This window comes from Nesterenkonia muleiensis, assembly GCF_003600155.1.
GTDB lineage: Bacteria > Actinomycetota > Actinomycetes > Actinomycetales > Micrococcaceae > Nesterenkonia > Nesterenkonia muleiensis.
Genome location: NZ_QWLD01000038.1, coordinates 173,015 through 229,652, shown reverse-complemented (window position 1 = coordinate 229,652; position 56,638 = coordinate 173,015). Strand labels below are relative to the sequence as shown.

Sequence of the window (56,638 nt, the reverse complement as noted above, 5' to 3'; positions counted from 1 at the left end):
TGGGTGGTGCATACATGGGCACCTGCTGCTTGGGTGGAGAGCCTGCGCACGTCAACGTCCAGCAGCCGCGCGATCATCGCAGTCTCTTCTTCACAGAACACCGGATGGGCCGCTGCTATTTCCCGCACCGGGCAGTGTCCTTGACACAGCTGGGTCGACTGCATGGCCAGCAGCGGATTGTCCCGCCCCACCAGGCGGGTGAAGCCGGCGAATCCGTCGGCGCTGAAGAGCTCGGAGAGCTTCTCCGTTCGCTCATCGAGATCCTGGGTGCTGTCCAGCTCGGTACCGTAGCGCTCCTCGAACTGGGAGAAGTACGCCCGGGCCAGGTCCTGGGCGGCATCGCTGCCCTCGTCCTTGTCCAGCACCGCCAGAGCCGTACGAACCAGGTTCAGATAGTCGTCGCCGAGCTCCTGCTGTCCGCGGGAGGAGATGACATAGCGGCGCGAGGGGCGGCCTGCGCCCTTTCTGCGGCTGGTGACATTCTTAATCTCCACCAAGCCCTTCTCGGTCATCGCATCCAGGTGCCGGCGCACGGCGGCGGCGGTGAGATTCAGCTCACGGCCCAGCTGGGCAGCGCTGATAGGGCCTTCTTCCACCACCAGCTGCAGCACGCGCTCCCGGGTGGAGCCGTCGGATTCGCGCGCGACCGCCTCAGGGACGGACCCAGCAGTCTCGACATCGAATTTCATAACTCTATTCTGACTTATTCAGAACTGCCTGGCTAGCAAGGTGCACCTTAGGTGTGCCTGTGGCCTCATCCGACCGGCCTCGAAGGTGCCGGACGGATGACCCGACAGCTCTGCAACGCGCTTCTCAGGACTGGGCCGGTATCATAGTTGCCTATGCGGGGAGGGCCAGCACCGCCGGACGATATGGATGTCGTCAAAGACAACGATCCGCTGGCCAGTGCCCGGAAGGCTTACCGGCGACGGGACTGGATCACTGCGCGTGACCAGTACACCGCAGCACTCGAAGGCGGCGAACTCGACAGCGGCGACCTGTATGCACTGGGGAACTCCCACTGGTGGCTCGGCATGCTCGATCAGGCTCTTCCCTTCTTCCAAGAAGCTCACCGGCGTTACTTGGTCCAAGGGCAGGGGAACACCGCCGCACTGGTGGCGTTGACCACGGGGTACTCGTTCGCGCTGAAGGGGGATGAGGCACAGGCGTCGGGCTGGATGAGCCGGGCGGTCCGGCTGTTGGACGAGGCCCCGGAGTGCCCCGAGCGTGGCTACCTGGCCCACATCGGCTTCGAGGACGCATTCAGGGCCAACGATCTGCCGGCGGCGATCGAGCACGCCCACGAGGTACGTATCATCGGCCAGCGGTTCGCCGACCCCACGCTGCTGGCCCTTGGGGTGCTTGGCGAGGGCCGCGTCCTGGTGAAGCGGGGTCGGATCGCCGATGGTCTTCGGCTGCTGGACGAGGCGATGGTCGCCGCGGTGTCCGACGATCTGGATCCCAGCTGGGCAGGCAATATCTACTGCCATCTGATGCTGGCCTGCTACGAGTTGATGGACTGGCGTCGCGCCACCGAGTGGACCGAGGCCACGGCGCGATGGTGCGAGGAGATGCCCGGTGCTGGCCCTTTCATGGGCATCTGCCGGGTGCACCGGGCGCAGGTCCTCCAAGCACGCGGAGCGTGGGAGGACGCCGAGCGCGAGATTCGGCGCGTCTGCGAGGAGCTGTCGACCTTCCATGTCGGACTCATCGGCACGGCTCAGTACCACCTCGGGGACCTGCGTCGGCAACGGGGTGACTGGACCGGTGCTGCCGCGGCCTTCGCCGAGGCTCGCCGCCGGGGCTGCAGCCCCGAACCGGGCCATGCCCTGCTGTGTCTGGCCAGACACCGGACCAACGCCGCGGTCTCGTCGATCGAGCGAGCTTTGGCAGCCGAGAAAGACCCTTTGGCGCGAGCCGGTCTGCTTTCCGCGGCTGCCGAGATCGCAATCGCCGCAGACGACCCCGAACGAGCCCGCAGCGCCGCCAGTGAGCTAGCCGATATCGCCGACCGCTACGCGACCACCGGACTGGCGGCGCGGGCAGCCACAGCCGAGGGCATCACATTGCTGGCGACCGGCCAAACCGCCGACGCACTCGAGCCACTCCTGGCGGCACGTGAGGCCTGGCATCACCTCGGTTCGCCTTACGAAGCTGCCGTCGTGAGATTACGACTGGCCCAGGCCTACGAGGTACTCGGCGACGTGGACGCCAGGACAGTGGAAACCGAGGCCGCAGATGGCGAGCTGGCCAGGCTCGGTGCGGTGCGTCCTCCGAACCCCCGTCTCGGCGTCCGCCCCGACGGACTCACAGCAAGGGAGCTCACCGTACTGGATCTGCTGGCTGCTGGTCGGTCAAACCAGGAGATCGCCGACAAGCTGGTCCTCAGCGTCCGCACCGTCGAACGTCACCTGGCCACGGTGTACCGCAAATTGGGCCTCAGTGGGCGCAGTGCCCGTGCGGCGGCGGTCCGCTACACGCTGCACGGTGAGATCGCCGCCGGAGATCAGCAGAGCTGACCACGTAGGCCTCGCCCACGGTGAGGTGCGTAGTCGGTTGAGTGACAGCACCGATGCGGCACCCCGCTGCTGATTCGTACGGTACCAGTATCGTCATTCGCCGGTCGCGGGATCACCGTCTCCGGTGGACGAGAACGCCCCTACATCCGACCCGCACCACAGGAGGACTTGCCATGACCGCCACGATGGATACCACCAAGCTCGACCAGTTCGTCGGCCAAATGGTCGGCAATATGACCGGCGCTGCCGTGTGCGCCGGCGTCTGGTTGGGAGACTCGCTCGGTCTCTACCGGGCACTTGCCGACGCCGGTCCGCAGAGTTCGGACGTCCTGGGCTCCTCGACCGGCTGCAATGGCCGGCTGGTACGCGAGTGGCTCGACGGCCAGGCCGCGGCAGGATTGATCGAATACGATCCGGCCACTGACACCTACGAGCTCAGCCCCGAAGCCACAGCGGTGCTGGCTGACGAGACCTCGCCTGCGTTCGTCGCCCGGGGAATGAACACCCTGGCCGCGATGTTCATCGACCTTGCTGCGGTCGAGGAGGCGTTTCGCAGTGATGGCGCGATGAGCTGGGGCGACCACCACCCCTGCCTGTTCGACGGCACCGAATGGTTCTTCCGCAACGGCTACCGTGCCATGCTCACCACCGAATGGATTCCCGCTCTCGACGGAGTCGACGAGAAGCTCACCGCCGGAGCCCGCGTGGCCGACATCGGCTGCGGTCACGGTGCTTCCTCGGTCGTCCTCGCCGAGGCCTATCCCGCCTCGGAGGTCCACGGGTTCGACCTCCATGCACCCTCCGTTCAGGTCGCCGAGGCACGTGCGGCTGAAGCTGGAGTCTCAAACCGGACCACCTTCACTGCCGCCGACGCTCGCGGCTACCGGGGCCTGTTCGACCTGATCTGCTTCTTCGACTGCCTGCACGACATGGGTGACCCGCTCGGCGCCGCACGGCATGCTCGAGAGCAGCTCGCACCCGGGGGCACCGTGCTGCTGGTAGAGCCGTTCGCGCTCGATGACCGCACCGAGAATCTCACCGAAAACCCGATGGCCGCGCTGCTTTATCACGCGTCCTCCACACTCTGCACCCCAAACTCGCTGTCCCAGGAGGTCGGGTGCGGACTCGGAGCCCAAGCCGGAGAAGTCCGTCTGCGTGAAGTGTTCACACAAGCCGGCTACTCGACCTTCCGCCGTGTCGCCCAGACACCGCTCAACCTGATCCTGGAAGCAAAGCCCTGAGCAGCAAGTCTCCCCGCTGCCCAGGCAGGAGGCACCGCGCCTAGTCACCGCAGATTCTACGTAGCGTAGAAAACGGTAGACTGGGGCGGTGCCCTCATCCGCTGTCTGTCTGCGCCTTGCCGGTGTGCGCTATGCCGTAGGGACGGCATCATCGGCCAAAGGCTTCACCGAGATCCTCTCCGGGGTGGACCTGACCGCCAGACGCTCCGAGGTGACCGCCATCATCGGTCCCAACGGCGCGGGAAAGACCACCACGCTCTCCTGCAGCCAGGGGCTGCTCCGCCCATCCTCCGGCACCGTCCAGCTGCTGGGCCAGAACCCTTGGCGCGCCGGCGCCGGTCTGCGCGCCAGGGTCGGGGTGATGCTGCAGGACGGCGGACTGCCGCAGTCGGTCAGGCCGCGAACCCTGCTCGCCCACATCGCCAAGCTGCACCGGCACCCCTGGCCGCTGGAAGACCTGATCACCCGGCTAGACCTCTCTGATTTCCTCAGCACCACCATCCGCAGGCTCTCCGGGGGCCAGAAGCAGCGGGTGGCGCTGGCCGCTGCCCTGATCGGCGATCCGGAGCTGGTCTTCCTGGACGAGCCCTCAGCAGGACTGGACCCCCAGTCCCGACAACTGGTCTTCGACCTCATCGGTCACCTGCGCAGCTGCGGGATCGGGATCGTGCTCACCACCCACCTGCTGGAGGAGGCCCAGCAGCTGGCGGATTCGGTCTACATTCTCAAAGATGGTGCCGTGATCCGGCACGGCACCGTCGCCGAGCTCACCGACAGCACAGCTGAGCAGAACGGCCGTTCAGCCCCGCGCCGTCTCTGCTTCGCCTCTCCGCGCATCCTCACCCGGGATGAGCTCGACGCCGCACCGCTGCCGGTCGAGCTGGACAGCGACTCCAACCGGGCCGGCGCCCGGTGGACGGTGGCGGCCATCTCCGCCCCGGCAGACCTGAGCTCGCTGACCGCATGGTGGGAACAGATCGGCCTCTTTCCCGCCGAGATCAGTTTCGAGGCCCGCACTTTGGAAGATGTCTTCTGGGAGGTCTCAGTGCCATGACATCTGCTGCGCAGAGCACGACGACGCCCCGCTCCCGTCCCGCCCCGGCTCACCGGCGAGTGCTGGCACACGGGCTGTATGAAGCTCGCATCACGCTGCGCAACGGGGAGCAGCTGCTGGTGTCGCTGATCCTGCCGCTGCTGGTGCTGATCGGGCTGCACCGTGCGCATGCGATCACCGAGATCGTGCCGGATATCGACACCACCGCCCCAGGCGTACTGGCTCTGGCAGTGATGGCCTCGGCCTTCACCGGTGCGGGGATCGCTGCGGGGTTTGAGCGGCAGTACGGAGTGTTGGCCTATCTGGCCACCACTCCCCTGGGTCCGACCGGGCTGATTCTGGGCAAATCGCTGGCAGTGCTCTGCGTGATCGCTGTCCAGCTGGTGGTGCTCGGAGGAGCAGCGCTCGCTCTGGGCTGGGCTCCCGAGCCGATGGGACTGATCTGGCTGCTGGGCGCCGTCGTCATCGGCGCCGCAGCCTTCACCGCCCTGGGGCTGCTGGTCGCCGGCACCGTGCGCGCAGAGGCCACGCTGGCACTGACCAATGTCGCCTGGGTGTTGATGGGGGCCGCTGGAGGCGCGGTGCTGCCGCTGAACCATGAGGGCGCTGGTGCGCTGCTGCTGCTTCTGCCCTCGGCCGCACTCGGTGAGGCGATGCGCGAGGCTTCCATACACGGCTCCCTGGCCGCGGTCCCGGTCCTGATCCTCGCCGCCTGGGCACTGGCGGCGATCCTCGCAGCACGAAAGTGGTTCAGATGGACGTAATCCGCCGACACCTCCCCACCCGGATCAGCCGCACCACCAAGGTGCTGGCCTGGGCAACCCTCATCTCCAATATCGGCATCATCCTCACCGGTGGCGCGGTCAGACTGACCGATTCGGGACTCGGCTGCCCGGAGTGGCCGCGCTGCACCGCCGATTCCTGGGTCGCCACCGCCGAGATGGGCATCCACGGTGCCATCGAGTTCGGCAACCGGATGCTGACCTATGTGCTGATCGCGATCAGTGTGGCCATGTTCCTGGCCGTGGTCCGGCTCTGGAGCACGCACCGTCCACTGGTGGTGCGCACCCTGATCATCGGCTTCGGCATCCCGCTGCAGGGAATCATCGGCGGCATGACTGTCTGGACTGACCTCAATCCGTGGGTGGTGGCCCTGCACTTCCTGGCCTCTGCGGGGCTGGTCCTGGTCGCCACCCAGCTGCTAACCAGGGTGAACGCGGAGCTCAAGCACCGCGGTCCCGGCCACCCGGTGGTCAACGGGCAGACCACGGGACTGACCCGCTCTTTGGCCGGCACCATCCTGGTCACAGCCTGGGCCTCGGTGGTCCTCGGCACTGTGGTCACCGGCACCGGGCCCCACGCCGGAGATCCCCATTCGCCCCGCCATGACTTCGACCTTCACCTGGTCACCCAGCTGCATGTGGTGCCTGTCTACATGCTCTGCGCTGCCACAGTGCTGCTGCTGATCACTCAGCTCAGGCTGACCACCTCGCAGAACCAGCGGCGGGCGGTGTGGTTCCTGACCGGAGTGATCCTCGCTCAGGGCGTCCTGGGCTACTGGCAGTACTTCGCCGGCCTGCCGATCGGCCTGGTCTGGGCGCATATGCTCGGCTCAGCGCTGACCGTGGTGGCAGCCACCAGTATCTACGACCGCTACCGCGCCCACTACCTGACCCGGGGCCTGGGGGCTGCCGAGCAGAGCAGCCCGCCGGCTCAGCGTGCCACGGTGTCGTCGTAGACGGTGATGCTGCCCGAGTAGTTGGCCACCCAGACGGTCCCGGTCATCGCGTCGTAGCTCACACCGATCGGAAGATGCCCGGTGCTGCGCCGGTCGATCTCCTCCAGCGTGGCGGCGTCGAACTTGGAGACCGTGTCCTCGTAGTAGTTGACCACATAGAGTGCGGTGCCGTCGGCGGAGATGTCCATAGTCCGCGGTTCACGCCCGGTGGGGGTCGAGCTAATCACTTCGTCGGTCTCGGTGTCAAAGGCGACCAGCAGGTCTGAGCGGCTGAAGGTCACATACAGGGTCTTCGCATCGGGTGAGAGGACCAGATGACGCGGAAAGTCCGCCTCACCGTAGATCACCTCGGCCTCGCCGCTCTCCACATCCACCTTCCACAGCTCATTGGCGTACATGGCGGTCACATAGGCCGTGCGGTTGTCCGGCATGGCGGCGATGCCGCGCGGCTGTGAGTTCAGCGGCACCCGCATCTGCTCCTCGCCGTTCTCAGTATCGATCACCGACAGGTCGAAGTCGCACCAGTTGGTCACCAGCAGGCGTGATTCGTCCGGGGTGAGCGCCTGATACTTTGGCACCCGGCCGACCTCGATGAACTGGTCCCAGTCCTGATCGGCCACGCTGTACCGGTATACCCCCGACGGCGCCACGGCATCCCCGTTGCGGCAGTCGTCATAAGCGGCTGCGCCCATATCTGCCAGCCGGTACTGGGAGACATAGGCATACTGGCCGTCCTCGGTCCAGACCGCTTCTACCGGGGCGCCCTGCACAGTCTCCGGATAGCCTTCGACATCCAGTTGACCCGGGCTGATCGTGTCAGCCAACTCCTGAACCAGCTCGCCGGTCTCGGTGTCGTAGAAGGTCACGGTGTTCTGGTACATCATGTTGTTGGCGATCGCCAGTCCGTGACCGTTGGCCACCACGGACTTCGGGGTGATCAGCGGCTCAGTGATAGTCCGCAGCTGCTCGAAGGTGGTGCTGGCGGCCTGCGGAAGCTCCGGCTGTTCCTGGTCAGCCGGCTGATCGTCGTCGTCCTCGGACCGGGTCTGATCAGACTCATGGTCATCCTCAGGCTCAGCGCCGTCAGTGGCGGCTCCCTCCAGAGTGGGGCCGGGAATCGTCGCCTCATCAGCACCGGTCTCTGACATCTCGTCCTCCGCAGCACAGGAGGCTGCCAGCAGCATCACGGTCAATGCGGCAGTCGATGCCCTTGCGCCCGGCAGCGTCCTCACATGATCACCTGAACCGTTCCAGCGCCCCGGTCATGGGCGCCACGTCCGTCCGGGGTGATCACCAATGGGGGAACCACCAGCAGAAGCAGCACAGTGCGCACCAGCGCCCAGTGCGGCCCAGGGATGGCCACTGGTTGGCCCGGGCGCAGGCGCACCACCTGGATGCGGACCAGGCGTTTGCCGATGCTCACCCCCAGCAGACCCACCAACACCACGTGAATCAGCACAAAGACCCCGAGGGTGACCCACATGTTGTAGTCGAACCAAGTGAAAGAGATCAACGAAGCGATCCCCCAGTCGATCAGCAGCGCGAGGATTCGCCTGCCGAAGGGGGCCATGGCACCGGGTCCGCGGGCGGGCAGACCCAACCTGTCACCGGGATATCCCGACGTCGCGGCGTCGTCGTTGTGCTTATCGGTGCTCACGGCGGTCAAGTCTACTTCCCCAGCGGCTCGTCGGCTGGGCGTGGGAACTTCGTAACATACCGGAAACATTTGCGTGACCGAGGGGAAACTCGGTCATCTGTAGGCTGAGGAGCGTTAGTTTCGATCAGTCACTCGTCGAAGGAGTTCGTCGCGCATGTTCTCAAGCCCTCAGGAAGTCCTGGATTTCATCGAGAAGGAGGACGTGAAGTTCGTTGACGTCCGCTTCACCGACCTTCCCGGTCTGCAGCACCACTTCAACGTCCCAGCCCACACTGTCGACCTCGACTTCTTCGAGGAAGGTCAGCTGTTCGACGGCTCTTCCATCCGCGGGTTCCAGGGGATCCAGGATTCCGATATGCAGCTGATCCCGGATCCCTCCACCGCCTTCATAGATGAGTACCGCGAGGCCAAGACCCTGGTGATGACCTTCTCCATCATCAACCCGCGCACCGGTGACCCCTACGGCCGCGACCCACGTGGTGTGGCGCAGAAGGCGGAGGAGTACCTGGCCTCCTCGGGCATCGCCGACACTGCGTTCTTCGGCCCTGAGGCGGAGTTCTTCCTCTTCGACAAAGTCGCCTTCAAGTCCTCCCCCCAGCACTCCTTCTACTCGCTGGACGCCAAAGAGGCCATCTGGGGCTCTGCCGATGAGTTCGCCGAGGGCCCCGGCGGCCACAAGCTCGCCACCAAGGGCGGCTACTATCCGGTCTCCCCGCAGGACCAGTCCGCTGAGGTCCGCGATGAGATCGTGCTGGCCCTGGAACGCGCCGGGCTGACTGTGGAGCGGTCGCACCACGAGGTCGGCGGCCCCGGTCAGCAGGAGATCAATTACACATTCAACACCTTGACCCTGGCGGCCGACGATGTCCAGAAGTTCAAGTACGTGGTGAAGAACACCGCCGCCAACTACGGACTGTCAGCCACTTTCATGCCCAAGCCGCTCTTCGAGGAGAACGGTTCGGGCATGCACGTCCATCAGTCGCTGTGGAGCGACGGTGAGCCGCTGTTCTTCTCAGAGACCGGCTACGCCAATCTCTCCGACACTGCCCGCTGGTACATCGGCGGCATCCTCAAGCACGCCCACGCGCTGCTGGCCTTCACCAACCCGACGGTCAACTCCTATAAGCGCTTGGTCAAGGGCTACGAGGCTCCGGTCTCGCTGGTCTACTCCCAGGGCAACCGCTCAGCTGCCATCCGCATCCCGATCACCGGCTCGAACCCGAAGGCCAAGCGCTTGGAATTCCGCGCTCCTGATGCCTCCGGTAACCCCTACCTGGCCTTCTCCGCCATGCTGATGGCCGGCCTGGACGGCATCCGAAACCGCATCGAGCCCCATGAGCCGGTGGACAAGGATCTCTACGAGCTGCCGCCGGAGGAGCTGAAGGACATTCCCCAGGCCCCCGGCACCTTGGATGAGGCGCTGGCCGCACTGGAGGCCGACTATGAGTTCCTGCTGGAGGGCGGCGTGTTCACCGAGGAGCTTATCGAGACTTGGATCGCCTACAAGCGTGAAGAGGAGATCGCACCGCTGAACCTGCGCCCGAACCCCTACGAGTTCGAGCTCTACTTCAGCGTGTGATTCTTAACTGACACAGTTGAGGCCCGCACCGAGATTGGTGCGGGCCTCTGTGCATGCCTAAGGGCCGGGTTCACCCTTGCTGCTCATCAAGAGCAGGCGTTCCGGTATTTCTTTTCAAGAAGACATAGGGGAAGGATCGGCCAAACTCAACCCAGCCCTTGGCTTTCAGCGCTGCCAGGTTCTTGGCCCCGGTGACACGGAGATGCTCCCACTGGGTCTCCGAATGCACTACATGATGATGAGCGATACCAAAGCCCACACTGTGCCAACCGTAGCGCCCGGCGAGGTTGAGCTCATTCAGCTCATCAAAGAGTCCAACCGGCCCCAGCAAACGCTCGTCGGGATCGAGGGCCTGTGCCGGAACTGTCTTCGGCGGGGTGAATCTCTTTTGTGCTGCTTGTTTGGAAATCTCAAGCGTTCTGCCAATATCCGCCCAAGTAGTACCTGCGCCACGCGCTGTGAGAACGCTCATATGGAGCAGCCTGCGGGCCTCGGTCTCCACTTCCTGAGCGGCTTTTACGACCTGGAGGAAATCGGCTGGATTCGCTGGTTCCGCTATCGGGCTCAACGACGCCAGCGTCTCCTGAAGCTTGTCTCGCGCAGACGTTTGCCGTGCATCTGAAGAGCTCATGCAGCGTCATCCTTCGGCAGCGTCTTTGAGGGGGTCCATTCGTTTCTCGCCTGGCGTGGCCGTTTGCCCCACCAGGCGAGGTAGGAGCCCACGCCAACACAACCGATGATGACCGCGAGGGTAGCGATCTGTATCCAGGTGCGATCAGAAAGGATGTCGAACACCAGCAGAACGCCGATAAAACTTGGAATGAACAGCAGGACCATACCCACGCTGTAGCTTGCAGGAGTTTTCTTCTGGTATGCCATGCGTCAACTATAGGTTGACGCATACAGTGTGTCAACAAGAGGTTGACACCTACAGTCCGAGTCTACCGATCGAGGGAGCACCACAAGGGACCCGATCAGTCTCATTCTGATCACCTCTTCGCTGGCAGGCTGAATCGTCATCCCTCCGATAGACATAAAACCCAGTGTCAGCAGAGTGTTGACGATCAGCAGGCGATACTCGCGTCACGCCACTTTTACGACGCGCGTCATCGTGTTCAGCTCAACGGACCCAGTGTGTAGTTGGCTAGAGTGCGGTGGGCGGATTCGTCGTCGGAGGGGTGGTGGATGCCTGCCAGGGCATCGCGGTACAGCCTGCTGAGCTCAGAGGAGCGGTGGTACTGCGCTCCCCCGCTGACGCCCAGTGCGGTATCCAGCACAGACCGCGCGGTGCGGGTGGCGGAAGTCCGCAGGGTCACCAGCCGTGGGAACCAGGACGCTCCGTGCTCGGTGCCGGCCTCGACCTCCGTGGACACACCGCGCAGCTGAGCGTCCAGGGCTAACTGCTGCAACTGCGCCTCAGCCAGCTTGTACCGAATATCGGCATCGCGGTCCAGGGACTCCCCGGTGAGCAGCGAACGCCGTGCTGCAGCATGCTCTGCGCCCAGTTGCAGTGCACGGTCGCCGATGCCGGTGTAGACCGCGGCCAGCAGGGTCAAGAAGGAAGAGAAGATCGCGAACACCATCGGGTCCGGGTTCGGGCCCACCGGGAGCCTGCGCACAATCCGCCCCGCAGGCACCCGGGCGTCCTCCAACGCTGTGGCGTGAGAATGTGTGGCCCGCATCCCCAGCATGTCCCAGTTCTCGATGGTCCGCCACCCGGGGGCCTCACGCGGCAGGAAACCGAAGATCAGGGGCCGTTCGCCCTCCTCGCCGGTGGCGGCCACATCTTTGCCGAACAGCCCCAGCCGAGTCCACACCGGGGCCAGAGTGGTGAAGATCTTGGTGCCGGTGAAGCTCACTGACCCGTCGCCGTTGATCGTGGCGTCAGTCGTGGAGTCGAAGAGCACGACGTCGTTGCCAGCCTCAGAGATGCCGAAGGCGAAGATGTGCCCCTGAACCGCCTCCTCGAGAACCTGATCGAACTCATGGTGGCCCAACTGCACCATCTGGCGGGCCACCGAGATCCACACGTGGTGCATATTGACCGCCAGCGCAGTGGCCGGCGCATGGGCCGACAGCAGCCGCTGAGCTGCCACCAGCTGCGGAAAACCCCAGCCCAGGCCGCCCTGCTCTTCGGAGACCAGCGCTTTCAGGTAGCCGGCACTCCGCAGCTCACCGAGATCCTCATGGCAGAACTCGTTGCGCTCGTCGTAACCAGCGGCGCGGCTGCGGATACGCTCCAGCAGATCCGGTGTCAGCACATTGTCCAGGCTCATGGGAATATCCTCTCAGGCCGATCCTCAGGGCACCCGGGCGGTCCACGCCTGGGTGCCGAACTTCTCTGCGACTAGCGTCTGTGCCCGCTCCAGCTCGTGAGGCCGGATGCTGGCCACCTCCGCACCGTGCCGCTCGGTGAAGGTCGCTGCAAAGATCTCCATAATCTGTTGCCGGGCCAGGCCGGTCTGGCTGCGCAACGGGTCCACCCGTTTGACCGCTGAGGTGTGTCCTTTGTCCGAGAGCTTCTCGCGGCCGATCCGCAGCACGCTGGTCATCCGTTCGGCGTCGATGTCATAGCTCATGGTCACATGGTGGAGCATTCCGCCGTTGGCCAGGCGCTTCTGTGCCGCGCCGCCGATCTTGCGGCCCAGCCCTTCCCCTTCGGCGGCCGAGACGATGTCGTTCAGCGGCTTATAAACGGCCCTGACCCCTACTTTCTCCAGGGCCTCCATCACCCAGGAGTCCAGGAACGGATAGGAGTCAGCGAAGCTCAGCCCATCCACCAGCGACTGCGGGAAGCACAGCGAATAGGTGATGCAGTTGCCCGATTCCATGTACATGGCACCGCCCCCGGAGACCCTCCGCACCACCACCGCGTCCAGCTCCGCGACTGACTCCGCATCGACCTCGTTGACCAGCGATTGGAAGGACCCGATGACCACTGCCCGCTCCGACCAGTCCCAGAGCCGCATCAGCGGTGGCCTGCGACCGGCGCCCACCTCTTCGGTGAGCACCTGGTCCAGGGCTACGTTGAGCGCGATCGGTAGATTGACAGCAGGCAGCACCTCCCACCGGTGGTCCTCCCACCTGGTGGCATGTCCCAGGGCCCTGCGCACCGCAGTGGCCACCGCTGCCTCGTCGAAGCCGATCATCGCCGTGCCTTCCGGCAGTCCGGCGCGCACCGCCTCGGCGATCGTCTGCCGGGAGGCATCGGTCCGCAGCCCCACCACCGACTCATTGAGCGCCCCCAGCGCTTCATCCGGCTCCAGGAAGAAGTCACCGTTGATCGAAGCACCGCCGATGACGGGGTCCTCACCGGAAAGCTCCAGGTCAGCGACGACCAGCTTGCCGCCGGGCACCTTGTACTCTCCGTGTGCGACCTGTTGTCGATCCGCCATACCATCATCCTAAGGGTGACCAGGATGCGGGATGAGAACGACGGCGCCCGCTGTTGGGCTGGACATGACCACATCTGTGACCCGTCCGCTCTCACTGCTCGACCTCGCCCGCGTCCGGCAGGGGGAATCAATCGGTGATGGCATCGCCCGGTCCCTGCGCCTAGCCCAGACCGCCGATGCCCTGGGCTATACCCGCATCTGGTTCGCAGAGCATCACAACATGCCCCATGTGGCCTCCTCCGCCACCTCGCTGCTGATCCAGCACATTGCTGCCGGCACCAAGCACGTCCGGGTGGGTGCGGGCGGGATCATGCTGCCTAACCACGCCCCCTTGGTGATCGCCGAGCAGTTCGGCACCCTGGAGACCCTGTTCCCCGGCAGGATCGATCTGGGGCTGGGCCGGGCTCCGGGCACCGACGGGGCCACGATGCGCGCGCTGCGCCGCGACGGCACAGAAGCCGACAGGTTCCGCAGCGACATCATGGAACTCTCCGGCTATCTGACCGGCCACAGCCGGCTCCCCGGGGTCAACGCCTATCCAGGCTGGAACACCAATGTTCCCCTCTACATTCTGGGTTCCTCACTCTTCGGGGCTCAGCTGGCCGCACAGCTTGGGCTTCCCTATGCCTTTGCCAGCCACTTCGCTCCGCAGATGCTCGAGCAGGCGGCCTACACCTACCGGTCGGACTTCAACGCCGCAGGCTCCCTGCTCGGCCCGGATGCTCACCCTCACTTCATCGCCGCCGCCAATGTCATCGCTCACGACGACGCTGCCACCGCCGGGCAACAACGCCGCAAAGCCGAGAACGGGTGGATCAGAAACATGCTGGGCCGGAACAAGGAACTCTCAGCCGAGGATGTCGAGCTGCTGCGCGGCCACCCCGCCGGCCAGCAGGTCCTGGGGATGCTCTCCCGGACCATCGCCGGGACTCAGGCCGAGGTCATCGAGTGGTTGAACAGCTTCGCCGAGCAGGTGTCCGCCGATGAGCTCATGCTGGTGAACCTGGCGCCGGACGAAGACATCCAGCACCGCACTCTGGAGCTGCTGGCACCGCAGCCCTCGTGAGCACGGCACGCTCAAGCAGTTCTGCGCCGTTCCCGCAGCATCGAACGCTGGATTCTCTCCGCCTAGCAACGGCATAACCGAAGCTTTTCCAGCACTCGCGGGCATTCAGCACCCGCTGGATGTGCCCGCGCGGTGATCAGCTCAGCCGCTGTACTGGCGTAGCTGTTCGCGCAGCTCGGCAGAGAGCCGTTGCGGCTTGCCGGTGTCACGGTCCACCATCACCAGGGTGGAGCAGGCAGTCACCAGCGGCGCGGCATCGTCCTCATCGGCTTTGAGCGCATACTCGATCACGAAGCTGGCCCCACCGACCTGAGAGATCTTCAGCTCAACAGTGACGGGGCGGCGTTGGTAGGGCAGCTGCCCCCGGTAGCGCAGTTTGAAGTCGGCGACCAGGGCCCAGATCTGCTGGCTGGGCTCCAGCGGCGGGAAGATCCCGGCGCCGGCCGGGGAGTCAGCCGCTCTCCAGAAGGCCCTGGCCCGGGCCTCTTCCAAGACCCGGAGGATGGCGACATTGTTGATGTGCCCGTAGGCGTCCTGGTCACCCCAGCGAAGCTCTATCGGCACGCGAATCACTGACATGGAATCCAGCCTATCCTCCGGCCGATTCAACTGGCGTAGAAATGCTGCTCGAACACCTGGCGGGCGCGTCGGGTGGTGCGCAGGTAATGGTCTTCGAAGGCGGCAGCACGTCCGGGTGCGAATCCGCACCATCGGGAAACGGCCTCCAGATCACGCCGTGAGCTGGGCAGGACATCTGAGGACTTGCCCGACCAGATCATGATGCCGGAGCGCACGTGAGTGCACAGTTTCCAGGCTTCGGCCAGCACATGCGCGTGGCCGGGGCTCATCAGCTGGGCGTCCACCAGGCCGTTGAGCACCTGAAGGGTGTTGGTCCCGTGCAGCATTGAGTGCCGGTGGCCGTATTGCAGCTGATAGAGCTGCACCAGCCATTCGACGTCTGAGAGTCCGCCGCGGCCGAGCTTCACGTGGCGGGAGGGGTCCGCGCCACGAGGCAGTCGTTCGGACTCGATTCTGGCTTTGATCCGGCGGATCTCGCGCAGCTGCTGCTCTGTGGGAGGCTCTCCGTACCGCACCTGATCCACCAGTCCCATGAAGTCCACGGCCAGCCGGTCCGATCCGGCCACCGGCCGGGCTCGCAGCAGGGCTTGGCGCTCCCAGACATCCATCCACCGCCGGTAGTACTCCTCATAGGACTCCAAGGACCGGGACAGCGGGCCCTTCTTCCCCTCCGGCCGAAGATCGGCATCGATCAGCAGGGCGTGCTCTCCTCGGATGGCTGGCCTGACCGGCTTGGACAGCAACTGGGTGAGTCGCAGCGCGAACTTCTGAGCTTGTCTGTCCGCAGCCGGTTTATCAGCCTCCGGCAGCGGGCGGTGGACGAAAATGGCGTCCATATCCGAACCGTAGCTGATCTCCCTGCCACCCTGCCGCCCCACAGCGATCACCAAAAAGCTGACAAGCCTGTCTTCGTCGGCGAGGATCTCCTCCTCCGCGACCCGCAGGGCACCAAGTGTGGCCGCCCGGTCAACATCGCCCAAAGCGGCACCCACCTGCAGCTGATCCACCAGCCCGCAGGAGTCGGCGATAGCGATCCGCAGCTGCTCGCGCTGACGGATGAGCCGGGCCAGCCGAACCGCAGTCTGGGCGTCCCCCTCATGGCGGTGCAGGGCATTCTGCACCTCAGTCCAGAGAGACTCGAAAGACCGCGGCGCCAGGGCGGCGTCGTCGCCGAGCCACTGCGCCGACTCCGGAAGGTGCTCGAGCATATCCGAGATGTACCGGGAACTGGTCAGCAGCTGACAGAGCCGCTCGGCGGCGACTGAGGAATCGCGCAGCATGGTCAGATACCACGGGCTGGCACCCAGGGACTCGCTGAGCCGGCGGAAGGCCAGCAGTCCGCGCTCGGGGTCCACTCCCTCGGCGAACCAGCCGAGCATCATCGGCAGGATCCGTTTCTGCAGCGTGGCCTTGCGGGAGACGCCCGAGGTCAGCGCCTCGATATGCCGCCGGGCACTGCTGGGGTCCTGGAAGCCCAGAGCAGCCAGCCGGTCAGCTACCGCCTCGGCGGAGAGCCTGACCTCGTCATCGGAGAGCACCGCGGTGGTGGAGAGCAGCGGCCGGTAGAAGATGGTCTCGTGGAATGTGGCGACCTGACGAGCCACCTTCTGCCATTCAGCGAGCACATCACCTGAGGCCGCACGCCGGAGCTGACCTGGTGGCCTCACCGCATGGGCCAGGGCGCGCAGGGCGGGCTCCTTCTCAGGCATCAGATGGGTCCTGCGCATATGGGCCATCTGAATGCGGTGCTCGTAGAGCCGCAGCTGCTTATAGCATCTGCTCATGGCCTCCTGGTCACGGCTGGAGACGTATTCTCCCCGTCCCAGGGCTTCAACGGCCGAAAGGGTGTCACGCACCCGCAGACTCTCATCCACCCGCCCATGCACCAGCTGCAGCAGCTGGACGGTGAACTCAATATCGCGCAGTCCACCGCGGCCCAGCTTGATCTCTCGGCCAGCTTCCCGGTGCGGGATTGCGGTGAAGACTCGCCGTCGCATCGCTTGGACGTCTTCGACGAAGCCTTCCCGCGCCGCTGCCTGCCACACCAAGGGCCCGAGTGCTTCCATGTACTTTTGGCCCAAGGACTGGTTTCCGGCAATCGGCCGCGCTTTCAGCAAGGCCTGGAACTCCCAGCCCTCAGCCCAGCGCCGGTAGTACTCGCGGTGAGAGTCCAGCGTGCGTGACAGCGGGCCGTCACGGCCCTCCGGGCGCAGGTTGGCATCCACCTCCCACAACGCTGGTTCGCCCTCGGAGGCACAGATGACCTTGGCGATACCACTGGCCAGCGCAATGGCGAGGTCTCGGGCCTCAGCAGCCTCCAGCTCATCAGGGGCACGGTGGACGAACACCACGTCCACATCGGAGATGTAGTTCAGCTCCCGGGCCCCGCACTTGCCCATACCGATCACCGCCAGTTCAATCGGCGCGGCCTCCGGCCTCCGGGAGACCAGCTGGGCTCTGCTGACCGCCAAGGCGGCGTCGACGGCCGCTGCGGCCAGATCCGCCAGCTGACGCGCGACCGCCGGCAAATAGTCCAGGGGCTCGGCAGCGGTGATGTCGCGCAGCGCGAGCCGGGTCACCTCCCGCCGGTACGCGATCCGCAGGGCACATCCAGCCTCTTTGGCGGTGAAGTCCTCACTGAGTCCTGCAGCCGGATTCTCCGCTTCCGGGTCTGCCCGCACGGCCTGCATCAGGACATCCCGGAGCTGTTCAGGGGCGCTTTCGGCCGTCTTCCGGGCAACTGAGTCCCCGGCGGCGGCGTGCTCTGAGTTCTCTTCCTCGAAGAGGACATCAGCCTGTTCGGGATGCCGGATCAGGAACTCGCCAAGCGCCCGTGAGGCCCCGAACAGCCTCACCAGCGCTACGGCACGCGGATAGCCCGATTCCGCGGTCTCACCGAAGAGCCTTCCCACCTCAGGGGCCCGCTCCAGCAGCCGGATCAGCAGCAGCAGCGCCTGGTCGGCATCAGGTGACTCGTGCAAGGTGCGGATCAGGGCCTCCGGGTCGAAGCCCTTCAGCTGCGGATCGTCCAGGAAGGTCTGGGCCCGCTCCAGCTCTTGAAAGCCGGCGGCGATCAACTGGCGCGAGGAAGCATGCACGGCTCAGATCAAACCAAGGTATTTCTTGATCTCAAAAGGTGAGACATTGACCCGGTACTCGTCCCACTCCTGGCGCTTGTTGCGCAGGAAATTCTCGAAGACCTGTTCACCGAGCACACTGGCGACCAGCTCTGAGTCCTCCATCTGGCGAATAGCCTCATGCAGTGTGCCGGGCAACGGCCGCAGCCCCAGCACCTTGCGTTCAGCAGTGGTCAGCGACCATACGTCCTCAGTGACATGCTCAGCCAGCTCGTAGCTTTCCTTGATGCCTTTGAGGCCGGCACCGATGACCACCGCATAGGCCAGATAGGGGTTGGCCGCAGAGTCGATCCCGCGGAACTCCACGCGGGCTGAGCCTCCCTTGGTGGGCTTGTAGAGCGGCACCCGTATCAGCGCGGAGCGGTTGTTGTGTCCCCAAGAGATGTGGCTGGGCGCCTCTCCCCCGCCCCAGAGCCGCTTATAGGAGTTCACGAACTGGTTGGTGACCGCGGTGAATTCCGGAGCATGGGTGAGCACACCGGCAATGAACTGCCTGGCCGTGGTGGAGAGGTTGAACTCGGCGTTGGGCGCATAGAACGCGTTGGTGTCACCTTCGAAGAGGCTGAAGTGGGTGTGCATCGCCGAGCCTGGGTGCTGACTGAACGGCTTGGGCATGAAGGTGGCGTATTTGTCGTGGGACTGCGCCACCTCTTTGACGATGGTGCGGAAGGTCTGGATATTGTCGGCGGTGGTCAGGGCGTCGGCGTAACGCAGATCGATTTCGTTCTGTCCGGGGCCGACCTCGTTGTGGCTGAATTCCACTGAAATCCCCACGGCCTCCAGCATGTTCACCGTATGGCGGCGAAGATCCTGAGCTACCGCGCCGGTGATGTGGTCGAAGTATCCGGCCCAGTCGGCAGGAACTGGTGTGCCGGTTTCGTCGGGTTCCTCAGAGTCCAGCAGGTAGAACTCGATCTCCGGGTGGGTGTAACAGGTGAAGCCCATCTCCCCAGCGGCGTCGAGCTGACGGCGCAGCACATGCCTGGGATCGGCGACGGCGGCCTCCTGGTCCGGAGTGAGGATGTCGCAGAACATCCGGGCGGTCGGCTCCTCCTCACCGCGCCACGGCAGGATCTGGAAGCTTGAGGGGTCCGGTTGGAGCAGCATGTCGGATTCGAAGACCCGGGAGAGCCCTTCGATGGAGGAACCGTCGAACCCGAGGCCCTCGGCGAAGGCGCCCTCCACCTCGGCTGGAGCCAGCGCCACCGATTTCAGCGCTCCGACCACATCGGAGAACCACAGGCGGACAAAGCGGACATCGCGCTCCTCAATGGTGCGCAGTACGAATTCCTGCTGCCGATCCATGCTGCTTTCCGCCTCCTGAGAATAGGTACTGAACAAGCCGTCACTACTCTACCCAACTACAGCACGGTGGCCGGAGTAGTCTGGACCACATGTCCAACGAAGAACACACCGCCCCCTACCGCGCGCCCACCGGCGAGGCCGCCCGGCTGAGCCCCCGGCGGGTCCGTACTCATCATCTGCAGCGATTCAAGGACGAAGGACAGCGGTTTGCCATGCTGACCGCCTATGACGCGATGATGGCCCGTGTTTTCGACGAGGCCGGCATCGAGGTGCTCCTGGTAGGAGACTCAGCAGCCAATGTGATGCAGGGCAGCTCCTCCACCCTGAGCATCACCGTGAACGAGCTGCTGGTCTACGCCAGATCTGTGGCCAACGGTGCCGACCGGGCCCTGGTGGTCGCCGATCTCCCCTTCGGCAGCTACCAGGCAACACCTGAGCAGGCGGTGCATACTGCGGTGCGCTTCATGAAGGAGGCCGGTGTGCACGCGGTCAAGATGGAGGCCCATGCCGGTACCGCACCACAGGTGAAGGCGGTGGTGGAGGCAGGGATCCCGGTGATGGCCCACACCGGCTTCACCCCCCAGTCGGAGCATCAGCTCGGCGGGTTCCGGGTCCAAGGCCGCGGGGATCAGGCCCACAAGGTCATCGACGATGCCCTGGCCCTGGAAGAGGCCGGAGCGTTCTGCCTGCTGGCGGAGATGATTCCTGCTGAGCTGATGGCCGAGCTCGACTCTGCGGTGAGCATCCCCACTATCGGCATCGGGGCCGGCACCGCCGCCACCGGCCAGGTATTGGTCTGGCAGGACATGCTGGGGCTCAATGACGGCCGGCTCCCGCGCTTCGTGAAGCAGTACGCGGATTTACGCGGGGTGATCACCCAGGCAGTCCAGAGCTACCGAGCTGACGTGGTCGCAGGGACTTTCCCCGGGCAGGAGCACACGTTCTGAGCTGAGCTGGTCCCGCCGGCGGTGAGGCCCCGCTCGGCACTCGCGTGGCTTACTCGTCGTCCTGCTCCCACTCCTCATTGCGCTGCTGAACCTTCTCCAGCGCCCGCGAAGCCTCATCGTAGGTCTCATAGGGCCCCAGCAGGTGCCTCCAGGAAGAATGGGCCCCTTGCTCGACCTTGCCAGTGGTGACGTTGTACCAGTACTCAGCCATGGCCCCAGACTACGCCCACCGCAGCCGCGGCCGATAGCATGGCCACTATGGCTTCTGTACTGTCTCAGGCACCTGTCGGCACGCTGACCCCCGGGGCGCTCTCCCCTGAGCGCGCCGTTCCCGACCATATCGAGAGACCCAATTATGTGGGGCTGGCCGAACCGCCCAAGTACACCGGCCCGGATGCCTTCGACGCCACCACGGTGGCCAGGATCCGCCGCGCCGGGCAACTCGCCGCCGACGCCATGGTCGCCACCGGGGAGCTGATCCGTCCGGGAGTGACCACCGATGAGCTCGATGCCTTCGCCCACGACTACCTGGTGCGTCACGGCGCCTATCCCTCCTGCCTGCTTTACAGAGGGTTCCCGAAGTCCATCTGCACCTCGGTCAACGAGGTGATCTGCCATGGCATCCCGGACTCCACCGTGCTCAACAGCGGCGACATTGTGAATCTGGACATCACGGCATTTCTCGATGGTGCCCATGGTGACCACAACGTCACGTTCCTGGTCGGTGACGTCGATCAGGAGTCCCAGCTGCTGGTGGAACGGACCAAAGAGGCCATGATGCGAGGCATCCGGGCGGTCAAGCCCGGACGGCCCATCAACGTCATCGGGCGGGCCATCGAGTCCTATGCCAGACGGTTCAAATACGGCGTGGTGCAGGAGTTCATCGGGCACGGGGTGGGGCCAGCCTTTCACACCGGCCTGGTGATTCCGCATTACGACGCCGCCCCGGAATACTCCCAGCCCATGGAACCTGGAATGGTCTTCACCATAGAGCCCATGCTCACCCTGGGCACCAGGCACTGGGATATGTGGGAGGACGGGTGGACCGCAGTGACCCGGGACCGGAAGCGTACTGCCCAGTTCGAGCACACCATTGTGGTCACCCAGGACGGCTCCGAGATCCTCACCCTGCCCTCCGCCGGCTAGCCTCTCGAGGCGTGTGCGCCCACAGTGCGGAACTCTTGCGTGAGGCTGCGGATCTATTTCCGAAATCCTGCGCCTGAACGGTGCTCGGCCTTGAGTCTAGGGCTGCAAGATGGTTTCCAGAGCTTCCACAGCGGGAGGCACGATCGGAGGAACAGCCATGGAGACCACCATCACCACCACGATGGACAACGGATTCGTCTCAGTGACGTCCCACAGCCCCACCCCAGAACCCACACGCCGCAGCTCGATCGCCTGTGTGATCCCTGCCTACAACGAAGAGGACACTATCGCTGAGGTTCTGGATGCGCTGCTGGCCCAGACCAGGCCGCCGGAGGTGATTCACGTGGTGATCAACAACTCGACTGATGAGACCTTCTATATTGCCCGCAGCTATGCCGGAGAGCATATTCGCACTTATCACGACGACACCTTCACCACCTATGTGTTCGTCCACGACATCGGCAAGAACATCGACAAGAAGGTCGGAGCGTTGAACTACGGCTTCGCCAAGGTCTCCGAGGACTTCGACTACCTGCTCGGCGTCGACGGCGACACCGTCCTGGAACCAGATGCTCTCCGGCTGTTGGAGCAAGAGGCAGAGGCCGAGTCCCGGATCGGGGGCATCTCCGCGATCTATACCGTCGATCCGAAGTCCAGCAAGGGCCTGGTCTCATCCTTCCTGACCACGGGTCAGCGTGCTCAGTTCGCTGCCTTCAGCATGGACAACCTGCTGCGAGGCAGGAATATGGCAGTGTTGGGGGGACAGTGCTCGCTGTTTTCGATGCAGGCGCTCAAAGATGTGATGACTGCCAACAGGCAGTCCACTCCGTGGGTCAGCGACAGTGAAGTCGAAGACTCTCTGCTGTCCCTGCAGCTGAGGAGCATCGGGGCTGCCACCAAGATCAGCGCCACCGCCCGAGCCTATGTCGGCGGGATGCACACTGTTCGTGCCCTTGACGGGCAGCAGGTGAAATGGAATGCAGGTGCCATCGACCTGATGTGGCCCGGGCAGCGTTCGACCACCGCGGGACAGCCTTTCCACCCTAATCTGCGGCTGCGATGGATGGAGAACGTCTCGATGCTGTTCAACATCACCGTCCGGCTGGGGTTCCTGCTTCTGCTTGCCGCCTCCTTGAGCATCAACGCCTTCGTCTTCAGCCCCTGGTGGCTGATCCCGCCGGCGGTCGCGATGCTGCTGAACCTCCGGATCGCATGTTCGATCAAGGGACGCAGGGCACGCGACATCTGGTTCGCCCTGCTGTTCTTCCCCGCGGAGATCTACCTCTGGATGAGGATGGGGCATTTTCTCCGCGCTTGGACCAAGTTCTTCAGCAAAGCACAAACGGATAACTGGGCCGCCCAAGCGAAGGCTGAGCGCGGCAGAGGGGCCGCCTTTCTCACACCGTTGCTGGCCGCGGCACTGGTGATTGGCGGGGCGATGTATGCCTGGTTTCAGCAGACCGCCGCGGTCCAGTCAGCGATTCTCTCCCTGGGCTGGCCGGTGCTCTACATCACCACTATGGTGATGACCCTGCTGATGATCCGCAAAGCGGTGCGCCGGCATCACGGGCTCACCGCATGAACAACGCTCATGCGGTAACCGACGCCGCGCACAGTCTCGATCCAGGCCGGGACCTGTCCGCTCTGCCCCAGCTTCTTGCGCAGGTTGCCGATGTGCACCTCCACAGCCCGCTCATCGGCATCGCTCACATAGGTCTGGGCGTCGAGATGATCGGCGCGAAGATGCCGCACCAAGTCCGTCTTGGTCCGCACACGGCGGCCGCTGCGCATCAAGGTCAGCAGCAGGTCGAACTCCGTGCGGGTGAGCTCCACCTGACGCCGATTCAGCCACACCAGGCGCGTCTGGGGGTCGACGGTGAGTCCGTTGTGCTCCAGCCTCGCAGCACTTGGCGGGGGAAGAGCGCCGTCGGCTGCAGAGTCAGTGGTCTCAGCTGTGGCCTCAGGCTCGTGCCGCACCTCCTCTGCGTTCGGGACGTGGGCCGGACCGCGCGGCCGCCGGAGCATCGCTGCGATCCGCGCCCTCAGCTCACGGGGGCGGAACGGCTTGGTGATGAAGTCGTCTGCTCCTGCACCCAGACCCATCAGCGCCTCAGCCTCGTCAGTACGTGCGGAGAGCATGATGATGTAGCAATCGCTGTCCAGACGGATTCGCCGGGTCACCTCGAAGCCGTCAATATCGGGAAGCCCAAGGTCCAGGGTCACCACTGTGGGCGTATGCTGACGCACCTGCTCCACACCGCTGACGCCGTCCACCGCCGCGTGGACGGTGAATCCTGACTGTTGGAAAACGGTGATGATCAGGTCACGGATATCCGGATCGTCCTCGATCACGACAGCCACTCGCACGTCAGTCTGCGCGTGGTCGCTGCTGTGCACTTCGTCTACCCCTCAATCGACGGACTGCTTTATACCATGATGTATTCATCGTACAGAATTATCCGATCAGAGGAGGGCCCATGAAAAGTGGTCTGCGTGGACTGTTTCCGACCCTGGTGGGAGCCGGCAGACAGCTGCACGACCTCGAAGCAGGTCAGCGCGCACTCTCCAACCAGCGGCCGTTTCTCTTCACCGTGGGCTTCGTCTGCCTAGTCGCGCTCCTGATCTCTCCACAGGTCTTCACAGATGCCCTCTTCCTCACCGGAGTGTGTCTGACCCTTCTCAGCCCCCTCCCCACAGCCGTTCTGCCGTGGCACAGGTTCTCCTCTCTTCTGTATTGGGGCATACCGGGGCTGCAGTTCGCCGCCATCGCAGCGCTGAGAGCCGGCGGAGGCGACTCCCTGGTGGGGTTGAGCCTGATCGCTGTCTTCCCTGTGATCTGGTTGGCGTGGTTCGCCAAGAGACCGCTGGTGGTCCATACGGTGACCTTTACCGCCAGCTTGGCTATCGTGTGGATACCAGTGTTCCTTGAGGACCAGCCGCTGTCTGTCCAAGCCCTGGCCTCTCCTTTGCTGATTCCCGTCATTCTGTGGGTGGTCGGGATCTTCGCCACGAATGTCAGCCGCAGCATTGACGCCCGGCAGCTCGAGCTTGAGGCGAAGGACAAAGAACTCCGCACCGCAGCCGCCGAGAGCCAGAGGCACGCGCAGCTGCTCGACATCGTCATCGAGACTGTGCCGGTGGGCGTGGTGGTCGTGGACACAGAGGGCAATGACGTCATGATGAACAGCCATCAGCGTGCTCAGCACCTGTTGGGAATCCCCGATGATGTGCCCGACCCTCGAGAAGATCAGTTGCTGGTGTTCTACCGTGATAAGAAGACTCCTGTGCCGGCTGCCGACCGGCCCGTCCGCCGCGCTGTCGACGGGGCCACCTTCACTCATCAGCTGATCTGGCTGGGTGATGAGCAGCAGGGACGAGCGCTCTCGGTCTCGGCCACCAACATACAAGAACCCTCCGGTCATTCGGCGGGCTCAGTCATCGTCTTCAACGATGTGACTGAACATGTGGCGGCCCTTGAGGCCAAAGACGACTTCCTCCATGGCGTGACCCATGAGCTGCGCACCCCTTTGACCTCGATCCTGGGATACATCGACTTAGCGCTGGATGAGGTGGACTCCTCGAGTGGCAGCGCCTCCCTGAGGACGAACCTGCAGGTGGCGGAGCGGAATGCCACTCGGCTGCTCCACTTGGTCTCTGACCTGCTGGACACCGCTTCGGGTCCCCGTATCGCGGCGCGTCAAGGGGACCTTGCCGGGGTCATCCGCTCCAGCATCGCCTCAGCCCGCCCTCAGGCTGACGCCGCAGAGATCGCCCTGATCGATCAGACACCAGCGGTCCTTCCCGGCGTGTTTGACCCCGACCGAATGCACCAGGTGCTGGACAACCTGATCTCCAATGCGATCAAATACTCCGGCCCAGGCGACAAGGTCACCGCACTGGCCTGGGCTCAGGCCGACTCACTATGCGTGCGGATTGAGGATACTGGACGAGGAATGACAGAGGTCGACCAAGAACAGATCTTCAACAAGTTCTTCCGCACCTCCCAGGTTCACGAGTCAAGAATTCCCGGGTTGGGGTTAGGGCTTTCCATCACCAAAGGGATCATTGACGCCCATGGGGGCTCGGTCAGCGTGGACAGCGCTTTGGGCCGGGGCACCGCCTTCACCGTCAGCATCCCGGCACAGGACACAGCAGCCGGTGAAGAAACGCCCCGTGCAGCGCGATAGTCTGTTGACCGAATCACAGCGGTGCAACGTGGCGCCGGACCCTCTCGACTGACCATTGGAGAGCCATGACCACATCCGATCAGCCAGCACCTGCGGTGAATGCATTGGGCCCTGCCAGCACCCTGCTTCCCGAACTGCCCAAACGAGCCATCGGCATTGATGTGGGCGGCACGGGGACCAAAGGCGGGATCGTCAATCTGCGCAAAGGAACCCTGACCGGAAAACGGCTGCGGATCCCCACACCTCAGCCGGCGACGCCCCAGGCCGTGGCCGGGGTCATTGCGACGATTCTCGACGAGCTGCTGTCCCGCGAGAAAGCCCCTTCGGCGAAATCGCTTGCCGTGGGGGTGACGCTGCCGGGGATTGTGATCGACAACGTGGTGCTCTCGGCGTCGAATATCGATGAGTCCTGGCTGGAGTGCGACACCACCGAGCTGCTGAGGGATCTGCCGGGTCGCACCTCCACGCTCAATGACGCCGATGCCGCAGGTCTGGCCGAGGCCCGCTACGGCGCTGGGGCAAATAAGCCCGGCACGTTCATGACGGTGACTCTCGGAACGGGGGTCGGGACTGCGATCGTCCACGACGGGGTCCTGGTGCCGAATTCAGAGCTGGGACATTTGGAGTTCGAGGGTGTGAAGCCGGCTGAGCAGAAGGTCTCGGCTGCCGCCCGGGAGCGATTGGAGATTCCCTGGGATGAATACGGGGATACGCTGCGCCGTTTTCTGCTGCATCTGGAAAGGATTCAGCCGGTCAAAAAGTTCATCATCGGGGGTGGAATATCTAAACGCAGTGAAGATTTTCTGCCGTTCGTCACTGGGCTGCGTGCAGCAGTAGTACCGGCTCAGCTGACCAATAACGCCGGAATCGTCGGTGCAGCGCTGTATGCCGCTGAGCAGGCGGCGCTCGCGGAAGTTCGCAGCTCCACGCATTAGAGAGATGTTCCCCACATCTGCTGTGTAAACCACATGTTACGGGAATGTTTCACGCGGCCATGAGGTTCTTCTCCTGGACCGTATACCGCGGTGGCACAGTGCCTGTGCCGAGCTACACAGAAGGATGTGATGCAATGCGCACACTCAAGGAGAGAATTTTTAGAACGTCCAGGAACAGCAATCGGATTCTGGCTGTTCTCAATGCGGCTGATCGCACTGACGACAACACGGTGATGAACATCTCCGCTACCCAGTCAACCCTGGGCTTCCGCGCAGGAGTCAATCGCTGACCTCCGCGCCTTTGGATCGCGCCGAGCCGGGCCCGCCACGGGTACCGACTCGGCGCTTTTGCTAGTATTACCTCTTGTGCCGTTCGCGGTATGCGGGCCGATAGCTCAGCTGGTTAGAGCACTGCGTTTACACCGCAGGTGTCGGGGGTTCGAGTCCCTCTCGGCCCACTTCATTGCACAATCCGAGCTCAGACCCGTAGGCGGGAACTGACGACGTTGCATTTGTCGTACTCCTAGTTGACATGGTTCACAAGACGTCGCATGGTGGGAATACGCCCCAACGTGACCCATCGGCCCTGATCAACAGGACGCACCGCTGACGGTCAGCCAAACGCGCGCCCTAGGAGGGCAAGACCATGACCGCTTTCGATCCGACCCGACCGTCGTCCACTGAGTCCGGAGCAGCCCGTGAATCTGACGCGCACTCGCTCAGCGTGGGTGCCAACGGACCGCTGCTTTTGCACGACGTGGCACTGGTGGAGAAGCTTGCCCGGTTCGACCGCGAAAGGGTTCCGGAGAGGAGTCCGCACGCCAAGGGCTCCGGAGCCTTCGGCGAGTTCGAGGTGCTCGATGACGTCAGCGCCTACACCAAGGCCGACTTCCTCCAGCCGGGAAGAAAGACACGCATGCTTGCCCGGTTCTCAACGGTCGCTGGAGAACTGGGATCCCCGGACTCATGGCGGGACGTTCGCGGTTTCGCGCTGAAGTTCTACACCCAGGACGGCAACTTCGACATGGTGGGCAACAACACCCCGGTGTTCTTCGTGCGCGACCCCATGAAGTTCCCGGATTTCATCCACTCACAGAAGCGGCTGCCCGATTCCGGGCTGAGGTCGAACAACATGCAGTGGGACTTCTGGACCCTCTCCCCCGAGTCGGCCCACCAGGTCGCCTATCTCATGGGGGACCGTGGACTGCCCCGGACCTGGCGGAATATGAACGGCTACTCCTCGCACACCTACATGTGGGTCAATGAGACCGGAGAGAAGTTCTGGGTTCAGTACCACTTCCACACCGACCAGGGTGAGGACAACATGACCAACGAGGAGGCGGCCAAACTGGCTGGCGAGGATGCGGACGTGCACCGCCGTGACTTGTTCGATGCCATCAAACGCGGCGACCACCCCAGTTGGACCCTCTCGGTGCAGATCATGCCCTACCAGGACGCGAAGACCTACCGCTTCAACCCGTTCGATCTGACCAAAACGTGGTCGCACCAGGACTACCCCCTGCACAGGGTAGGCCGTTTCACCCTCAACGAGAATCCCACCAACCACTTCGCACAGATCGAACAGGCCGCGTTCAGCCCCAGCAACACTGTCCCCGGCACAGGCGTGTCTCCGGACAAGATGCTGCTCTCCCGCGTCTTCTCCTACCCGGACGCCCACCGCAACAGGATCGGCACGAACTTCAACCAGCTTCCGGTGAACGCCCCGCACGTTCCCACCAACAGCTACGACAAAGAAGGGGCGATGCAGTACCACCACAGCGGTGATGCTGCGGTGTATGCGCCCAATTCCTACGGCCGGTCCTACCAAGACGCCCAGGGACCGGTGGACAACGGCTGGGAAGCCGACGGTGAGCTCATCCGCTCTGCCTACACCCTCCACCCCGAGGACGACGACTTCGGCCAGGCCCATCAGCTGGTGCGCAGCGTCTACACCGAGGACCAGCGCGACCGCCTCGTGGAGACCGTGGTGGGGATGCTCATCGGCAGCGTAGAGGAGCCGGTTCTTTCCCGCGTCTTCCAGTACTGGAAGAACATCGACCACGAGGTGGGCGAGCGGATCGAGAGTTCCTACTTGGAACAGTCATGAAGGCCTCATGATGATGTGGTGCCCATCACCTATGGCTCCCCGCCCTGAAAATGGTTCGCGAACGCGCAACAGGGCAGAAACACGCGCATAACACTGCGTCTCTAGGCTCAGACAACGAGAGCAGGTGACCTTCTTACCTGCTCCTTTCGTTCTAGAGCACCGGGACCAATGATGATGACGCCATCACCTCAGCACACCGGCATCGGCTATCTGGCTGGCGGTGTTGGCACCACCATCAGGTCTCTGTTCTCTGCCATGCCGAACACTGCCGTCAGCCAGAACACAGGCGTTGTGGCCCTGACAGATGTGGTGAGCCGGTTCGCCTATTCAACCAACAGAGGGAGTTCTCCATGGTGTCAGTCAGTCTCGGTGCCAATAAGTACGGCAAAGCTGAAAACCGTGTGGTGCGGATCTATCGCGATACCCCACGTCACCAGATCATCGATCTCAACGTCACTTCGCAGCTGCGAGGCGAGGATCTGCTGGACTCGTATCTGACCGGGAACAATGAACTGGTTGTCGCCACAGACACCCAGAAGAACACCATCTTCGCCTTTGCCAAGGAGCACGGAATCGCCTCCGCGGAGGAGTTCCTGCTGAAACTCTCTGAGCATTTCGTCGGCGAGTTCGACTGGATCCAGGGCGGACTCTGGCAAGCCGAAGAGTACGCCTGGGAACGCATCTCAGTCGATGGCCAGGAACATGATCACTCTTTTGTGCGAGGCGGATATGGCACCCGTCTTGCCACCGTCCAGGTGGCCGAGGGTGCTACCCATGTCACCGGAGGGGTCAAAGACCTGGTGGTGCTGAAATCCACTGGAAGTGAGTTCGCCGGCTTCCCCCGTGACAAATACACCACTCTGGTGGAAACGGACGACCGGATCATGGCAACCTCGGTCACCGGCCGCTGGAGGTTTCTGCCCGAGGCGGTGGAGGCCGGGATCGACTACAACGGGCTCTACTCCGAAGTCTCTGAGATTCTGCTGTCCACCTTCGCCTCCGTACACTCGCTGGCGCTGCAGCAGACGCTGTTCGAGATGGGGAAGGCTGCTGTCGCAGCCCGTCCGGAGATTGCAGAGGTGAAGTTCGCCATGCCCAATAAGCACCACTTCGCCTATGATCTCTCACCGTTTGGCCTGGAGAACCCCAACGAGGTCTTCTACGCCGCCGACCGCCCCTATGGTCTGATCGAAGGAACGATCCTCCGCGACGGCGCAGCACCGGCGCCTGAGGCCTGGGTGGATGTCCCCACCTCGGTGTGACGGACCGTTACGCTTGAGCCTCATGTTTGAGCCTCATGGCACCTCACAGGCGGCTGCGATTTCACGGTCATATCGCCGGGGCGGGAACCTCCGGTGGAACCCGCCTTGTCCTGGGCTGCTGGTCCCGCAGTGTGCGCGGAGCATTCGCCGATGTCATGGTTCAGCATCCCGACGACTCCAGGACTCTATTGGCCCCTAACTCCTGGGTGGCCGGTTTCGTGGCTGCCACCTACACCTTCGACGAGGTGCTCGAAACGCCGGTTCAGCTCCACACCCCGCCATCCCAGTCTGACCGCATTGACATGCACCGCCCGGGTGCCCAAGGACCACACGCTCTGAATTCTGCAGCAGGTGCGGCCAGCCTGTGCCAGCCTCCCCCTTCGTCACCGACTAAGAGGGTCCGGGGAGCACCAGCATGTCGGTGTGCCCGACACGCACCAGCAGCTGGTGCTGGGCCAGCTGGTGCAGTCGACGCTCCACCCACGCCTCAGCAGTCTGTTCCAGGGCAGGGTCCTGTTCCACGGCGACGGCAGCCCGGTCGATCAGATACCTGTGTGTCAGATCGCTGTGGTCGCTGGAGAGTTCCCAGTCGGTCTCCTGGACAGTCACGCTCATCCCTCGACCAGCGAACAAGGCTGCGACGGCGCCGGCGGCATCAGGACCCAGTATGCCCCCACGGCGCTGGTGCGCATCAAAGGCCTCGGAGATGAGACCGTCCTCTGGATCCTGCGGTGAGATCTGCACCGCACCGGTGACGGTCAGACTGAAAAGACCAGCTGCCTGCCAGGTCTCCCCCGCCGAAGCCACAGCCTCGACCAGAATCTCCGCCTCGGCCGCAGTGAGCAGATCCAGCAGCGCTGCACAGGTCACCAGGACCGGTCTGCCCTCAGGTCCGTGCTCCCGGGAAGAAGACGCCGGCTTCAGAGACTCCAGCAGCGCTGGAAGGTCCTCGATGGCACCCACCTGCCGGTCAGTGCTCACCTGCGGTGTGGAGAGGCTGAGCATCTCTGCGACGCCGATGAGACCGGCGTCGTGGTCCAGGAGCGTCCAGTGCTGGTTCAGTCCCAGTCGTGTGGCCAACCACGCCTGGTTCGAACCGGTGCCGGCCCCGACGTCGATGATGTGGACTGAATCAGCGCCGCTGGCACGCAGATGCCGCTGCAGCCTGTCCAACAGATGCGCGGACTTTTCCCGCGCCCGGTGATCAGCTTCCCGGCGCAGCGCCAGCCAGTCTGCGGGCACGGGACGGTTCACCAGCGGACTGCCGTCCTCAGAGATTCTGCTGTCTGGGTCCATCCCGGGAGTCTATCCCGGTGCTGGAGGGCACGCTCACGCCAGGTGCTGCGCAGCTGAGGATCTCGGAGCCAATCGCGCAGCAGTGCACTCCATTGGCCGTTGTCCTCCGGCTCTGCCACGGCCCCTGGTGCGGGCAATCGGGCACGGGGTTCGGCGGGGCTGCCCCGTAGGGCCTCTTCAGCACCGGTTCCCCGGCCGACTATGACCGGTATCCCGCGGGCCAGCGCCTCGGTGACCACCATGCCGTAGGTCTCTGCCCGGGAGGGCAGCACCAGCAGGTCGGTGTGATGCCACAGCGTCTCTCGCGCCTGGCCCTCCACCGCACCTGGGACGCAGATGCGGTGCGGATACTGCGCACAGGCCGCTTTGACCCGTTGCGCATAACCAGGATCCTGGTGGCCCGGACCGGCGATGACACAGCGCCAGGGCAAGTCCTCATTGGTCTCCAGCGCAGCGATGACCAGCAGTGGGTTCTTCCGTGGGGTCAAGGCGCCCAGGAACAGTATCTGTGGCACAGGTGTGCCCACCGCTTCAGTGGATCCTGCAGCCGTCGGTGCAGGATCGGCGCCAGGAACAGCCACGTGGATACCAGTGAGTCCATACCGGCGCTGCAGGTCCTCACGTGCCCAGGTGCTGGTGGCGACCACCGTGTGCGCCACCCGCAGGGCGGCACCTTCCCGGCAGGTCAACCGGTGACGCTGCTCCGCGGTGAGCCCAGATTCGGCAGGCAGGGGAAGGTGGACCAGTACACTGACCTCGCACCCCTGCCTGACCGCACGGGCCAGTTCTTCCGGGGCGGCAGAGGCGATGATGCCATCCACCAGCGCCCACCGGTGAACCGCCAACACCTGGTCCAGCGCCTGACGGTGAGGCGCAGTGGGCTGTGGCCAGGCTCCGGGCAGGCGATAATGGCACACGCTGAGCCCTGACTCGGCCCATGCGGCCAGTATCTGCAGGTTGTAGCCTGTCCCGCCGCTGGGTCCGGGCAGATCAGCGGGGGTGATGAACACCGGCGCCTCACGCACCACCTGCAGATGCTCGGCGATCTCCATGGTGCTTGTCTCCATTCAGCTGAGGAGGTGGGCTCCGTGGGCCCCAGGAGCGGCCGCCTCTTTGGTCTTCTTCCACTTCCGCAGGTAGAGTAAGACTATTGGACCACGCAGGTCCATTGCGTCGTAGGAACTCTCTTTCAGCCTCGGCCGGTGCTCAGACCCGGCGGTAGGCTTCAAGCAGTACTTTTCTCGCGGCGACCGAATGCACCATCCGGTGCAATCGCCACAGCCAGTGCCCTGGCGCGCACACGCTGCCGCTCCTTGACCTCTGGCGCATCCTGAAAGGCATCCGCCATCTCTGATACACCTATGACCTTCGTCGACTTGGGCGTGCCCGCTCCTTTGGTGCGCGCTCTTGCCGCAGACGGCAAGTTCCAGGCCTTCCCCATCCAGCAGCAGACGCTGCCTGACACCCTGACCGGCCGCGATGTGCTCGGTCGCGGCAAGACCGGCTCCGGAAAGACCCTGGCCTTCGCCATCCCGCTCATCGCCCGTCTCGCCGAGAACCGGAACCCACGGCTCTCGCGCACACCCCGGGGGCTTGTCCTGGCTCCCACCCGTGAACTCGCCACCCAGATCAATGCTGTGCTCGAGCCGCTGGCTGCCGCCTGTGGGATGGGCACCACCACCATCTTCGGCGGTGTGAGCCAGAAGCACCAGGTGGAGGCGCTGAGAGCCGGTGTCGACGTCGTCGTCGCCTGCCCGGGGCGTCTGGAAGACCTGCTCAGTCAGGGTGCACTGACCCTCGACGGCGTGGAGGTCACCGTTCTGGACGAGGCTGACCATATGGCGGACCTTGGTTTCCTGCCCGGGGTGACCAGGCTGCTGGCCCAGACGCCTCCACGCGGGCAGCGCATGTTCTTCTCCGCCACGCTGGACAACGGTGTGGACAAGCTGGTCAAGCGCTTCCTGCACAATGAGCTGCTGCACTCGGTGGACGAGCCCACTTCCCACGTGTCGGCGATGACCCACCACATCTTCGAAGTTCCTGCCGAGGAGAAGAAGCCCCTGGTCAAGGCGCTGGCGTCGGGGACCGGCAAGCGGATCCTGTTCACCCGCACCAAGCACCAGGCGAAGAAGCTGGCCAAACAGCTCACCGCCGGCGGCACCCCGGCCGTGGACCTGCACGGCAACCTTTCGCAGAACCAGCGTGACCGCAACCTGGCTGCTTTCGGCGGCGGAGACGTCCGGGTGCTGGTGGCCACCGATGTCGCCGCCCGCGGGGTGCATGTGGACTCCGTGGAGCTGGTGGTCCACGTGGATCCCCCGGCAGAGCACAAGGCGTATCTCCACCGCTCCGGGCGCACCGCCCGCGCCGGCAGCAGCGGCGAGGTGGTGACGGTGATGCTGCCCGAGCAGCGCAAAGACACCCAGGCGCTGCTGCGCAAAGCCGCCATCAAGGCTGAGCCGCTGACCGTGACCAGCGACTCTGCGGCGGTCACCGAACTGGTCGGAGAGGTCGCGCCCTATGTGACGCCCGCCGTGCAGGCTGCGCCGCAACACTCGGGCGGTGCAGGCTCACGCTCAGGCGGCCGCTCCAACGGCAGGCGTTCCCGCCCTGGTCAGGGCGCGCGCAGCCAGGGACGGCGCCGCCGGGCGCACCAGCCCTCCGGCTCCCGCGGCTGATTCCGAAGCGACGAGAGGTACCGGCTCAGCTGGCAAGTCACCGAAAAGGGTTAAGAACTTTGAGTGGAGGAGCTTGGTTCAGAACGTGGTGAGTCTCAGGCATGGACCGAGCCTGTGATTCACCTCATAATAATGTCAACTCTCTGCCCTTCCCTCGGGGGTGAAGCTGTGCGAGTCTGGTAATAGTGAATGCTTTTGAGAACAGGACAGTCGCCATCGTCGGGGCAGGCAGCGTCGGAGCCTCGATCGCATACGCTGTGATGATTCGCGGCTCAGCCCGGCATATTCGGCTCTATGACATCAACGCCGCCCGCGTGGAAGCTGAGGTCCTCGACCTCGCCCACGGCAGCCAGTTCACCGGTGCCAGTGACGTCTCCGGCGGCGACGATCTGGAGCAGATAGAAGGGGCCGACGTCGTCGTCGTCACCGCGGGGGCCAAGCAGGACCCCGGGCAGACGCGGTTGGACCTTGCCGCGACCAATGCCGGTATTCTCGAATCGCTGATGCCGCAGCTCATTGAACGGGCTCCTCAGGCCATCTTTTTGCTGGTGACCAATCCTTGTGACGTGCTCACCACGGCCGCTCAGAAGCTCTCGGACCTGCCCCCTGAACGGGTGTTCTCCAGCGGCACCGTGCTGGACACTGCGCGGCTGCGCTGGCTGCTGGCGCAGCAGGCTCGGGTCGCCCGGCAGAGCGTTCATGCCCATATCGTCGGCGAGCACGGTGACACCGAGTTCCCGCTGTGGTCGACGGCCACGATCGGTGTCACCCCGCTGCTGGATTGGGAGGTCGACGGCCAGAAGGTCTTCAGCCCAGAGGGTCTTGACTCAATCACCGATCAGGTCCGTAGCGCTGCCTATCAGGTGATCCAGGGCAAAGGGGCCACCAACTACGCCATTGGGCTTTCTTCGGCCCGGATCATCGAAGCGGTGCTCAACGATGAGCACGCTGTGCTTCCGGTCAGCACCGTGCTGCAGGGGTTCATGGGAATCGAGGGAGTCGCCCTGTCGGTGCCCAGCGTGGTCTCCGCCTCTGGTGCGGAACCGGTGACGACCACACCCTTCTCTCAGCATGAGGAAGAACTGCTGCAGCATTCGGCCAACGAGCTGATGGGTGTCCAGCGCTCACTGGGACTGTAACCGGCTTCGCCCCACCTCGGTTCCCGCGCACACCTGCAGGGTACCGGGATTTCACGATCCGTGGACCTAACGGGAGCATTGTCGAAACTTGCCTCACCCCTTGCGTGCATGTCCACGATGCGCCGGGAAATCAGGCTCCGCAGCAGTTGACTCAACTGCCGCCGACGCTGGTCACGGCCGTTCGGCAGTCACTCCAGGCAGGTCGGCGAAGCGAGCGAGCACATCGCCACTGAGCAGCACGCGTTCTGTCTGCGCGGCATGCGCGGCGACGATCAGATCATGAGCACCGCGGGCCCTGCCTGACCGTCGAGCATGGGCGATCAGCCGGGCGTGATGGACGGCGGTAGCCTCGGTGTACTCCAGCACCTCGACCGCGCCGGTGATCGCGGCCAGAGCACGGGAGCGGGCGGCGGCACGCTCCGCTGTGTCTACCAGCTCGATGCCCGTTCGATACTCAGCCACAGTGATGGCGGCGATGGCCAACTCATCGTCGTCGAGGGAAGCGCGATCGAAGGCGCCGCGCTCATAGTCGATCAAGACATTCGTATCGAGGATCACGCGCCTGCCCACGGGTCTGCCTCCTCGTGAGTGAGACTCCCTACGGCGTCAGCGATGTCCGCAGCGAATCGGTCATCGGGCGGCGCGATCTCGGTCAGCGCTGCCCGCAGATCGCGTCCGGTGCGGTGGGGCGCGGGTCGGATCTCTGCGATTGGCCGGTTGCCCCGGGTCACCGTCACCGTGTCGCCCACCTCGATCGCATCGAGCAGGTCGGAGAATCGGCGGGATGCCTCGGTGGCGCTGATAGTACGCATACATCCATATTATCTGATAATCAGATCGAGTGAAGCGATCCGGACGCGGAACTACCCCAACTTACGTGGACCAGGCTGGAGCATTATCAAAACTTCCCCCCTCGCTGGTTTGCGTTGCCGTGGTGCACGGCACCCTTCGGGAACGTCGACGACCGTCTCGTGTTAGGCAACGCAAGGTCACGAAGTCGTCTCGACCGTCAGAGGCGGTGCTACGTCAAGCAGAGTCCGCGTATGAAGCGGGAGGTTCGTTGAAGACCATTGCTCAGGAGGTCGGATTCGGCCATGAGCGGTTGTCAGGCTTTCTTCGTGCACGGTGTGTCAGGGGAGTCTGACCGAATAGATCTGGCACTGTTCATATCGTGGCGCTCTGCCCTTGAGAGCTCAGGTCACGGGTGCAAGGAGCAGACCTGCGATCAGCTGACCCGCGAGTCGACGTGCATCGTAGCGAGGGTCCTGGTTGGCGAAGATGCAGAGGTTGCCGATACCGCGCATCAGCTCGTCTGCGCCGACGTCCGCTCTGATATCACCCGAGGCTATCGCGGCGTCGAGCATCTGTGCACACACCGGGACGAGGCTCTCGACGAAGTAGGCATGCAACGTGTCGAAGCTCATCTAGTCGTTGCACACTGGAGCACCTCGACTCACAGCTCGTTGCCGCTGACACCGATTTGCCGTCAGAGGTCCTTGATGCGATCGACACGATCGTTCCACCTGGGGTCGATCTCGCCCCAGCAGAGAAGAACGACACAACGCCTGCGCTACTCGACCCAAGGCTTCGAAGACGCTGACACCAGCGACGCCCACTCGCCGCGTTGTCCGATGACTACGACGTCGAAGACGCCGGCGAGTCAGCCCCGAGATGAATATTTTCGACCGTCCCCTCCGCGGGCCCGGACGCGAAACTGCCCCGCCATCAGACGGGGCAGTTTCGAATTTCTCAACTGACGTGGAGCATATCGGACTCGAACCGATGACCCCTTGCATGCCATGCAAGTGCGCTACCAGCTGCGCCAATGCCCCATATATTCAGTTTGTCATCGCCGTGCTGGCAACCCCTACACATTACACCGTTGAGGGAGCTTCCGGCAAGTCAAGATCAACGGTGGGGACGTCCGCGTAGAGCCGGTCCAAACCGTAGACGGCCCGCTCCTGCTCATGCTGGACGTGGATCACCATATGGCCGTAGTCAAGTAGCACCCAGGTGTCAGCGCCCCGGCCTTCCCGGCGCAGCGGCACCGAGCCGTGCTGATCCTTGAGCTGATGCTCAATCTCCTCGCAGATCGCCTGAATCTGCCGGTCCGAAGGTGCCGAACAGACGAGGAACGCGTCGGTGATGCCCAGGCGCTCCCCGACGTCGTATCCGGCGATGTTGGTGGCGAGTTTTTCAGCGGCGGCTGATGCGGCAGTGCGCAACTCTGTCAGCACGGTCTCAGGAACAGTCATCATTGATGCTCAGTCTAGAGGACGAAGAAGTAGATCCCTGCGGCGATCGCGGCCAGCAGAAGGACTCCCAGGACGATCGTGACCCACATCAGAGCATTCTGCCGGTTGGCCTGACGGGAGGTGGCATCGACCATCTTGTTCAGGTCCAGCCCGTGAGCGCCCTGGGCGTGCACAGGCTCGATCTGCCCGGTGAAGTACTGCATCTCCTCAGGATCCTGCCCAAGGGAGTCACGCAGCATCTTATCTGTCAGCACCTGGGACTCAGGACGTTCGCGGCTGCGCCGCCTGCGCTCCTTCTCCGCAGCAGCCTGCTCCTTGCGCATCCGTTCCTGATTAGCCTGCATAGCCTTGGCGGCAAGCGCCTGCTGCTTCTTCAGCAGTTCAGGATCCACCCTGTTGGGATCCTCGATCACAGCAATCTCAGCGTTGGTGGCATCCAGTTCCGCCATCAGTTCAGGACTCAGGCGCGGAATCGACTGAGTATCCCGCAGCAGCCGGCGAGCCCGGCGGGAACTCAGGCGTCCGGTATCCTCAGGCTCTGCCGCCTGGTCCGGCTCCACCTCCGAATCCGACTCTGGATCCTCTTCCGCCTCAGCATCCGCGATCTCCTCCTCAGGGCGCACCGGCTCCTCGGCCGGCTCAGGAGGCGCCGGCAGTACTACCGCCGGCTCTTCGCCGGATGTCTCCTCCGCAACATCGGATGCCGCGGCATCAGCAGCATCGAATGGCTCCGGATCTTGATCCTGTTCGGCCTCGGCGGCCGGCTCCTCCGGAAGGTCATTCCCCTCAGAGGCTGAGGTGTCCTCGACAAGCCGGGCGAGCTCATCGCCGTGGTCAGGCTCAACGGGCGCTTCATCGGCAGACTCGGCATCGCTGCCGGTCTCCTCCTGGCTGGTGCGTTCAGCCTCCTCACGGCGGCGGCGCAGCTCCTTGCGGGAGACAGGCAGATACCGCGCACGGAGTTCATCTCCGTTCGCCGTGTACTGCTCTGTGGTCTCTGCGCTCATATGGAAGCCTCCTGCTCGTCCTGACCCATGCTATGCCCAGATAAGCTGCGATCCGGTTCACCGACTGCGCGTGTGCATGAATCTCCTTGATAGAGCTTGTGCTTGTTGATGTATTGGACCACGCCGTCCGGGACCAGGTACCAGACCGGCTGACCGGCTCGTCCCCTGGCTCGGAGATCGGTGGAGCTGATGGCCATAGCTGGAATCTCCATCAGCGAGATGCTCTCCGTCAGCCCGAAGTCCTCGCTACGATACCCAGGGCGCGTCACCGAGACGAAGTGAGCCAGCTCCCACAGCTCTTCAACGTTCCTCCAGGACATGATCTGCTCCATGGCGTCTGCCCCGGTGATGAAGAACAGATCGGCATGGGGGTACAGCTTGGCGAAATCCCGGAGGGTATCAATGGTATAGGTGGCACCGCCGCGGTCGATATCTACCCGGGAGACGGAGAACCGCGGGTTGGAGGCGGTGGCGATCACTGTCAGCAGGTAGCGGTGCTCGGCGGTGGTGACCCGCCGCCCAGCCTTCTGCCAGGGCTCTCCTGTGGGAACAAAGATAACCTCATCGAGTCTGAACTCCGCCGCCACTTCCGAAGCGGCCACCAAGTGGCCGTGGTGGATGGGGTCAAAGGTGCCGCCCATAATGCCGAGACGGCGCGGACCATCGCCTGAGCGGTGGGCGACTCGCGAAAAAGGTGGCAAACTGGCCTGCTATTCGGGACGTTCAGTGGCCGGAGGTCGGATCAGCCGGCAGCTCCTTGCCCTTGTTGGCGAATCCCAATGTCACCAGCAGGGACAGCATCAGCGCAGCAAACATGATGACGCCGAACCACGGGGTGGGCATGAAGAGCTCGGTCTCTTCGGCGGCCCCGGTCATCAGCATCAGTACATCGAACGGCAGGTTCAGCATGCCTCTCCCTCAACGAATAGTTCAGAACATGCCAAGTCTACGCGAAAGGCGCCCTTTCTCGCCTGCCGGCGCACCGGTGGGCGTCAGTGACGAATCTGCCCCTCACCCCGGGCGATCCACTTGGTGGTGGTCAGCTCACCAAGACCCATGGGCCCCCGGGCATGCATCTTCTGGGTGGAGATGCCGACCTCAGCTCCCAGCCCGAACTGCCCGCCGTCGGTGAACCGCGTGGAGGCATTGACCATGACTGCCGCAGCGTCCACCTCAGCGATGAACTGCTCAGCGGCTGCCACCGAGTCGGTCACAATGGCCTCAGTGTGCCCGGTGCTGTACCGCCGGATGTGGCTGATGGCCTCATCAATGGAGTCCACCACTCCCACTGCGATCTCCATGTCCAGGAATTCTCTGCCGTAGTCGTCCTCCGTAACCTCCGCGGCGGCAGTGCCCGCGGGCAGCCACTGCTGGGCCCGTTGGTCGGCATGGAGTACGACGCCTGACCCGGCCAGAGCGGCCAGAGCCTGCCTGCCTGCCCGCTCCGCCTGAGCGTGCAGCAGCAGAGTCTCAGCAGCATTGCAGACGCTGGTGCGGTGAGTCTTGGCGTTGTGGACGATGTCTGCGGCCAGCTGAGGGTCAGCAGTGGCATCCACATAGACATGCACATTGCCCTCACCGGTCTCGATGACCGGAACCTTGGAGTTGGTGACCACGTGCTGGATGAGGTCATGGCCGCCACGAGGGATGAGCACATCCACACTGCCTCGGGTGGTCATCAGCTCTGTGGCGCCCTGGCGCCCATAGGGGTCGATGGTCTGTACGGCGTCCTCCGGGACCGAGGCTGATCGCAGTGCCCGGCGGATCACGCTGAGCAGCATCTCATTGGTGCTCATCGCCGCTGAACCGCCGCGCAGGACTGCGGCGTTGCCGGACTTCAGCGCCAGTGCGGCGATGTCCACGGTGACATTGGGGCGGGCTTCATAGATGGCGCCGACAACACCGAGCGGAACAGCCACCTGGCTGAGTCGGATCCCATTGGGCAGGGTGCGCCCCTGCACCACACGGCCCACCGGGTCATCAAGCGCGACGATCTCCTCCACTGCCAGCGCCAGTGCCTCGATCCGCTCTTCCGTCAGCCGGAGCCTGTCCTGCAGCGGGGTGGGGAGCCCGTTCTCCCTGCCCCGGTCAAGATCCTGCTCATTGGCCCCGACCAGGGAGACGGCTGACTCCCGGAGCCCGGCGGCGACCTCCTGCAGAGCGCGGTCCTTATGCTGACGGTCCAGTCTTGCCAACAGCCGAGAGGCTTCCCTGGCCCGGCCACTGATCTGGACAATCTGGCTCTCTGTCTGTGCTGCGGTCATGCTCGTACCTCCACTCGGGCCATGTCATCTGTGTGGATGACTGGGCGCTGATAGTCCTCCCCCAGTTCTTCACCGAGCTGGGCGGTCTTCTTACCCCGCATAGCGCGGACCTCCTCAGCGGAGAAGGAGCTAACGCCCCGGGCGTGGACCACCTCATCGGTACTGATGATCTCCACGACGTCGCCGGCTTCGAAACTGCCCGTCACCTCGGTGACTCCGGCGGCCAACAGTGAACGGCGGCCTCGGATCACCGCACTGACGGCGCCCTGATCGATAGCGATTCTGCCCTTGGTGTGGGCCAGGTGCGCCAGCCAGGCTGAACGGGCTCCACGCCGCTTACCGCGGGGCAGGAACAGGGTTCCCATGTCCTGACCTGCGAAGAGTGCCGGAGCATTGCCGGCAGAGGTGAGCCTGGCGGGGATGCCGTGGGAGGTGACGATCTGGGCGGCCTCGACTTTGGTGGCCATGCCTCCAGTGCCTATGCCTGCCCTCCCCCGGGGCCCCAGCGTGACTCCGTTGAGGTCTTCGGTGCTGCTGACCCGGGCGATCGGGCTTCCGCCCTCGGCCGGCGGGCCGTCGTAGAGGGCGTCGACGTCAGAGAGCAGAATCAGTCCGTCGGCGTGGATCAGGTTGGCGGTCAGTGCGGCAAGCCGGTCATTGTCCCCGAACCGGATCTCCGCGGTGGCCACCGCGTCGTTCTCATTGATGATCGGTACCACGCCCAGTGCCAACAGCTTCTCCAGTGCGCGCAGGGCGTTGACGTAGGTGGCCCTGCGGATGAGGTCCTCGACGGTGAGCAGTACCTGACCCACCTCTGCACCGTGGTGAGCGAAAGCCCTGGAGTAATGGGCCAACAGCTGCCCCTGGCCCACTGCTGCAGCGGCCTGTTGGGCCGCGAGGTCATGAGGCCGGCGGTCCATGCCCAGGGGCGCGAGCCCGGCGGCGATCGCACCGGAGGAGACCAGGACAATTTCAGTGCCGCGGGCACGAAGCTGCTGGCAGGCGTCGACCAGACGGTTCAGCGACTGGACACTGATGCCGCCGTTGACCGTGGTCAGGCTGGAGGAGCCGACTTTGATGACCAGCCGCTTGGCAGCGGTGATGTCGAAGTTCACCGCTCCTCCTGCTGGGTGTAGAGCACCTCGACCTCGGCGGACTCATCGGCGGCGTAGAGCTCTTCCATCTCTTCCCGAACCTGACGCTTTGCCGCACGCCGCTCGGCCTGCTCCTGCTTCTTCTGGGCACGGGTGGGCCGGTGATGCTCGTCAAAGCGCAGGTCAGTGCCTCGCGGGCCGGCCATGAACTCTGCTCCGGCGGCCATCGTGGGCTCCCAGTCGAAGACCACGCCGTCGTCTTCACGGCCGATCACCACAGCATCTCCCGGTGTGGCGCCGAGTGTGAAGAGCTGATCCTCAATGCCGATGGTCTGCAGCCGGTCAGCCAAGTAGCCCACTGCTTCATCGTTGTTGAAGTCGGTCTGCAGGATCCACCGCTCCGGTTTGGTGCCGCGGACCCGCCACAGCGGCTCACCGCCCTTCTCCTCACGGGTAATGGTGAAGCCTCTGTCATTGACCGCCTTGGGCCGCAGGGTCACCGGCACCGGGGCCTCCTCGACCTCCAGAGCAGCGCGGGACTCTTCGACCAGCTTGGCCATCGCGAAGCTGAGTTCGCGCAGGCCCTTCCGGGAGACTGCGGAGATCTCGAAGACGTCGAAGCCACGGTCCTCCAGGGTTCGGCCGACCATCTCAGCCATATCCTGACCGTCGGGGAGGTCGGTCTTGTTCAGCGCCACCAGCCGGGGGCGCTCTGTCAGCGGCAGCCCGTCAGCGGCATATGCGGCGAGCTCCGCCTCGATGGCCTCTAAGTCACCCACCGGATCCCGGTCTGTCTCCAGAGTGCCACAGTCGAGCACATGCACCAGAGCGGCACAGCGTTCCACATGGCGCAGGAACTCATGACCGAGCCCCTTGCCCTCAGCCGCACCGGGAATCAGCCCCGGCACATCGGCGACGGTGAACCGGGTCTCGCCGGCCTCGACGACACCCAGGTTGGGCACCAGAGTGGTGAAGGGGTAGTCAGCGATTTTGGGGCGGGCCGCAGAGAGCGCGGCGATCAGACTCGACTTACCCGCTGAGGGAAAACCCACCAAGGCGATGTCGGCCACTGACTTCAGCTCCAGCACCACCTCGATCTGCTCACCAGGGGTGCCGAGCAGAGCGAAGCCTGGGGCCTTGCGCTTCTTGGAGGCCAGTGCGGCGTTGCCCAGGCCGCCCTGGCCGCCTTCGGCGATGCGAGCACGGGCACCGGCGCCCACCAGATCTGCGAGCAGGTTGCCTTCGCGGTCCTTGACCACTGTGCCATCGGGAACCGGCAGCTCAAGGGTCTGACCCTTATGACCGTGCCGCAGGCCGCCCTGACCCACTCCCCCGTTGTCCGCACGGCGGTGGGGGCGGTGGTGGTAGTCCAGCAGCGTGGTGGTGTTGGGGTCAACCACAAGATCTATATGACCACCGTCGCCACCGTTGCCGCCGTCAGGCCCGCCCAGGGGTTTGAACTTCTCCCGGTGCACAGAGATACAACCGCTTCCGCCGTTGCCGCCGCTTGCGTGCAGCACCACCCGGTCCACGAAATGCGCCATCGGTGAATCTCCTCTGTGTTGGTCCCGGCGGCGGGGAAACCCCGCTCGCCTCTCGGCCGCTGCCGCGGCCTTCACGCCTGAAGTTGGTCCCGGCGGCGGGGAGACCCCGCTCGCCACAGTGCCCGTCCCGCCGGGCGGCAGAGCCGCCTCGGCTCTTGGCCAGCTGACACTGGCCTTCGCACCTAGAGTTTCGTCCCGGCGGCAGGGAAACCCCGCTCGCCTCTCGGCCGGCTTGCACCGGCCTTCGCACCTAAAGGTGCGTGCCGGCGGCGAAGCCACCACCTCCGTCCTGCCGAAAGAAAAGGGCCCCGCCAGCATCTCTGCCGCGGGGCCCTTATACTCCGTGGTCCGCGCCTAGGCGGCCACTGGGACGATGTTCACGACCTTGCGGCCGCGCTTATTGCCAAATTCGACAGCACCATCGGCCAGAGCAAACAGGGTGTCGTCGCCACCGCGGCCCACATTGGTGCCGGGGTGGAACTTGGTGCCGCGCTGACGGATCAGAATCTCGCCGGCGGAGACGTTCTGGCCGCCGAAGCGCTTGACGCCGAGGCGCTGCGCATTGGAGTCGCGGCCGTTGCGAGTCGAGCTCGCGCCTTTCTTATGTGCCATGGGTCTCTACCTCTCAGGAATCGGAACTCAGGTACCAGTCTACCGCCGGGTCAGGCGATGGAGGTCACCTTCACACGGGTCAGCTCAGAGCGGTGGCCCTGACGCTTGTGGTAACCGGTCTTGTTCTTGAACTTATGGATGACGATCTTCTTGCCGCGGAGATTCTCCTGAACCTCGGCGGTGACCTTGACTGCGGACAGCTCATCGGCGGAGGTAGTGACCTTGTCCCCGTCTACCAGCATCACTGCCGGCAGCTCGATGGCGCTGCCTGCCTCGGCCTCGACGCGGTCAAGGGTCACAAGGTCTCCGACGGAAACCTTCTCCTGTCGGCCGCCTGCGCGGACAATCGCGTACACCACTTGGGACTCACTTCTCTCGTTGAACGTGCATGAAAAAGATTCTGGGCGCGCAATAGCACCAGCGATTTATTCTACTCAGTCCTGCCCTGCTGAGCAAGTTCGTCCGCGCTGACGCCGACACCGAGCATCACCGGCTCCGCTGCGGGCTTCTCAGTCTTCTGCTTGGGCTCGGCGGAGGAGGCGAAGGTCGCCTCCGATCCCTGCGCCTCCGTCTGGATCTCGGTCACCTCTCCTGAGGCTCCCTGAGCAGATCCGGCGGCACGGCGGCGGCGCTGACGGCTGCGGGTCTCTATCGCCGATTCCAGGGCATCCAACGAGGCGGGCTTCTCCGCCGGCTGGACCTTCTCCTTCTTGGCCGGCTTCTCTCCGCGCGGCAGCTCGACAGCCTCACCGCCGATGGTCACCGTCTGTGAGTCGCGGGACTTCTCCGTCTGCTGCTCCTGCTCCGTTTTGGCCGCGCCATTGGTGGCGGCCGCCACTTTGGCCATGCCCTGGGAGGCCCGCTCTAGCTTCTTGAGGTCTTTGGGCTCGGGCTGATTGCCGGCGTCGTCGTTCTTCTTCCCCCGCTTCTTGCGCTTCTTCGCGCCCTTTCCGGAGGCAACCTCTCCGGCGGAGGTGTAGGAGGGTCGGTTCTCCACCGGTTCGGGATGAGCGATGATGCCACGGCCGGAGCAGTGCTCGCATTCGGTGGAGAAAACCTCCAGCAGGCCGGTGCCCATGCGCTTCCTGGTCATCTGGACCAGGCCAAGGCTGGTGACTTCGGCCACCTGATGCTTGGTGCGGTCCCGGCCCAAACATTCCACCATGCGGCGCAGCACCAGGTCCCGATTGGACTCCAGCACCATGTCAATGAAGTCGATGACAATGATCCCGCCGATATCGCGCAGCCTCAGCTGGCGCACAATCTCCTCAGCGGCCTCTAGGTTGTTCTTGGTGACCGTCTCCTCCAGGTTGCCGCCAGAGCCGGTGAACTTGCCGGTGTTGACATCCACCACGGTCATCGCCTCGGTGCGGTCGAAGACCAAGGACCCGCCGGAGGGCAGCTTCACATTGCGCTCCAGGGCCTTGTTCAGCTGCTCGTCGATCCGGTGGTGGGCAAAGATATCCTCGGCTTCGTGCTCAGCGGAATCCCATTGGCTACACCGGTCCAGCAGATGCGGTGCCACATAGGTGACATAGGCTTCGATGTTGTCCCAGGTCTCCTCACCCTGCACTTCCATGGCGGAGAAGTCCTCGTTGAACACGTCGCGGACCACCTTGATGGTCAGATCGGGCTCGGCGTAGAGCAATTCAGGGGCCAGCACCTTCTTGTCACTGGTCTGCGCCTGGACGGTCTCCCAGAGAGAGCGCAGGCGGTTGATGTCATTGGTCAGCTCCTCCTCCGAGGCGCCCTCAGCTGCGGTGCGCACAATCACACCGGCATTGTCGGGCATCTGCTCTTTGAGGATCTTCTTCAGCCGGGAGCGTTCGGTGTCAGGCAGCTTCCGGGAGATCCCGGTCATCGACCCGCCGGGGACGAACACCAGGTAGCGGCCGGGCAGTGAGACCTGGCTGGTGAGTCTGGCGCCTTTGTTCCCCACCGGGTCCTTGGTGACCTGCACCAGCACCGAATCTCCAGATTTCAGCGCATTTTCGATCTTGCGGGGAGCATTGCCGATATTGGCCCCCTCCCAGTCGACCTCACCGGCGTAGAGCACCGCATTGCGTCCCCGGCCGATGTCCACGAAGGCGGCTTCCATGGAGGGCAGCACGTTCTGCACCTTGCCAAGGTAGACGTTGCCGATCAGTGAATCCTGGGTGGTATGGCTGACGTAATGTTCGGCGAGCACCCCGTCTTCGAGCACACCGATCTGGATGCGTTCACCACGCTGGCGGACGATCATCTTACGGTCTACCGACTCGCGGCGGGCCAGGAACTCGGCCTCAGTGATGATGCCGCGGCGCCGGCCCCCCTCACGCGATGCCTTGCGGCGCTGGCGCTTGGCCTCAAGCCGGGTGGAGCCCTTGACCCCGGTGACCTTCGCCGGCGCATCGGAGCCCGACTCCCGCCCGGAGCGGATCCGGGTGACCGTGTGGCCATCCTCGGACTCTTCCTCAATCTCCATATCCGCAGAACCGCGGCGTCGCCGCCGCTTTTTGCGGATCACCTGGGTCTCCTCCTCAGAGGGCGACGGCGCGGTGTCCTGCCCAGTGCCCTCAGCTTTCGTCTGTTTCTGCTCCTCCTTGGCAGAGGCGCCGGACCGTTGGTCGTCCAAGTCGTCTTTGTCCTGGTCCTCGGAGTCGCTGCTGTCCTGATTCTCCCCGGACTTGCTGCGGCTTCGCCCCCCGCGACGGCGCTTGCGCCGGTTCTTCCGCTGGGTGCCGGGCTCGCCGCCATCGTCATCCTGCTGATCGGCATCTGAGTCATGCTCGGCGGTGCCGGCTTCTGCCGCGGCGTCGTCCTGCCGGGCCTTCGGCGGTGTGGGCGGAATCTTGGAGAGGTCAGGCGCCTGGAACATCACGTTCAGCGGGTCCTGCTCAGCGGCCGCTGCGTCAACAGCCTTCTCCGCAGTGGCCTCGGCGCCGGGCTGGCCCGGTTCAGGTGCAGAGAAGGGGTTATAGATCTCTTCGGGTTCGTTGGTGGTGCTCGTTGTCATGAGAAAGTTCTGCTCCCGCCACGGGCTTCGCTGCCACACTCGGCGAGCCCGCGACTTGTATCGCTTGCCGGTCCACCGGTCCGGTACTCAAGCCGGGCGCTGCCTGTCACCTGACGGCAACGGCGCGCTCTGCTCAGCATGAGCCTCGTTCCGGTCACGCGCAGTGTGTTGGGGGAGGCGGCATCTTGGTTGATCTGTCAAGCCGTGCGGACTGGTTCTCGGTTGTCCACGACGGGTGCCTGCTCAGCCGCTACTTCGCGTGTGAAAGCCTTCTCAGAAGTACAGGTGTGGTCTGCGCTTCCAATGTCCTCAGTATCGCACAGTTTTGTTCCGGCGGCGGGGAGACCCCGCTCGATTCCTGGTCTGGTCCGCAGCACCACCGCGCTAACGGGTCCCTGCATTCCGGGCGTAGAATGGGCATATGTCCACCACCCTTGACGCCCACAATCCGCGGCCGGAGAACGTCGCTGAGCCGCAGAGAACCGATCAGGTGCCCGGGCGTGTCCTGCCTGGGTATGCACAGCCGGTGGGATTCGCCATCTGGCTGCTGGTCACCGGCGCAGTGGGTGCGCTGGCCAGTTTCCTGCTGCTCTATGAGCGCGTGCGGCTGTGGAACGACCCTCAGCATGTCACCGCCTGTGATCTCAACCCCTGGGTGTCCTGCGGCGAGGTGATGCAGTCCTGGCAATCCGCCACCTTCGGGTTTCCGAACATCTTCATCGGCGTGGTGGCCTTTCCGCTGCTGATCGGGGTGGCCGTCTCCCTGCTGGCCACCGGTGGAAGGATGCCGAGGTGGTACTACCACGGGCTGCAGGCTGGTGCGGTGTTTGCCTTCGGGTTCATCATCTGGCTGTGGTATTCCGCGGTCTACACCATCGGTGTGCTGTGCCCCTACTGCATGATCGTCTGGGCAGCAGTGATTCCGCTGTTCGTGGTAACCACTGCCCGCAATATTGTCCACGGAGTGATTCCGGCCTCAGCGGGTGTGAAGCGTGTGGCCCGGGACTGGTGGTGGGTCGTGGTCGCAGTGCTCTACCTGCTGGTCTTCACCAGCATTCTGCTGAACTTCACCGACGCCTTCATCTACGGTTTCTGAGAGCCTCTGACCGCAGCGATCACCATGGTGGTCACTTGAGCGGCGAAGTCCAGATCGAGAGTCCCCGGGGTGTCAGTGGGCCGGTGGTAGTGCGGGTTCCGGAAGTTGGCGGTATCAGTGATCATGAGGCCCGGGATTCCCGCCCGCCAGTAGGCGGCATGGTCTGAGCGTGCACCATCCCCCAGCGCGCCGGCCGGGACCACCAGGGGCATTGTTGGCAATTCAGGCTCCAGCTGTTCGGCGGCGTCGCGCAGTGCCAGCACCAGCTCCCCGGCGGCTGTGTCACCGACTAGGGCGATGAAGTCACCGCGGTCCGGCGCCGCGACACCGGCGGATTCCAGAAGCTGTGCTGCCTGCTGGGGCAGTTGCTGAGAGCCGGGGCGCCGATCGCAGTAGCCGATCATCTCCAGCACCATCGCCGCCGCAACCTTTTCCCCGCGCTGCACGAAAGCCTCCACATGAGTGGTGCTGCCAGGCAGTCCTCCTGCTTCTTCCTCCGCGAAGAAGCACAGCCGTACCGGCCGAGCAGGGGGATCTGCGGCAAATTCTCGGGCGATTTCCAGAAGTCCGGCAACCCCGCTGGCGTTGTCATCTGCCCCGGGGCTGCCGGCGACAGTGTCCCAGTGCGCACCGAGGTCGAGGGTTCCGCCGCCCTGGTCTGCTCCGGGTTCGACGATCACATTGACCTGGTGGTCCTGCTCTCCGTAGTGATGCTGGTACGCCTGGTATCCGTAACTGGCCAGCGTGGAGGTGAGATAGTCAAGAGCCGCGGCAATGCCGGGCGGATTATCCGGGTCGCGGGGCCCAGCCTCAGTCAGCGCTCCAATATGTGCACCCAGCCTGGCGGCACGTTCAGAGCCTGTCATGCCGGGACACCGCCCACCTGCGCAGGCACAACCGTCCGCAGGTCCCAAAACTGGGCATAGGCCTCTAAAAGGGCGGATTCCACAGCTTCTACGCTCACCCCAGGGGCAAAATCTGAAGCCGCCCCCGCGGTCAGCGGATCCCAGGGCAGGCCCATCGCTTCGTAAACCTCACTGAGAACCCTGCGGATTGCTGCTCCGCCCTCCACGATGACGGAGCTGGAGAACAGCCAGCCGACGGCGATCTGCCGCTGCGCGGTGCCGATGAGCTTGACCCGCAGATCTGGCTCGTCGACATCGACTCCGTGGACCGAGTAGTCCCCGTAGCAGTATTCACCGGGCAGCGGACCCACCTTGGCCTGCACGCCTGCGGTCTGCAAGGCTTCGGCGTAGAGCTCCGCAAAAGCCGAGAACCGCGCCTGAGACTCCCGGATGGGATCGCGATCGGGTTCGATGTGATCCACCACCAGGGACCCGTGATGATATGCCGCCGCCCTGCCACCGGCACGGCGCACCACAGGTTCGAACCCGTGACGTCGGCAAGACTCCTGAGCCAACTGGAAACCGGCGAGCTTACGGTCCCGCTGGCCGAAAGCCACCGTCGGCTGTGGCCGGTAGATCCGCAGCATCGGTGGTGTGGCCTCCGGGTGCCCGGGGTCCACCGCATACTTGCGGGTGCCCTCCAGCAGCCTCAGCCCCAGCTCCAGATCTCTGACCGCACCGAAAGACTCAGGCTGCCTGTAGACAAGAAGCTCACCAGCTGACTGCATAGGGCACGAGTTTAGTGGACCCGTCGTCCTGCCCGGTACACCGCGTGGGTCAGGGGCATGCCGGGGCGGTAGGCCAGGTGGATCGCAGAGGGCGCATCAAGGACATGCAGATCTGCGCGCTTTCCGACTTCGGCTGAACCCACTCTGTGCTGGGCGTGCAGTGCCAGGGCACCCCCATAGGTCCCAGCCCGGATCGCTTCGGACAGCGAGAGCTCCATCTGCAGTACCGCTGTGGTGACGCAGAAGTTCATGGAGCTGGTATAGCTGGTGCCGGGATTACAGTTCGACGCCAGGGCGATCTCCACCCCGGCCTCCAGCAGCCGTCGCCCCGGGGCCAGTGGCTGCCGTGTGGAGAGGTCACAGGCCGGCAGGCACGTGGCCACAGTTCCCGGCGCCCCGGTCCGCGAGCCAGGGTCCCATCTCTCCCAGGTGGCTGCCAGGGCTGCGAGGTCGCCGTCGTTGACATAGTTCGCATGGTCCACAGACGCCGCTCCCAGCTCCGTGGCGAGCGTGATGCCGGGACCGGGGCCCAGCTGGTTGCCGTGGACGCGCAGTCCCAAGCCCACATCCCGGGCCGCTTCCAGCACCCGGCGAGACTGGTGCTCATCGAAGGCACCGTGCTCGCAGAAGACATCAGCCCACTGCACATGGTCGCGCACCGCGTCCAGCATGGGCCCGGCCACCAGGTCGGTGTATGACTCAGCATCCTGCCCCGGGGGCACCAGATGCGCGCCGAGGTAGGTGACGGCGTCGAGCTCTCCTGCTCGGTGCAGCCGACCGAGCAGCTGGGCGTGCCGGGTTTCCTCGTCCAGGCTCAGCCCGTAGCCGGTTTTGGTCTCCAGGTAGGTGGTGCCGCCTGCGACCGCACCGGCGATGCGCTGGCGCACCAGAGCCTCCAACTGGCTGTCGGTAGCAGCCCCGGTGGCGTCCATGGTGACGCTAATGCCCCCCGCGGCATAGGACTGCCCGGCCATCCGGGCCTCGAACTCGGCACTGCGGTCCCCGGCGAAGACCAGGTGGGTGTGCGAGTCCACCCAGCCGGGCAGCACCGCGCGTCCTCCGGCATCGTACTGCCCGTCTGCGGCAGGGGCCGCGTCAGCTGATCCGATCCAGGCGATGTCTTCACCGTCGATGACCACAGCAGCGCCATGAAGGGTCCTGTTCTCGGCGTCGACCGTGGTGAGTTCGGCAATGTTGGTGATCAGAGTCGAGGTCATGCGTACTCCGGGTGGTCGGTGAAGAACGTCCTGTACAGCTCAGCAGGATCCCCGAGGCTGGTGTGGGCTGCGTGGTGGGCCTGCACAGTCCCGGCGATGCTCACCTGAACCACATCGGCGCTGGTAGCCGTCAGCGGCAACTGCTCAGGCCGGCTTCCGGAGGTGCGGGACGAGCCGGAATCGACAGTGATGACGTCATCATTCTCAGACATCCCCAAACTGCGCAATCCGCCCTCCCTGGCGGCATAGGCGATCTGCTGAGGGCTGAAGCGTCCGCGGGCCCCAGAGGAAAGGCGTTCCCCGTGCTCCAAAGCACGCATCTCCAGGTAAGGGTCGATCACCGCGTGCTGGTCGCTGCCCAAGGCGATCTCAGCACCGGCGGCAGCCAGCTGCCGGGCAGGGCCGATCCCGTCGGCCAGATCGGCTTCGGTGGTCGGGCACATCACGACAGCGGTACCGCTCTGCCCCAGCAGCTGGATATCCGAGGCCGTCAGGTGCGTGGCGTGCACCGCGGACAACCGGGTGCCCAACACACCTGCCTCAGCGAGGACTTCGGTGGGTGTTCTGCGGTAGGCAGCCTGTACAGCGTCGTTCTCAGCAGGTTGTTCGGAGAGGTGGATGTGCACCGGCGCCCCGGGGTATTTGCGGATCAGCTCGGTGACCACCGGCAGTTGGTCGGCGGGCACCGCGCGCAGCGAGTGGACCGCGGCCCCCAGGGTGACCGTTCCGGCGTCACTGTCCTCCTCGGCGATCGCCTCACGCAGTGACTCCCAGCGGCTGGCCCAGTTCTGCGCATCACCGTCGGAGAATCGGCGCTGGAGGAGGTTCAGCTCAATGGTCTCACCGGATGCATCCAGCCCACCCTGCAGATAGAGCGTGTCCAGTAAAACCAGGCGGATGCCGACGGACTTGGCGGCACGGGCCAGTGCACGCTCCATGTCATGGTCAGGGTAGGGGGTGCCGTCTGGCTGGTGGTGAAGGTAGTGGAATTCGCCCACAGCGCTGTAGCCGGCGCACACCATCTCTGCGTAGACCGCGGTGGCCAGCTGCTGGTATGCATCTGGAGTCAGTTGGGCTGCCGCACTGTACATCTGCTCACGCCAGACCCAGAAGTCCCCGCCGCCGTGATGGGTGCGGCCGCGGAGGACCCGGTGGAAAGCGTGGGAATGCGCGTTGACCGGGGCTGGCACGCTCACAGTGTGCGGCATTCAGTCCTCCAACAGATCAGCGAGAGCGTCGGCCAGGGCCATTACGCCGAGTTCGGCGTCGTCGTCCTCCACATGCTCTTGGGGAGCGTGAGAGATGCCGGTGGGGTTGCGCACATAGATCATGCCGGAGGGCACGTGGGCGGCCAGCACCCCGGCGTCGTGCCCCGCCCCGGTGGGTAACGTGGGGGCTTCCGGGGTACGGCGGCGCACGGCTTGTTCCAGGGTGCGGGTCAGTTCCGGGGTGAAATGCACGGTCCCGGAGTAGGATTCCTCGACCATCGTGGCCCGGCATCCTTCGGATGCTGCCAGTACCTGGGCTTGGTGGTGTATCTCTTCAACGATCTGCGCGGTGACTGCGTCTTCCGGGTGCCGAACGTCGAGCCACAGGTCCACCCGGGAGGCGATGACATTGGTTCCCCCGGGGATCGGGACCAGGCGGCCGATGGTGGCACGGGCCTCACGCCAGGGCTTGGCGAGACGTCTGACCACAGAGATGATCTCAGCTGCTGCGATCATGGGGTCTCTACGGTCGGCCATCAATGTGGTCCCGGCATGGTTGCCCTGGCCAGTCACGCTGATTCGCCAGCGGCCGTGGCCCAGGATGGTGTTCCCCACTGCGACGGCAGGTTGGACGCCGTGGGAGTCGGTGTGCTCGGGGGTGTTGATCCCGCGTCCCTGCTCCACATGCAACTCCACGAACTGACCGATACGACGCATAGCCTGAGGATCCGGACCAAGGCGGTCGGGGTCCAGGCCGTTCTTGGCCGCGACTTCGCCGAAGGTAAGACCAGTCGGATCTTTGAGGTTCAGCGCCTTCTCCGGGGTGATCGCCCCGGTGAGTAGCCGCGAGCCCAAACACGCCACCCCGAACCGGGACCCTTCTTCTTCGGGAAAGACCGTGGTCGCTAGAGCGTGACGGCGCTGCAGTTCTCCGTGGGCCTCACGCGCCTTGAGTTCGTCGACGGCGGCCAGCGCGGAGGCTACGCCGAGGGGTCCGTCGAAGGCTCCTCCCCCGGGCACGGAGTCCAGGTGGGAGCCGGTGACGACAGCCTGCTCACGGGATCCGGCGGCGTCACTCTGGGTTGGGGTCGTGTCCCACCATGCCCAGATGATGCCGTTGCGGTCGGTCTCCACGTCGAGCCCGCGGGCGTGGGCTTCGGCGATGAACCATTCCCGCAGGGTGAGTTCGGCAGCCGAGTAGACCGGGCGGGAGTATCCGCCGCGGACCGGATCAGCGCCGATGTCTGCGATCTGGCGCATCAGCGAATTGACGCCCATCAACGCCCCATCGGGATGCGGACCCCGCGCGCTAGAGCGATCTCGGCGGCTCTCTCGTAGCCGGCGTCGACGTGGCGGAATATGCCCGTGGCCGGGTCATTGGTCAGCAGGGCTTCGAGCTTGGCGGCGGCAAGCTCGGTTCCGTCGGCCACACCCACCTGTCCCGCGTGGATGGACCGGCCGATGCCGACCCCTCCCCCGTGGTGGATGGACACCCAGGTGGCGCCGGAGCTGGTGGCGGTCAGGGCGTTGAGCAGCGGCCAGTCGGCGATGGCGTCGGAGCCGTCGAGCATCGACTCGGTCTCCCGGTAGGGGGATGCCACCGAGCCTGAATCGAGGTGGTCACGACCGATGACGATCGGTGCCTTCACTTTGCCTTCGGCCACCAGTTGGTTGAACAGCAGGCCCGCCTTGTGACGCTCCCCGTAACCCAGCCAGCAGATCCGGGCCGGAAGCCCCTCGAACTCGACATACTCTGCGGCGGCGTCGATCCAACGGTGCAGGTGTTCGTTGTCCGGGAACAGCTCCTTGATGGCGGCATCGGTGACTGCGATGTCCTCAGGGTCACCGGAGAGCGCGACCCAGCGGAAGGGGCCGAGCCCCTCGCAGAACAGCGGGCGGATGTAGGCCGGGACGAACCCCGGGAAGTCGAAGGCCCGTTGGTAGCCGGCGTGGCGGGCCTCGTCGCGGATGGAGTTCCCGTAGTCGAAGACCTCCGCCCCAGCATCCTGGAATCCGACCATGGCCTCGACCTGGGCCGCCATGGACTCCCGGGCCTTCTTGGTGAAGCCTTCCGGATCCTCGGCAGCAGCGGCGTCCCATTCGTCGATGCTGTACTCCACCGGCAGGTAGCTCAACGGGTCGTGGGCTGAGGTCTGGTCTGTGACGATGTCGACCCCTACTTCGCCTGCCAGGTGCCGTGTGAGCAGCTCGGGGAAGACTGTGGCGGCATTGCCCACGTAACCGACCGAAAGCGCTCGTTTCTCAGCCTTGGCCAGGGTCAGCTTGGCCAGGGCGGCATCGAGGTCAGTCTCCACCTCGTCTAGGTATCGTTTGGAAGCACGACGCCGCAACCGGGCCTCAGAGACGTCCACCACCAGGACGGCCCCGCCGTTGAGGGTCACCGCCAGAGGCTGGGCTCCGCCCATGCCTCCGCAGCCACCGGTCAGGGTGATGGTCCCGGCCAGTGGCGCAGCGGATGTGGCAGCCTCGTATTTCTTCTTGCCGACTGCGGCAAAAGTCTCGTAGGTGCCCTGCAGGATGCCCTGGGTCGCGATGTAGATCCACGAGCCGGCGGTCATCTGGCCATACATCATCAGGCCTTCGGCCTCCAGCTTCCGGAACTCGGGCCAGGTGGCCCAGTCACCGACCAGGTTGGAGTTTGCGATCAGCACGCGGGGTGCCCACTTGTTGGTGCGCACCACTCCCACGGGTTTGCCAGACTGCACCAAGAGCGTTTCGTCCTCTTCGAGGTCTGTCAGGGTCTCGATGATCGCATCATAGGCTTCCCAGCTGCGGGCTGCGCGGCCGGTGCCGCCGTAGACCACAAGATCCTCGGGCCTTTCAGCGACCTCAGGGTCCAAGTTGTTCATCAGCATTCGCAGCGGCGCCTCGGTCTGCCAGGACTTGGCGGAGAGCACCGTGCCTCGTGGCGCGCTGATACGGCGGCTGAGGTCATGCTGGGTGAAACCGGTGGTCATACTCTTTATCCTTAATTCTCTGTTCACTCTGAAATTAATGGTTGCGTAACCTTATATTCCCCGATTCGACAGTTCATCTGCGTCTGATCAGACCAGAGAGCCGACGACTTCCTCGGCCGCAGCGAGAACAGTCCCGTTACGCACCAGCTTCACCGAGCTTTCGATCTCCGGCGACAGCCAGCGGTCAGCGCCCGCTCCAGGCACCTCGGCTCGTACCGCTTCAACGACCGCGGATGTCGCTGGAGCCGCCTTCAAAGGTGCTCTCAGCTCCAATGCCCGTGCAGCAGTCATGACTTCGATGGCCACCACCTGAGTCAGCGCGTCGATAGCGCGGCGCAGCTTCCGGGCTGCTGACCAACCCATGGACACATGGTCCTCCTGCATCGCTGAGGAAGGGATACTGTCCACGCTGGCAGGATGAGCCAACCGTTTCATCTCGCTGACCAGCGCGGCCTGCGTGTACTGGGGAATCATCAGCCCAGAGTCCAGTCCTGGGCTGGCTCCTAGAAATGCAGGCAGGCCATGGGATCTGGCGGGATCCAGGAGGCGGTCTGTGCGACGCTCACTGATCGAAGCCAGGTCAGCAGCCGCAATCGCCAGGAAGTCCAGCACGTATCCCAAGGGAGCACCGTGGAAGTTTCCATTGCTCTCGACTCGCCCGTCATCGAGCACCACGGGATTGTCCACAGCGCTGGCAAGCTCAACCCGGGCGACGGCCTCCGCATGCGCGGCGGTGTCCCGAACCGCTCCTGCGACTTGGGGCGCACACCGCAGGGAGTAGGCATCCTGCACCACCGTGCACACCTGACCTCGGTGACTGGCGACAATCTCGGAGTGGGCCAAGAGTTCCCGCAGATTGGCCGCAGAAGCCTGCTGTCCCGGATGCGGCCGAATCGTGTGCAGTTCCGATGCGAATACACGGTCAGTTCCCAGTAGCGCCTCCACGCTCATCGCGGCCGCGATGTCAGCAGTGCGCAGCAGAAGTGTCAGGTCATGAAGGGCCAGGACCAGCATCCCGAGCATGCCGTCTGTGCCGTTGATGAGCGCCAATCCTTCCTTGGCCTCCAGGCGGTACGGAGCCAAACCGATATTTCGCAGCGCATCCCCGGAGTCCAGCAACGAGCCCTCTGCCGTTCGGACTCGCCCCTCGCCGACAATCGCCAATGCACAGTGCGCCAGTGGGGCAAGATCACCGGAACAACCCAAGGATCCGTATTCGTAGACGACAGGGGTGATCTGAGCGTTGAGAAGCTGCTGATATCGCTCAGCTGTGGACAGTCTGACACCGGTGTGCCCGGTGGTGAAGGTCTGGAGTCTCAAAAGCATCAATGCTCTGATTACCTCTGCCTCCACCTCATGTCCCGATCCCGCCGCATGGGAGCGGACTAGGGAGAGTTGCAGAGCATCCCGGGATTCGACGTCAATGGGCGTAGAGGCCAGGGCGCCGAATCCAGTGGACACACCGTAGGCAGATTGGTCCGACCTGGCCAGAACCTCAACATGGTCGCGGGAGGCGCCGACCGCTTTGCGGGCATTCTCCCCCAACTCCACCGGAACACCGCGCCGGGCCACTGCGACGAGTTCCTCTGCCCTCAGCGGACGCTCGCCGAGCACCACCTTTTCGATGTTTCGCCCCTGCTGATTGTCCAGAGTCTGAGTCATGACACATCACCTTAATGCGTGCGTGGGATCATTGGGCCAGTTTAACGTGGAGAAAGGACCACATGTCCGTGCAAACGAACACATCTGGTGACACGACTCTCAGGCA

General features: G+C 64.3%; 52 protein-coding genes, 2 tRNA genes and 1 pseudogene (2 of these 55 cut by a window edge). 20 read left to right on the top strand and 35 right to left on the bottom strand.

Annotation, left to right across the window (positions count from 1 at the left end; translation table 11 throughout):
• Positions 1 to 689, bottom strand: the 5' portion of a protein-coding gene (locus DVO78_RS10910; protein ID WP_120004919.1) for a helix-turn-helix transcriptional regulator. Its footprint begins 142 nt before the window's first position; the window shows 689 of its 831 coding nt (coding positions 1-689); it begins with the start codon at positions 687 to 689; its stop codon lies off the left edge, out of view.
• A gap of 153 nt (positions 690 to 842) precedes the next feature.
• Here DVO78_RS10910 and DVO78_RS10905 point away from each other — a divergent pair, with 153 nt between their 5' ends.
• From DVO78_RS10905 to DVO78_RS10885, 5 genes are all read left to right on the top strand, one after another.
• On the top strand, positions 843 to 2,519 hold the full coding sequence (locus tag DVO78_RS10905; protein ID WP_120004918.1) for a helix-turn-helix transcriptional regulator: 1,677 nt from the start codon (positions 843 to 845) through the stop codon (positions 2,517 to 2,519).
• A gap of 173 nt (positions 2,520 to 2,692) precedes the next feature.
• Positions 2,693 to 3,760 carry a class I SAM-dependent methyltransferase gene (locus DVO78_RS10900; protein ID WP_202912162.1) on the top strand — a complete coding sequence of 356 codons (1,068 nt, stop codon included), beginning with the start codon at positions 2,693 to 2,695 and terminating at the stop codon, positions 3,758 to 3,760.
• 88 nt (positions 3,761 to 3,848) lie between these two features.
• Positions 3,849 to 4,814: an ABC transporter ATP-binding protein gene (locus DVO78_RS10895; protein ID WP_238385254.1), complete on the top strand. Its 966-nt coding sequence runs from the start codon at positions 3,849 to 3,851 to the stop codon at positions 4,812 to 4,814.
• Entirely contained in the window at positions 4,811 to 5,578 is a 768-nt protein-coding gene (locus tag DVO78_RS10890; RefSeq protein WP_120004917.1) for an ABC transporter permease, read from the top strand. Before DVO78_RS10895 ends, DVO78_RS10890 begins: the two co-directional genes overlap by 4 nt.
• The gene (locus tag DVO78_RS10885; RefSeq protein ID WP_120004916.1) at positions 5,569 to 6,552 is read left to right on the top strand and encodes a COX15/CtaA family protein; all 984 of its coding nucleotides are present in this window, start codon (positions 5,569 to 5,571) and stop codon (positions 6,550 to 6,552) included. Before DVO78_RS10890 ends, DVO78_RS10885 begins: the two co-directional genes overlap by 10 nt.
• On the opposite strand, the gene DVO78_RS10880 is transcribed toward DVO78_RS10885, so the two are convergent.
• Entirely contained in the window at positions 6,528 to 7,784 is a 1,257-nt protein-coding gene (locus DVO78_RS10880; protein ID WP_202912161.1) for a YncE family protein, read from the bottom strand. The two genes, DVO78_RS10885 and DVO78_RS10880, sit on opposite strands and share 25 nt — an antisense overlap.
• The gene (locus DVO78_RS10875) at positions 7,781 to 8,209 is read right to left on the bottom strand and encodes an RDD family protein (protein ID WP_238385253.1); all 429 of its coding nucleotides are present in this window, start codon (positions 8,207 to 8,209) and stop codon (positions 7,781 to 7,783) included. Before DVO78_RS10875 ends, DVO78_RS10880 begins: the two co-directional genes overlap by 4 nt.
• A 154-nt stretch (positions 8,210 to 8,363) precedes the next feature.
• Here DVO78_RS10875 and glnA (DVO78_RS10870) point away from each other — a divergent pair, with 154 nt between their 5' ends.
• The gene (gene glnA, locus DVO78_RS10870) at positions 8,364 to 9,788 is read left to right on the top strand and encodes a type I glutamate--ammonia ligase (RefSeq protein ID WP_120004913.1); all 1,425 of its coding nucleotides are present in this window, start codon (positions 8,364 to 8,366) and stop codon (positions 9,786 to 9,788) included.
• Between the two features lie 70 nt (positions 9,789 to 9,858).
• On the opposite strand, the gene DVO78_RS10865 is transcribed toward glnA (DVO78_RS10870), so the two are convergent.
• The 4 genes from DVO78_RS10865 to DVO78_RS10850 form a co-directional block, all read right to left on the bottom strand.
• Positions 9,859 to 10,419, bottom strand: a complete 561-nt coding sequence (locus DVO78_RS10865) for a hypothetical protein (RefSeq protein ID WP_120004912.1) — start codon at positions 10,417 to 10,419, stop codon at positions 9,859 to 9,861.
• Positions 10,416 to 10,667, bottom strand: a complete 252-nt coding sequence (locus DVO78_RS10860; protein ID WP_157983994.1) for a hypothetical protein — start codon at positions 10,665 to 10,667, stop codon at positions 10,416 to 10,418. Before DVO78_RS10860 ends, DVO78_RS10865 begins: the two co-directional genes overlap by 4 nt.
• Positions 10,668 to 10,903: 236 nt before the next feature.
• Positions 10,904 to 12,064, bottom strand: coding sequence for an acyl-CoA dehydrogenase family protein (locus DVO78_RS10855; protein WP_120004910.1), 1,161 nt, complete (start codon positions 12,062 to 12,064; stop codon positions 10,904 to 10,906).
• 24 nt (positions 12,065 to 12,088) lie between these two features.
• Positions 12,089 to 13,183: a lipoate-protein ligase small subunit gene (locus DVO78_RS10850; protein ID WP_120004909.1), complete on the bottom strand. Its 1,095-nt coding sequence runs from the start codon at positions 13,181 to 13,183 to the stop codon at positions 12,089 to 12,091.
• A gap of 31 nt (positions 13,184 to 13,214) precedes the next feature.
• Here DVO78_RS10850 and DVO78_RS10845 point away from each other — a divergent pair, with 31 nt between their 5' ends.
• Positions 13,215 to 14,249, top strand: a complete 1,035-nt coding sequence (locus DVO78_RS10845) for an LLM class flavin-dependent oxidoreductase (RefSeq protein ID WP_238385252.1) — start codon at positions 13,215 to 13,217, stop codon at positions 14,247 to 14,249.
• Between the two features lie 141 nt (positions 14,250 to 14,390).
• Here the strand turns inward: DVO78_RS10845 and DVO78_RS10840 are convergent, their stop codons facing one another.
• From DVO78_RS10840 to glnA (DVO78_RS10830), 3 genes are read right to left on the bottom strand one after another with little or no spacing between them, the layout of a single operon-like run.
• Entirely contained in the window at positions 14,391 to 14,828 is a 438-nt protein-coding gene (locus tag DVO78_RS10840; protein ID WP_157983993.1) for an acyl-CoA thioesterase, read from the bottom strand.
• Between the two features lie 26 nt (positions 14,829 to 14,854).
• The gene (locus tag DVO78_RS10835) at positions 14,855 to 17,926 is read right to left on the bottom strand and encodes a bifunctional [glutamine synthetase] adenylyltransferase/[glutamine synthetase]-adenylyl-L-tyrosine phosphorylase (RefSeq protein WP_120004906.1); all 3,072 of its coding nucleotides are present in this window, start codon (positions 17,924 to 17,926) and stop codon (positions 14,855 to 14,857) included.
• Between the two features lie 3 nt (positions 17,927 to 17,929).
• Positions 17,930 to 19,270 carry a type I glutamate--ammonia ligase gene (glnA, locus tag DVO78_RS10830; RefSeq protein WP_120004905.1) on the bottom strand — a complete coding sequence of 447 codons (1,341 nt, stop codon included), beginning with the start codon at positions 19,268 to 19,270 and terminating at the stop codon, positions 17,930 to 17,932.
• A gap of 89 nt (positions 19,271 to 19,359) precedes the next feature.
• Here glnA (DVO78_RS10830) and panB point away from each other — a divergent pair, with 89 nt between their 5' ends.
• On the top strand, positions 19,360 to 20,217 hold the full coding sequence (panB, locus tag DVO78_RS10825) for a 3-methyl-2-oxobutanoate hydroxymethyltransferase (protein ID WP_120004904.1): 858 nt from the start codon (positions 19,360 to 19,362) through the stop codon (positions 20,215 to 20,217).
• A gap of 49 nt (positions 20,218 to 20,266) precedes the next feature.
• On the opposite strand, the gene DVO78_RS10820 is transcribed toward panB, so the two are convergent.
• Positions 20,267 to 20,428, bottom strand: coding sequence for an SPOR domain-containing protein (locus DVO78_RS10820; protein ID WP_120004903.1), 162 nt, complete (start codon positions 20,426 to 20,428; stop codon positions 20,267 to 20,269).
• 47 nt (positions 20,429 to 20,475) lie between these two features.
• Here DVO78_RS10820 and map point away from each other — a divergent pair, with 47 nt between their 5' ends.
• Both map and DVO78_RS10810 read left to right on the top strand, forming a co-directional pair.
• Positions 20,476 to 21,363: a type I methionyl aminopeptidase gene (gene map / locus DVO78_RS10815; protein WP_120004902.1), complete on the top strand. Its 888-nt coding sequence runs from the start codon at positions 20,476 to 20,478 to the stop codon at positions 21,361 to 21,363.
• A 157-nt stretch (positions 21,364 to 21,520) separates the two neighbouring features.
• Positions 21,521 to 22,945, top strand: coding sequence for a glycosyltransferase family 2 protein (locus DVO78_RS10810; protein WP_202912160.1), 1,425 nt, complete (start codon positions 21,521 to 21,523; stop codon positions 22,943 to 22,945).
• Here the strand turns inward: DVO78_RS10810 and DVO78_RS10805 are convergent.
• Positions 22,927 to 23,724, bottom strand: a complete 798-nt coding sequence (locus DVO78_RS10805; protein WP_120004941.1) for a response regulator transcription factor — start codon at positions 23,722 to 23,724, stop codon at positions 22,927 to 22,929. The two genes, DVO78_RS10810 and DVO78_RS10805, sit on opposite strands and share 19 nt — an antisense overlap.
• A 116-nt stretch (positions 23,725 to 23,840) precedes the next feature.
• On the opposite strand from DVO78_RS10805, the gene DVO78_RS10800 reads away from it, so the two are divergent.
• From DVO78_RS10800 to pucL, 6 genes and pseudogenes are all read left to right on the top strand, one after another.
• Entirely contained in the window at positions 23,841 to 25,550 is a 1,710-nt protein-coding gene (locus tag DVO78_RS10800) for a sensor histidine kinase (RefSeq protein ID WP_120004900.1), read from the top strand.
• 65 nt (positions 25,551 to 25,615) lie between these two features.
• Positions 25,616 to 26,485 (top strand): polyphosphate--glucose phosphotransferase, encoded by an 870-nt coding sequence (gene ppgK, locus DVO78_RS10795; protein WP_120004899.1) that lies wholly within the window; start codon positions 25,616 to 25,618, stop codon positions 26,483 to 26,485.
• 384 nt (positions 26,486 to 26,869) lie between these two features.
• Positions 26,870 to 26,943: transfer RNA gene (locus tag DVO78_RS10790), tRNA-Val, on the top strand.
• A gap of 188 nt (positions 26,944 to 27,131) precedes the next feature.
• On the top strand, positions 27,132 to 28,592 hold the full coding sequence (locus tag DVO78_RS10785) for a catalase (protein WP_120004898.1): 1,461 nt from the start codon (positions 27,132 to 27,134) through the stop codon (positions 28,590 to 28,592).
• Positions 28,593 to 28,760: 168 nt separating this feature from the next.
• Positions 28,761 to 28,901, top strand: a pseudogene (locus DVO78_RS18400) (hypothetical protein); the annotation flags it as partial.
• A gap of 41 nt (positions 28,902 to 28,942) precedes the next feature.
• Positions 28,943 to 29,854: a factor-independent urate hydroxylase gene (gene pucL / locus DVO78_RS10775; protein WP_120004897.1), complete on the top strand. Its 912-nt coding sequence runs from the start codon at positions 28,943 to 28,945 to the stop codon at positions 29,852 to 29,854.
• A 390-nt stretch (positions 29,855 to 30,244) separates the two neighbouring features.
• Here pucL and DVO78_RS10765 read toward each other — a convergent pair whose 3' ends face one another.
• Both DVO78_RS10765 and DVO78_RS10760 read right to left on the bottom strand, forming a co-directional pair.
• Positions 30,245 to 31,150 carry a class I SAM-dependent methyltransferase gene (locus DVO78_RS10765; RefSeq protein WP_157983992.1) on the bottom strand — a complete coding sequence of 302 codons (906 nt, stop codon included), beginning with the start codon at positions 31,148 to 31,150 and terminating at the stop codon, positions 30,245 to 30,247.
• Complete coding sequence (locus DVO78_RS10760; RefSeq protein ID WP_120004895.1) at positions 31,105 to 32,217, bottom strand: glycosyltransferase family 4 protein; 1,113 nt, start codon at positions 32,215 to 32,217, stop codon at positions 31,105 to 31,107. The genes DVO78_RS10765 and DVO78_RS10760 overlap by 46 nt, the downstream gene beginning before the upstream one ends.
• Positions 32,218 to 32,511: 294 nt before the next feature.
• Here DVO78_RS10760 and DVO78_RS10755 point away from each other — a divergent pair, with 294 nt between their 5' ends.
• Both DVO78_RS10755 and DVO78_RS10750 read left to right on the top strand, forming a co-directional pair.
• Entirely contained in the window at positions 32,512 to 33,828 is a 1,317-nt protein-coding gene (locus DVO78_RS10755) for a DEAD/DEAH box helicase (RefSeq protein ID WP_120004894.1), read from the top strand.
• Between the two features lie 185 nt (positions 33,829 to 34,013).
• On the top strand, positions 34,014 to 34,967 hold the full coding sequence (locus DVO78_RS10750) for an L-lactate dehydrogenase (protein WP_120004893.1): 954 nt from the start codon (positions 34,014 to 34,016) through the stop codon (positions 34,965 to 34,967).
• 171 nt (positions 34,968 to 35,138) lie between these two features.
• Here DVO78_RS10750 and DVO78_RS10745 read toward each other — a convergent pair whose 3' ends face one another.
• The 14 genes from DVO78_RS10745 to DVO78_RS10675 form a co-directional block, all read right to left on the bottom strand.
• Positions 35,139 to 35,537 carry a type II toxin-antitoxin system VapC family toxin gene (locus tag DVO78_RS10745; RefSeq protein WP_120004892.1) on the bottom strand — a complete coding sequence of 133 codons (399 nt, stop codon included), beginning with the start codon at positions 35,535 to 35,537 and terminating at the stop codon, positions 35,139 to 35,141.
• On the bottom strand, positions 35,522 to 35,779 hold the full coding sequence (locus tag DVO78_RS10740) for a type II toxin-antitoxin system Phd/YefM family antitoxin (protein ID WP_120004891.1): 258 nt from the start codon (positions 35,777 to 35,779) through the stop codon (positions 35,522 to 35,524). Before DVO78_RS10740 ends, DVO78_RS10745 begins: the two co-directional genes overlap by 16 nt.
• 381 nt (positions 35,780 to 36,160) lie before the next feature.
• Entirely contained in the window at positions 36,161 to 36,391 is a 231-nt protein-coding gene (locus DVO78_RS10735) for a hypothetical protein (protein WP_202912159.1), read from the bottom strand.
• A 335-nt stretch (positions 36,392 to 36,726) separates the two neighbouring features.
• Positions 36,727 to 36,799 (bottom strand) — tRNA-Ala (locus DVO78_RS10725).
• A 42-nt stretch (positions 36,800 to 36,841) separates the two neighbouring features.
• Positions 36,842 to 37,225, bottom strand: a complete 384-nt coding sequence (rsfS, locus tag DVO78_RS10720; RefSeq protein WP_338016578.1) for a ribosome silencing factor — start codon at positions 37,223 to 37,225, stop codon at positions 36,842 to 36,844.
• 11 nt (positions 37,226 to 37,236) lie between these two features.
• The gene (locus tag DVO78_RS10715) at positions 37,237 to 38,229 is read right to left on the bottom strand and encodes a hypothetical protein (protein ID WP_120004890.1); all 993 of its coding nucleotides are present in this window, start codon (positions 38,227 to 38,229) and stop codon (positions 37,237 to 37,239) included.
• The gene (nadD, locus tag DVO78_RS10710; protein WP_274380758.1) at positions 38,226 to 38,930 is read right to left on the bottom strand and encodes a nicotinate-nucleotide adenylyltransferase; all 705 of its coding nucleotides are present in this window, start codon (positions 38,928 to 38,930) and stop codon (positions 38,226 to 38,228) included. The genes DVO78_RS10715 and nadD overlap by 4 nt, the downstream gene beginning before the upstream one ends.
• A 22-nt stretch (positions 38,931 to 38,952) precedes the next feature.
• Positions 38,953 to 39,138, bottom strand: coding sequence for a hypothetical protein (locus tag DVO78_RS10705; protein ID WP_120004888.1), 186 nt, complete (start codon positions 39,136 to 39,138; stop codon positions 38,953 to 38,955).
• 83 nt (positions 39,139 to 39,221) lie between these two features.
• Entirely contained in the window at positions 39,222 to 40,493 is a 1,272-nt protein-coding gene (locus DVO78_RS10700; protein ID WP_120004887.1) for a glutamate-5-semialdehyde dehydrogenase, read from the bottom strand.
• Positions 40,490 to 41,608 (bottom strand): glutamate 5-kinase, encoded by a 1,119-nt coding sequence (proB, locus tag DVO78_RS10695; RefSeq protein ID WP_120004886.1) that lies wholly within the window; start codon positions 41,606 to 41,608, stop codon positions 40,490 to 40,492. Before proB ends, DVO78_RS10700 begins: the two co-directional genes overlap by 4 nt.
• Complete coding sequence (gene obgE, locus DVO78_RS10690; protein ID WP_120004885.1) at positions 41,605 to 43,131, bottom strand: GTPase ObgE; 1,527 nt, start codon at positions 43,129 to 43,131, stop codon at positions 41,605 to 41,607. The genes proB and obgE overlap by 4 nt, the downstream gene beginning before the upstream one ends.
• Before the next feature lie 354 nt (positions 43,132 to 43,485).
• Entirely contained in the window at positions 43,486 to 43,743 is a 258-nt protein-coding gene (gene rpmA / locus DVO78_RS10685) for a 50S ribosomal protein L27 (protein ID WP_120004884.1), read from the bottom strand.
• Positions 43,744 to 43,793: 50 nt separating this feature from the next.
• The gene (rplU, locus tag DVO78_RS10680; RefSeq protein ID WP_120004883.1) at positions 43,794 to 44,102 is read right to left on the bottom strand and encodes a 50S ribosomal protein L21; all 309 of its coding nucleotides are present in this window, start codon (positions 44,100 to 44,102) and stop codon (positions 43,794 to 43,796) included.
• Positions 44,103 to 44,173: 71 nt separating this feature from the next.
• Complete coding sequence (locus DVO78_RS10675; protein ID WP_120004882.1) at positions 44,174 to 46,738, bottom strand: Rne/Rng family ribonuclease; 2,565 nt, start codon at positions 46,736 to 46,738, stop codon at positions 44,174 to 44,176.
• Positions 46,739 to 47,159: 421 nt separating this feature from the next.
• Between DVO78_RS10675 and DVO78_RS10670 the strand changes: the two genes are divergently transcribed.
• Positions 47,160 to 47,834: a vitamin K epoxide reductase family protein gene (locus DVO78_RS10670; protein ID WP_120004881.1), complete on the top strand. Its 675-nt coding sequence runs from the start codon at positions 47,160 to 47,162 to the stop codon at positions 47,832 to 47,834.
• Here the strand turns inward: DVO78_RS10670 and DVO78_RS10665 are convergent.
• The 7 genes from DVO78_RS10665 to hutH form a co-directional block, all read right to left on the bottom strand.
• Positions 47,822 to 48,700, bottom strand: a complete 879-nt coding sequence (locus tag DVO78_RS10665; RefSeq protein WP_120004880.1) for a M20/M25/M40 family metallo-hydrolase — start codon at positions 48,698 to 48,700, stop codon at positions 47,822 to 47,824. The genes DVO78_RS10670 and DVO78_RS10665 overlap by 13 nt on opposite strands.
• Positions 48,697 to 49,467 (bottom strand): lipoate--protein ligase family protein, encoded by a 771-nt coding sequence (locus tag DVO78_RS10660; RefSeq protein ID WP_120004879.1) that lies wholly within the window; start codon positions 49,465 to 49,467, stop codon positions 48,697 to 48,699. The genes DVO78_RS10665 and DVO78_RS10660 overlap by 4 nt, the downstream gene beginning before the upstream one ends.
• Before the next feature lie 11 nt (positions 49,468 to 49,478).
• Complete coding sequence (gene hutI, locus DVO78_RS10655) at positions 49,479 to 50,684, bottom strand: imidazolonepropionase (protein WP_120004878.1); 1,206 nt, start codon at positions 50,682 to 50,684, stop codon at positions 49,479 to 49,481.
• Positions 50,681 to 51,892 carry a formimidoylglutamate deiminase gene (locus tag DVO78_RS10650; protein ID WP_120004877.1) on the bottom strand — a complete coding sequence of 404 codons (1,212 nt, stop codon included), beginning with the start codon at positions 51,890 to 51,892 and terminating at the stop codon, positions 50,681 to 50,683. Before DVO78_RS10650 ends, hutI begins: the two co-directional genes overlap by 4 nt.
• Positions 51,893 to 53,170: an allantoate amidohydrolase gene (locus DVO78_RS10645; RefSeq protein ID WP_120004876.1), complete on the bottom strand. Its 1,278-nt coding sequence runs from the start codon at positions 53,168 to 53,170 to the stop codon at positions 51,893 to 51,895. It abuts the gene before it with no gap.
• Positions 53,170 to 54,870, bottom strand: coding sequence for a urocanate hydratase (locus tag DVO78_RS10640; protein WP_120004875.1), 1,701 nt, complete (start codon positions 54,868 to 54,870; stop codon positions 53,170 to 53,172). Before DVO78_RS10640 ends, DVO78_RS10645 begins: the two co-directional genes overlap by 1 nt.
• Positions 54,871 to 54,957: 87 nt before the next feature.
• Positions 54,958 to 56,532, bottom strand: coding sequence for a histidine ammonia-lyase (gene hutH / locus DVO78_RS10635; RefSeq protein WP_120004874.1), 1,575 nt, complete (start codon positions 56,530 to 56,532; stop codon positions 54,958 to 54,960).
• A gap of 62 nt (positions 56,533 to 56,594) precedes the next feature.
• Here hutH and DVO78_RS10630 point away from each other — a divergent pair, with 62 nt between their 5' ends.
• Positions 56,595 to 56,638: the 5' portion of a PTS transporter subunit EIIC gene (locus DVO78_RS10630; RefSeq protein WP_120004873.1), read on the top strand. Its footprint extends 1,555 nt past the window's final position; the window shows 44 of its 1,599 coding nt (coding positions 1-44); its start codon is at positions 56,595 to 56,597; its stop codon lies off the right edge, out of view.

Excerpts from the sequence above, each read along its gene's own strand:
- DVO78_RS10885 (WP_120004916.1), top strand. The coding sequence starts at position 5,569 with ATGGACGTAATCCGCCGACACCTCCCCACCCGGATCAGCCGCACCACC.
- DVO78_RS10890 (WP_120004917.1), top strand. The coding sequence starts at position 4,811 with ATGACATCTGCTGCGCAGAGCACGACGACGCCCCGCTCCCGTCCCGCC.
- DVO78_RS10700 (WP_120004887.1), bottom strand. The coding sequence starts at position 40,493 with ATGACCGCAGCACAGACAGAGAGCCAGATTGTCCAGATCAGTGGCCGG.
- DVO78_RS10905 (WP_120004918.1), top strand. The coding sequence starts at position 843 with ATGCGGGGAGGGCCAGCACCGCCGGACGATATGGATGTCGTCAAAGAC.
- glnA (WP_120004913.1), top strand. The coding sequence starts at position 8,364 with ATGTTCTCAAGCCCTCAGGAAGTCCTGGATTTCATCGAGAAGGAGGAC.
- DVO78_RS10850 (WP_120004909.1), bottom strand. The coding sequence starts at position 13,183 with ATGGCGGATCGACAACAGGTCGCACACGGAGAGTACAAGGTGCCCGGC.
- DVO78_RS10735 (WP_202912159.1), bottom strand. The coding sequence starts at position 36,391 with ATGAGCTTCGACACGTTGCATGCCTACTTCGTCGAGAGCCTCGTCCCG.
- DVO78_RS10900 (WP_202912162.1), top strand. The coding sequence starts at position 2,693 with ATGACCGCCACGATGGATACCACCAAGCTCGACCAGTTCGTCGGCCAA.
- panB (WP_120004904.1), top strand. The coding sequence starts at position 19,360 with ATGTCCAACGAAGAACACACCGCCCCCTACCGCGCGCCCACCGGCGAG.
- DVO78_RS10855 (WP_120004910.1), bottom strand. The coding sequence starts at position 12,064 with ATGAGCCTGGACAATGTGCTGACACCGGATCTGCTGGAGCGTATCCGC.
- DVO78_RS10845 (WP_238385252.1), top strand. The coding sequence starts at position 13,215 with ATGAGAACGACGGCGCCCGCTGTTGGGCTGGACATGACCACATCTGTG.
- pucL (WP_120004897.1), top strand. The coding sequence starts at position 28,943 with ATGGTGTCAGTCAGTCTCGGTGCCAATAAGTACGGCAAAGCTGAAAAC.
- DVO78_RS10860 (WP_157983994.1), bottom strand. The coding sequence starts at position 10,667 with ATGGCATACCAGAAGAAAACTCCTGCAAGCTACAGCGTGGGTATGGTC.
- DVO78_RS10715 (WP_120004890.1), bottom strand. The coding sequence starts at position 38,229 with ATGAGCGCAGAGACCACAGAGCAGTACACGGCGAACGGAGATGAACTC.
- map (WP_120004902.1), top strand. The coding sequence starts at position 20,476 with ATGGCTTCTGTACTGTCTCAGGCACCTGTCGGCACGCTGACCCCCGGG.
- hutI (WP_120004878.1), bottom strand. The coding sequence starts at position 50,684 with ATGACCTCGACTCTGATCACCAACATTGCCGAACTCACCACGGTCGAC.
- DVO78_RS10840 (WP_157983993.1), bottom strand. The coding sequence starts at position 14,828 with ATGTCAGTGATTCGCGTGCCGATAGAGCTTCGCTGGGGTGACCAGGAC.
- DVO78_RS10675 (WP_120004882.1), bottom strand. The coding sequence starts at position 46,738 with ATGACAACGAGCACCACCAACGAACCCGAAGAGATCTATAACCCCTTC.
- DVO78_RS10785 (WP_120004898.1), top strand. The coding sequence starts at position 27,132 with ATGACCGCTTTCGATCCGACCCGACCGTCGTCCACTGAGTCCGGAGCA.
- ppgK (WP_120004899.1), top strand. The coding sequence starts at position 25,616 with ATGACCACATCCGATCAGCCAGCACCTGCGGTGAATGCATTGGGCCCT.
- rpmA (WP_120004884.1), bottom strand. The coding sequence starts at position 43,743 with ATGGCACATAAGAAAGGCGCGAGCTCGACTCGCAACGGCCGCGACTCC.
- DVO78_RS10645 (WP_120004876.1), bottom strand. The coding sequence starts at position 53,170 with ATGGGCGTCAATTCGCTGATGCGCCAGATCGCAGACATCGGCGCTGAT.
- hutH (WP_120004874.1), bottom strand. The coding sequence starts at position 56,532 with ATGACTCAGACTCTGGACAATCAGCAGGGGCGAAACATCGAAAAGGTG.
- DVO78_RS10660 (WP_120004879.1), bottom strand. The coding sequence starts at position 49,467 with ATGCAGTCAGCTGGTGAGCTTCTTGTCTACAGGCAGCCTGAGTCTTTC.
- DVO78_RS10740 (WP_120004891.1), bottom strand. The coding sequence starts at position 35,779 with ATGCGTACTATCAGCGCCACCGAGGCATCCCGCCGATTCTCCGACCTG.
- DVO78_RS10865 (WP_120004912.1), bottom strand. The coding sequence starts at position 10,419 with ATGAGCTCTTCAGATGCACGGCAAACGTCTGCGCGAGACAAGCTTCAG.
- DVO78_RS10665 (WP_120004880.1), bottom strand. The coding sequence starts at position 48,700 with ATGACAGGCTCTGAACGTGCCGCCAGGCTGGGTGCACATATTGGAGCG.
- DVO78_RS10670 (WP_120004881.1), top strand. The coding sequence starts at position 47,160 with ATGTCCACCACCCTTGACGCCCACAATCCGCGGCCGGAGAACGTCGCT.
- glnA (WP_120004905.1), bottom strand. The coding sequence starts at position 19,270 with ATGGATCGGCAGCAGGAATTCGTACTGCGCACCATTGAGGAGCGCGAT.
- DVO78_RS10640 (WP_120004875.1), bottom strand. The coding sequence starts at position 54,870 with ATGACCACCGGTTTCACCCAGCATGACCTCAGCCGCCGTATCAGCGCG.
- DVO78_RS10650 (WP_120004877.1), bottom strand. The coding sequence starts at position 51,892 with ATGCCGCACACTGTGAGCGTGCCAGCCCCGGTCAACGCGCATTCCCAC.
- DVO78_RS10760 (WP_120004895.1), bottom strand. The coding sequence starts at position 32,217 with ATGGAGACAAGCACCATGGAGATCGCCGAGCATCTGCAGGTGGTGCGT.
- DVO78_RS10755 (WP_120004894.1), top strand. The coding sequence starts at position 32,512 with ATGACCTTCGTCGACTTGGGCGTGCCCGCTCCTTTGGTGCGCGCTCTT.
- DVO78_RS10765 (WP_157983992.1), bottom strand. The coding sequence starts at position 31,150 with ATGGACCCAGACAGCAGAATCTCTGAGGACGGCAGTCCGCTGGTGAAC.
- obgE (WP_120004885.1), bottom strand. The coding sequence starts at position 43,131 with ATGGCGCATTTCGTGGACCGGGTGGTGCTGCACGCAAGCGGCGGCAAC.
- DVO78_RS10810 (WP_202912160.1), top strand. The coding sequence starts at position 21,521 with ATGGAGACCACCATCACCACCACGATGGACAACGGATTCGTCTCAGTG.
- DVO78_RS10820 (WP_120004903.1), bottom strand. The coding sequence starts at position 20,428 with ATGGCTGAGTACTGGTACAACGTCACCACTGGCAAGGTCGAGCAAGGG.
- DVO78_RS10705 (WP_120004888.1), bottom strand. The coding sequence starts at position 39,138 with ATGCTGAACCTGCCGTTCGATGTACTGATGCTGATGACCGGGGCCGCC.
- rsfS (WP_338016578.1), bottom strand. The coding sequence starts at position 37,225 with ATGATGACTGTTCCTGAGACCGTGCTGACAGAGTTGCGCACTGCCGCA.
- DVO78_RS10800 (WP_120004900.1), top strand. The coding sequence starts at position 23,841 with ATGAAAAGTGGTCTGCGTGGACTGTTTCCGACCCTGGTGGGAGCCGGC.